Annotated in this window: 48 protein-coding genes (1 of these 48 running past the window's edge); 32 read left to right on the forward strand and 16 right to left on the reverse strand. The window is 38.2% G+C overall.

Features of this window, described 5'->3' with window-relative positions:
- The first annotated feature begins 125 nt into the window (after positions 1-125).
- Both JEP36_RS08625 and mdtD read left to right on the forward strand, forming a co-directional pair.
- Complete coding sequence (locus tag JEP36_RS08625; protein ID WP_198630084.1) at positions 126-812, forward strand: FadR/GntR family transcriptional regulator; 687 nt, start codon at positions 126-128, stop codon at positions 810-812.
- A gap of 82 nt (positions 813-894) precedes the next feature.
- A complete protein-coding gene (gene mdtD / locus JEP36_RS08630) occupies positions 895-2,289 on the forward strand; it encodes a multidrug transporter subunit MdtD (RefSeq protein ID WP_198630085.1) in 1,395 nt (464 codons plus the stop codon).
- Between the two features lie 67 nt (positions 2,290-2,356).
- Here mdtD and rbsK read toward each other — a convergent pair whose 3' ends face one another.
- Positions 2,357-3,286: a ribokinase gene (rbsK, locus tag JEP36_RS08635; RefSeq protein ID WP_196533598.1), complete on the reverse strand. Its 930-nt coding sequence runs from the start codon at positions 3,284-3,286 to the stop codon at positions 2,357-2,359.
- Positions 3,287-3,567: 281 nt separating this feature from the next.
- Between rbsK and ravA the strand changes: the two genes are divergently transcribed.
- Both ravA and viaA read left to right on the forward strand, forming a co-directional pair.
- A complete protein-coding gene (gene ravA / locus JEP36_RS08640; RefSeq protein WP_198626382.1) occupies positions 3,568-5,067 on the forward strand; it encodes an ATPase RavA in 1,500 nt (499 codons plus the stop codon).
- Between the two features lie 7 nt (positions 5,068-5,074).
- Positions 5,075-6,532 (forward strand): ATPase RavA stimulator ViaA, encoded by a 1,458-nt coding sequence (viaA, locus tag JEP36_RS08645; protein WP_198630086.1) that lies wholly within the window; start codon positions 5,075-5,077, stop codon positions 6,530-6,532.
- On the opposite strand, the gene asnA is transcribed toward viaA, so the two are convergent.
- A complete protein-coding gene (gene asnA / locus JEP36_RS08650; RefSeq protein ID WP_198620266.1) occupies positions 6,533-7,525 on the reverse strand; it encodes an aspartate--ammonia ligase in 993 nt (330 codons plus the stop codon).
- Positions 7,526-7,684: 159 nt separating this feature from the next.
- Between asnA and asnC the strand changes: the two genes are divergently transcribed.
- From asnC to glmS, 15 genes are all read left to right on the forward strand, one after another.
- Positions 7,685-8,146 carry a transcriptional regulator AsnC gene (asnC, locus tag JEP36_RS08655; protein WP_023583317.1) on the forward strand — a complete coding sequence of 154 codons (462 nt, stop codon included), beginning with the start codon at positions 7,685-7,687 and terminating at the stop codon, positions 8,144-8,146.
- Positions 8,147-8,246: 100 nt separating this feature from the next.
- On the forward strand, positions 8,247-8,687 hold the full coding sequence (gene mioC, locus JEP36_RS08660) for an FMN-binding protein MioC (protein ID WP_109398565.1): 441 nt from the start codon (positions 8,247-8,249) through the stop codon (positions 8,685-8,687).
- Positions 8,688-9,064: 377 nt separating this feature from the next.
- Positions 9,065-10,963 (forward strand): tRNA uridine-5-carboxymethylaminomethyl(34) synthesis enzyme MnmG, encoded by a 1,899-nt coding sequence (gene mnmG / locus JEP36_RS08665; protein WP_196533604.1) that lies wholly within the window; start codon positions 9,065-9,067, stop codon positions 10,961-10,963.
- The gene (gene rsmG / locus JEP36_RS08670) at positions 10,960-11,586 is read left to right on the forward strand and encodes a 16S rRNA (guanine(527)-N(7))-methyltransferase RsmG (protein WP_109850225.1); all 627 of its coding nucleotides are present in this window, start codon (positions 10,960-10,962) and stop codon (positions 11,584-11,586) included. The genes mnmG and rsmG overlap by 4 nt, the downstream gene beginning before the upstream one ends.
- 613 nt (positions 11,587-12,199) lie before the next feature.
- The gene (gene atpI / locus JEP36_RS08675) at positions 12,200-12,577 is read left to right on the forward strand and encodes a F0F1 ATP synthase subunit I (RefSeq protein WP_109373322.1); all 378 of its coding nucleotides are present in this window, start codon (positions 12,200-12,202) and stop codon (positions 12,575-12,577) included.
- A gap of 31 nt (positions 12,578-12,608) precedes the next feature.
- The gene (gene atpB, locus JEP36_RS08680; protein WP_072071088.1) at positions 12,609-13,433 is read left to right on the forward strand and encodes a F0F1 ATP synthase subunit A; all 825 of its coding nucleotides are present in this window, start codon (positions 12,609-12,611) and stop codon (positions 13,431-13,433) included.
- A 45-nt stretch (positions 13,434-13,478) separates the two neighbouring features.
- Positions 13,479-13,718 carry a F0F1 ATP synthase subunit C gene (gene atpE, locus JEP36_RS08685; RefSeq protein WP_004246596.1) on the forward strand — a complete coding sequence of 80 codons (240 nt, stop codon included), beginning with the start codon at positions 13,479-13,481 and terminating at the stop codon, positions 13,716-13,718.
- Positions 13,719-13,779: 61 nt separating this feature from the next.
- A complete protein-coding gene (gene atpF, locus JEP36_RS08690; RefSeq protein WP_109373323.1) occupies positions 13,780-14,250 on the forward strand; it encodes a F0F1 ATP synthase subunit B in 471 nt (156 codons plus the stop codon).
- 12 nt (positions 14,251-14,262) lie between these two features.
- On the forward strand, positions 14,263-14,796 hold the full coding sequence (gene atpH / locus JEP36_RS08695) for a F0F1 ATP synthase subunit delta (RefSeq protein WP_006534344.1): 534 nt from the start codon (positions 14,263-14,265) through the stop codon (positions 14,794-14,796).
- A 14-nt stretch (positions 14,797-14,810) separates the two neighbouring features.
- Positions 14,811-16,352, forward strand: a complete 1,542-nt coding sequence (gene atpA / locus JEP36_RS08700; RefSeq protein ID WP_006534343.1) for a F0F1 ATP synthase subunit alpha — start codon at positions 14,811-14,813, stop codon at positions 16,350-16,352.
- Between the two features lie 58 nt (positions 16,353-16,410).
- Positions 16,411-17,274 carry a F0F1 ATP synthase subunit gamma gene (gene atpG / locus JEP36_RS08705; RefSeq protein ID WP_006534342.1) on the forward strand — a complete coding sequence of 288 codons (864 nt, stop codon included), beginning with the start codon at positions 16,411-16,413 and terminating at the stop codon, positions 17,272-17,274.
- Between the two features lie 34 nt (positions 17,275-17,308).
- The gene (gene atpD / locus JEP36_RS08710; protein WP_023583323.1) at positions 17,309-18,691 is read left to right on the forward strand and encodes a F0F1 ATP synthase subunit beta; all 1,383 of its coding nucleotides are present in this window, start codon (positions 17,309-17,311) and stop codon (positions 18,689-18,691) included.
- Positions 18,692-18,712: 21 nt separating this feature from the next.
- Complete coding sequence (locus JEP36_RS08715; RefSeq protein WP_109373324.1) at positions 18,713-19,129, forward strand: F0F1 ATP synthase subunit epsilon; 417 nt, start codon at positions 18,713-18,715, stop codon at positions 19,127-19,129.
- A gap of 152 nt (positions 19,130-19,281) precedes the next feature.
- Positions 19,282-20,655, forward strand: a complete 1,374-nt coding sequence (gene glmU / locus JEP36_RS08720) for a bifunctional UDP-N-acetylglucosamine diphosphorylase/glucosamine-1-phosphate N-acetyltransferase GlmU (RefSeq protein WP_198620268.1) — start codon at positions 19,282-19,284, stop codon at positions 20,653-20,655.
- A gap of 159 nt (positions 20,656-20,814) precedes the next feature.
- Positions 20,815-22,641, forward strand: coding sequence for a glutamine--fructose-6-phosphate transaminase (isomerizing) (glmS, locus tag JEP36_RS08725; RefSeq protein WP_198620269.1), 1,827 nt, complete (start codon positions 20,815-20,817; stop codon positions 22,639-22,641).
- Between the two features lie 172 nt (positions 22,642-22,813).
- Here the strand turns inward: glmS and JEP36_RS08730 are convergent, their stop codons facing one another.
- Positions 22,814-23,263 (reverse strand): DUF411 domain-containing protein, encoded by a 450-nt coding sequence (locus tag JEP36_RS08730; RefSeq protein ID WP_198630087.1) that lies wholly within the window; start codon positions 23,261-23,263, stop codon positions 22,814-22,816.
- A gap of 497 nt (positions 23,264-23,760) precedes the next feature.
- Positions 23,761-24,165 carry a YgiW/YdeI family stress tolerance OB fold protein gene (locus JEP36_RS08735; RefSeq protein ID WP_109373328.1) on the reverse strand — a complete coding sequence of 135 codons (405 nt, stop codon included), beginning with the start codon at positions 24,163-24,165 and terminating at the stop codon, positions 23,761-23,763.
- Between the two features lie 359 nt (positions 24,166-24,524).
- Here JEP36_RS08735 and satP point away from each other — a divergent pair, with 359 nt between their 5' ends.
- A complete protein-coding gene (gene satP / locus JEP36_RS08740; protein WP_072065220.1) occupies positions 24,525-25,088 on the forward strand; it encodes an acetate uptake transporter in 564 nt (187 codons plus the stop codon).
- Between the two features lie 19 nt (positions 25,089-25,107).
- Here the strand turns inward: satP and JEP36_RS08745 are convergent, their stop codons facing one another.
- From JEP36_RS08745 to JEP36_RS08755, 3 genes are all read right to left on the reverse strand, one after another.
- A complete protein-coding gene (locus JEP36_RS08745) occupies positions 25,108-25,692 on the reverse strand; it encodes a rhomboid family intramembrane serine protease (protein WP_196533611.1) in 585 nt (194 codons plus the stop codon).
- A gap of 88 nt (positions 25,693-25,780) precedes the next feature.
- A complete protein-coding gene (nagK, locus tag JEP36_RS08750) occupies positions 25,781-26,692 on the reverse strand; it encodes an N-acetylglucosamine kinase (RefSeq protein WP_198620272.1) in 912 nt (303 codons plus the stop codon).
- A 158-nt stretch (positions 26,693-26,850) separates the two neighbouring features.
- Positions 26,851-27,402: an NADAR family protein gene (locus JEP36_RS08755; RefSeq protein WP_100157808.1), complete on the reverse strand. Its 552-nt coding sequence runs from the start codon at positions 27,400-27,402 to the stop codon at positions 26,851-26,853.
- Positions 27,403-28,770: 1,368 nt separating this feature from the next.
- Here JEP36_RS08755 and JEP36_RS08760 point away from each other — a divergent pair.
- The 9 genes from JEP36_RS08760 to JEP36_RS08800 all read left to right on the forward strand — a co-directional run bounded on the left by JEP36_RS08760 (position 28,771) and on the right by JEP36_RS08800 (position 41,949).
- Entirely contained in the window at positions 28,771-29,169 is a 399-nt protein-coding gene (locus JEP36_RS08760; protein ID WP_198630088.1) for a hypothetical protein, read from the forward strand.
- A 171-nt stretch (positions 29,170-29,340) separates the two neighbouring features.
- Positions 29,341-31,461 (forward strand): UDP-forming cellulose synthase catalytic subunit, encoded by a 2,121-nt coding sequence (gene bcsA / locus JEP36_RS08765; protein WP_198630089.1) that lies wholly within the window; start codon positions 29,341-29,343, stop codon positions 31,459-31,461.
- Positions 31,462-31,463: 2 nt separating this feature from the next.
- Positions 31,464-33,815 carry a cellulose biosynthesis cyclic di-GMP-binding regulatory protein BcsB gene (gene bcsB / locus JEP36_RS08770; protein WP_198630090.1) on the forward strand — a complete coding sequence of 784 codons (2,352 nt, stop codon included), beginning with the start codon at positions 31,464-31,466 and terminating at the stop codon, positions 33,813-33,815.
- A gap of 13 nt (positions 33,816-33,828) precedes the next feature.
- Entirely contained in the window at positions 33,829-37,530 is a 3,702-nt protein-coding gene (locus tag JEP36_RS08775) for a cellulose biosynthesis protein BcsC (protein WP_198630091.1), read from the forward strand.
- Between the two features lie 15 nt (positions 37,531-37,545).
- Positions 37,546-38,016, forward strand: coding sequence for a cellulose biosynthesis protein BcsD (bcsD, locus tag JEP36_RS08780; RefSeq protein ID WP_198630092.1), 471 nt, complete (start codon positions 37,546-37,548; stop codon positions 38,014-38,016).
- A 39-nt stretch (positions 38,017-38,055) separates the two neighbouring features.
- On the forward strand, positions 38,056-38,967 hold the full coding sequence (locus tag JEP36_RS08785; protein ID WP_196533622.1) for a sensor domain-containing diguanylate cyclase: 912 nt from the start codon (positions 38,056-38,058) through the stop codon (positions 38,965-38,967).
- Positions 38,968-39,152: 185 nt separating this feature from the next.
- Positions 39,153-40,112: a UTP--glucose-1-phosphate uridylyltransferase GalU gene (galU, locus tag JEP36_RS08790; protein WP_232805436.1), complete on the forward strand. Its 960-nt coding sequence runs from the start codon at positions 39,153-39,155 to the stop codon at positions 40,110-40,112.
- A 73-nt stretch (positions 40,113-40,185) separates the two neighbouring features.
- A complete protein-coding gene (locus JEP36_RS08795; protein ID WP_196533624.1) occupies positions 40,186-41,211 on the forward strand; it encodes a glycosyl hydrolase family 8 in 1,026 nt (341 codons plus the stop codon).
- Positions 41,212-41,520: 309 nt separating this feature from the next.
- The gene (locus tag JEP36_RS08800) at positions 41,521-41,949 is read left to right on the forward strand and encodes a TOBE domain-containing protein (RefSeq protein ID WP_196533626.1); all 429 of its coding nucleotides are present in this window, start codon (positions 41,521-41,523) and stop codon (positions 41,947-41,949) included.
- Positions 41,950-42,068: 119 nt separating this feature from the next.
- On the opposite strand, the gene JEP36_RS08805 is transcribed toward JEP36_RS08800, so the two are convergent.
- The 7 genes from JEP36_RS08805 to fdnG all read right to left on the reverse strand — a co-directional run bounded on the left by JEP36_RS08805 (position 42,069) and on the right by fdnG (position 52,872).
- A complete protein-coding gene (locus JEP36_RS08805; protein ID WP_198630093.1) occupies positions 42,069-43,718 on the reverse strand; it encodes an LTA synthase family protein in 1,650 nt (549 codons plus the stop codon).
- 110 nt (positions 43,719-43,828) lie between these two features.
- On the reverse strand, positions 43,829-45,691 hold the full coding sequence (selB, locus tag JEP36_RS08810) for a selenocysteine-specific translation elongation factor (protein ID WP_198630094.1): 1,863 nt from the start codon (positions 45,689-45,691) through the stop codon (positions 43,829-43,831).
- A gap of 2 nt (positions 45,692-45,693) precedes the next feature.
- Entirely contained in the window at positions 45,694-47,079 is a 1,386-nt protein-coding gene (gene selA / locus JEP36_RS08815) for an L-seryl-tRNA(Sec) selenium transferase (RefSeq protein ID WP_198620281.1), read from the reverse strand.
- A gap of 15 nt (positions 47,080-47,094) precedes the next feature.
- On the reverse strand, positions 47,095-48,015 hold the full coding sequence (gene fdhE / locus JEP36_RS08820) for a formate dehydrogenase accessory protein FdhE (RefSeq protein ID WP_109373342.1): 921 nt from the start codon (positions 48,013-48,015) through the stop codon (positions 47,095-47,097).
- A 206-nt stretch (positions 48,016-48,221) separates the two neighbouring features.
- Positions 48,222-48,878 (reverse strand): formate dehydrogenase cytochrome b556 subunit, encoded by a 657-nt coding sequence (gene fdoI, locus JEP36_RS08825; protein ID WP_109373343.1) that lies wholly within the window; start codon positions 48,876-48,878, stop codon positions 48,222-48,224.
- The gene (gene fdxH, locus JEP36_RS08830; RefSeq protein WP_023583348.1) at positions 48,875-49,813 is read right to left on the reverse strand and encodes a formate dehydrogenase subunit beta; all 939 of its coding nucleotides are present in this window, start codon (positions 49,811-49,813) and stop codon (positions 48,875-48,877) included. Before fdxH ends, fdoI begins: the two co-directional genes overlap by 4 nt.
- Before the next feature lie 11 nt (positions 49,814-49,824).
- Positions 49,825-52,872, reverse strand: coding sequence for a formate dehydrogenase-N subunit alpha (gene fdnG, locus JEP36_RS08835; protein WP_198620283.1), 3,048 nt, complete (start codon positions 52,870-52,872; stop codon positions 49,825-49,827).
- A gap of 178 nt (positions 52,873-53,050) precedes the next feature.
- Between fdnG and fdhD the strand changes: the two genes are divergently transcribed.
- Positions 53,051-53,881, forward strand: coding sequence for a formate dehydrogenase accessory sulfurtransferase FdhD (gene fdhD / locus JEP36_RS08840; protein ID WP_198630095.1), 831 nt, complete (start codon positions 53,051-53,053; stop codon positions 53,879-53,881).
- A 71-nt stretch (positions 53,882-53,952) separates the two neighbouring features.
- On the opposite strand, the gene JEP36_RS08845 is transcribed toward fdhD, so the two are convergent.
- The gene (locus JEP36_RS08845) at positions 53,953-54,816 is read right to left on the reverse strand and encodes an ATP-grasp fold amidoligase family protein (protein ID WP_198620285.1); all 864 of its coding nucleotides are present in this window, start codon (positions 54,814-54,816) and stop codon (positions 53,953-53,955) included.
- Between the two features lie 255 nt (positions 54,817-55,071).
- Positions 55,072-55,608, reverse strand: coding sequence for a UmoA family flagellar biogenesis regulator (umoA, locus tag JEP36_RS08850; RefSeq protein ID WP_109373348.1), 537 nt, complete (start codon positions 55,606-55,608; stop codon positions 55,072-55,074).
- Between the two features lie 225 nt (positions 55,609-55,833).
- Here umoA and JEP36_RS08855 point away from each other — a divergent pair, with 225 nt between their 5' ends.
- Together JEP36_RS08855 and JEP36_RS08860 are read left to right on the forward strand one after the other, a co-directional pair.
- Entirely contained in the window at positions 55,834-56,721 is an 888-nt protein-coding gene (locus JEP36_RS08855; protein WP_198630096.1) for a LysR family transcriptional regulator, read from the forward strand.
- Positions 56,722-57,143: 422 nt separating this feature from the next.
- Positions 57,144-57,671, forward strand: the 5' portion of a protein-coding gene (locus JEP36_RS08860; RefSeq protein ID WP_198630097.1) for a Slam-dependent surface lipoprotein. 249 nt of this gene lie beyond the right edge of the window; the window shows 528 of its 777 coding nt (coding positions 1-528); the start codon lies at positions 57,144-57,146; the stop codon falls past the right edge of the window.

A 57,671-nucleotide genomic window follows, 5' to 3' on the forward strand; every position in this document is an offset into this window, starting at 1 on the left:
CTTTTTTTTTCAACAAAACAAAGAAAAACGCTCTATTTTTATGCTGATAGAGTAAAATCCGAACAGCTTTATCCAGCTGACTCACGTAAGATAGAAGATAAATTATGGTATAGGTAATCTTTATTATGCAATTTAACGAGCAACGTTCAGCTTCTCAAAAAAATCTTTCTTATATAGTTGCTGAAAAACTAGGTAAACAAATCCTTTCGGGACATTATGAACCTGAGTCTTTACTACCTGGAGAAATAGAACTAGCAGAATTACTCTCCGTCAGCAGAACAGTTATCCGTGAAGCAATCAAAATGCTCGCTGCAAAAGGTATGCTTTTACCTCGGCCAAGAATAGGTACTCGTGTTACTCCAATGCAAAATTGGAATCTATTAGATAATGATCTTCTTAATTGGTGGATAGACAGCGGTGAATTTAATAAGGTCAGCCATTATTTCCATCACGTTCGTTTAGCAATAGAACCTCAGGCATGTTATTTAGCTGCATTTAATGCAACCGAAAGCCAAAAACAGTCTCTTGCTTTATTTGGTAGAGAAATGCAGTTGCTTGATGAGAATTTCGATAGACAACATTGGCTAGATATCGACACTCAATTTCACTATCTCATTTATCAAGCAAGTGGCAATCCATTCTTTGCCTCATTCGGCTCATTATTTCTTTCTGCTTATAAAAAGTATTTCGATCTTATTGTGGGTAATGAAACCGTTCAGCCGGAAACACATAATCAAATTGTTCAGGCAATTATTGATAAGGATGGAAATAAAGCGCGAGATCTCTGTTTAATCTTATTAACGAGTGATTGAATAGTTTTAATACAAATTTTGTAGGTTTTCTGTTTATAATGAAGCGATAATCAAAATATAGAACAAAGACGGTATATGCTTCATGTTGAAATCCGCCAAAAATATGTCTGGGTTGCCTTGGATTGCTGCAATGGCTTTTTTTATGCAGGCTCTCGATGCAACCATTCTTAATACGGCATTACCAGACATAGCAAAAAGCCTTAATCATTCTCCTCTCGCCATGCAATCGGCTGTTATCAGCTATACCTTAACTGTTGCATTATTAATCCCCGTCAGTGGATGGCTAGCTGATAGATTTGGAACGCGTAAAATTTTTATTATTGCGGTTTCTTTATTTTCAGGTGGCTCTTTATTATGTGCACTTTCTCCTAACCTTACTTTTCTTGTTATTTCACGGATTATACAAGGTATAGGTGGCGCAATGATGATGCCGGTTGCACGTCTTACTTTACTAAGAGCTTATCCGCGCAGCGAATTACTCCCCATTCTCAATTTTGTCACAATGCCGGGATTAGTCGGCCCCATAGCAGGGCCTCTTTTAGGTGGGGTATTGGTTACTTATGCCTCTTGGCATTGGATATTTATTATAAATATTCCTATTGGCCTATTAGGTATTTTCTATGCCATAAAACATATGCCTAACTTCACTATGCCAAAACGTAAATTTGATTTACTTGGCTTTATTTTCTTTGGTTTTGGCTTAGTTATGCTTTCTGTCAGCCTTGATCTTTTTGGTGATAAAAATATCTCTCGATATATTCCTATTGCCATTATTTTAGGTGGATTTTCTTTACTAGGGTTATACGTCAATCATGCAAGACGCCACCAGCAACCACTTATCCCTCTCAATATATTTAAAACACGAACTTTCTCTGTCGGTATTGCGGGAAATATTGCAACAAGATTGGGAACTGGCTGTATTCCTTTCTTAATGCCACTTATGTTACAGGTTGGGTTTGGTTATCCTGCTATTATTTCTGGGATGATGATGGCGCCTATGGCATTAGGTTCTATTTTAGCAAAATCATTTGTCACAAAGATCTTAGTGAAATTTAGCTATCGCCGAACACTCTTTACTATCACCATTATCATTGGTTTGATGATCGCTCAGTTTTCACTTCAATCCCCTGATATGTCTATTTACTATCTTGTCATTCCACTCTTTTTATTAGGTGTGGTCATGTCCATACAATTTACATCAATGAATACAATTTCATTGGCCGATTTAACAGACAACAATGCTAGCTCAGGAAATAGTGTTTTGGCTGTCACCCAACAATTGGCAATTAGTTTTGGTATTGCAGTAAGTGCATCTATTTTAGGATATTTTGATACAGAGAATGTGGGCACTACGGTTGATAACTTTCATTATACTTTTATTACTGTTGGTATCATTACATTACTTTCTTCCTTTGTATTTTTACTCCTTGATAAACATGATGGCGATAATCTAACTAATAAAAAGAAAAAAACCTGATAACGTTATTCAAACTAAAAAAGAGAGCCTAGGCTCTCTTTTTCTTTATATAAGATAGAAAAATACATTATAAAGATGAAGCTAAAAAAGTATCTACCTCATGACGCCATGGTACTGATGGTTGAGCGCCTGCTCGAGTAACAGCAATGGCAGCTGCCGCATGAGCAAATTTAATCGCAGGCATCATAGATTGCCCTTCTAATAAAGCAGTAATTAGCGCGCCATTAAATGTATCGCCTGCTGCGATAGTATCAACAGCTTTCACTTTAAATGCAGGGACAATACAACCTTTACTATTTTTCTCACTTACCCAAACTCCGCGGCTTCCTAATGTAATAAGAACCGTTTTAATACCTTTATGATGCAGAACATCCGCTGCTTGCTGAGCACTTTCATCATCTATCACTTTAATTCCAGTCAGATATTCAGTCTCTGTTTCGTTTGGAGTAATAATATCGACAAGTGATAACAGCTCATCAGGTAATGCTTGAGCAGGTGCGGGGTTTAGTATTACTTGCACATTTTCTTGTTTAGCGATTTCAGCCGCTTTCAATACAGAATCAAGTGGTGATTCTAATTGCATTAACAGAGCATCTGCTTCTTTTATAATATTTCCATGGCGCTGAACATAATTTGTATCTAATCGCCCATTAGCACCAGCATGAATACCAATAACATTTTCACCTTGTTGATTAACGAAAATCAGCGCAACACCCGTTGCGACATCATCAATTAACTCAATACTATTGGTATCAATATTATCTGTTATTAATTGAGCTTTAGCTTTTTTACCAATATCGTCATTCCCTAAACAAGCAAGAAACGAAATATCAGCACCACAACGCCCAGCAGCAACCGCCTGATTAGCACCTTTACCGCCAAATACCATTTGAAATTGGTTACCTGAAATGGTTTCACCAGGAAGCGGAAAATGGGCAACATTAAGAATATGATCTGCATTAACACTACCTAAAATCACAAGTTTCTTCGCTTCCATGATTTTTCCTTACTCTCAGTAATAAATTCTAGATGTATTGCATAAATGACATTCAATATTTTAAACCGATCATCTCAGCAACATTAATGAAAAAACGTGATCACCATCGAAACGTTTCGCTAGTAAAACAAAAAAGAACCAAAAATAAGCAGTAGGAAGCTGAATCGATTTTTGTTATAAACAATTTGTGTGCTAATAGAATGTTTGACTATATGTCAGCAATCCTTTTCTGATATTTTCAGGATGATGACGAAAATAAGTACCCATTATTAGGAGTGTTTATGCAACTTGCAGAGCGGATTTCACAACTTAGCCAATATCTTGAAACTGGGCTTTATGAGCGACAGTCAGCTATCCGTCTTTGTCTACTTGCTGCACTGAGTGGTGAGAGTGTTTTCTTACTTGGCCCTCCAGGTATTGCCAAGAGCTTAATAGCCAGAAGAATGAAAGAAGCTTTTAAAGAGGCTAAAGCATTTGAATACCTAATGACGCGTTTTTCAACACCCGAAGAAATTTTTGGTCCTTTATCCATTCAAGCCTTAAAAGATGAAGGTAAATATCAGCGTTTGGTTGAAGGATATTTACCTGATGCTGAAGTTGTCTTTCTTGATGAAATATGGAAAGCAGGACCCGCTATTCTTAATACGTTATTAACCGCGATTAATGAGCGTAAATTTAGAAATGGAGAAGCTGAAGTTGCTATTCCAATGCGTTTGTTAGTATCCGCCTCTAATGAGTTACCTGATTCAGACAGTAGTCTTGAAGCGCTATATGACCGAATGCTTATTCGTATTTGGTTAACAAAAGTTCAGGATAAGAAAAACTTTCGCGCATTACTTATTAATAAAGAAGTAGGCTCTTTTCATATTCCAGAACATATCCAAATTACCGCAGAAGAGTTTTCACGTTGGCAATCAGAATTAGAAAAGGTCACTTTAGATGACCATTTATTTGATTTAATTTATCAACTTCGTGAGTCTTTAGATAAAAGTGATGCTGCACCTTATGTTTCAGATAGACGTTGGAAAAAAGCGGTACGCCTTTTACAAGCCAGTGCCTTTTTTAATGGTCGTAGTGCTATTTCACCATTAGATCTTATTTTATTAAAAGATTGCCTATGGCATGACCAAGCATCATTTGCATTATTAGATAAGTTATTACAAAACCTTTTAACAGAACAAGCCTACCACCAGCTAGAGTTGATTAGAAAAATAGAAAGTTTATGGGCTGAGTGGATGCAATCGACAAGAAGTAAGCAAGATCAACAGGCTTTTCGTTTTGAAAAACAAAGTGGAATGTTTGGACGAAACGCACATTTTAGCCTATCAGATAAAATGCAGGCTGATAAATTCACCCTGTTTTTACACATCCCTCTTCATATCCATAGTATTCAGGTTAACTTTATTACTATTGAACAAAAAGCATTAGAAAACTTTTTGGCAAAAGGGGATGAGTTATTAGCACGTTTAAATGGTATTGGTTTCCCACAATCAATTAATGCACAAATACGCCAAGATGGCGTATTAGAAATTTTGGATGTGAGTCGTCGAACAACATCTCTTTATCAACAAAAAGAGACAGCACCCGCTGTTCCTATTGAAGATAACAAAGAGTGGAAAGATAAGTTAAAAGATCTGACTCAAGAAATTTATGGTGAGCAGGAAAAATTTAATCATCATCAACCAAATTTATTTATTGATAATGATTGGCTTATTTCCATAGAACAAAGTTTTGTTCAGATTAATGACAAATTGTCGCAATTAAAAAGCCAAATAAAGTAATGATATTATGCTGACACTTTCAACATTAGATATGCTTTTAGCCATAAATGAAGGACAGCTTATTGAGGAAGTTATTATTGCTGTACTTGCATCTCCTCAATTAGCGGTATTTTTTGAAAAGCATCCAAGACTCAAAAAAGCCTTATTGAAAGATATCCATCAATGGAAAAAAAGCTTACAGCAAAGAGTAAAAGAGACATTAGTCCCGACAATGATTGCTGATGAGTTTGCACTTTATCAACAAACGCAGTCATTTGGTAATGCGATGTTTAATCAGCAAGTAGAGAAAATACTGGCTGAATTAAACAAGCTAGACTCCTCTTTTACTGACGAAGCATCACAACTGATTAAAACCAATAAGCCTTTTTCACCCGCTCAACAAGCTTTGTTTATTCAACACTGGCGGATAAGTTTAATTTTCCAAGTCACTGCATTACACAAAGCCCTATTTGACCAAGAACAAGAGCAACTCCTTGCTGAGCTTCAGGAACGTTTGGCACTAAGTGGAAGCTTAAGTAATACATTCTCAGAAAATGAGCGTGCAGCAGGGCGTTTATGGGATATGAGTAAAGGTGTTTTAACAAAAACGCCTTTCGATGAGAAAATTATTCAACGTTATAGCGACTTTCTCGATCAACAACCTGAATTACATAAACTCGCAAGTTTGCTAGGTCGTAGCAAAACAGCGAAATCACTTCCTGAAGAGAGTGTGATTTTTGAGCCAGTCACTATTGTTGAGAAAGCACCAGATACAACACCAGAGCAAGTCAATGGTATAGGGCTCAGTGATGATATCTTACGCTTACTCCCTACAGAGCTCGCCTTGTTAGGTATTAATGAAATCGAATATGAGTTTTATCGAAAGCTGGTGGAAAAACAACTCAATACCTATCGATTACAAGGAGATAATTGGCAAGAGCGTACTGTATTGCGTCCAGTAACTCATCATCATGATGAAGAAAGACCAAGAGGACCTTTTATTGTATGTATTGATACATCCGGTTCGATGGGGGGATTTAACGAACAGTGTGCTAAAGCTTTTGGGCTTGCATTGATGAAAATAGCACTAGCTGATAATCGTTCATGTCATGTGATGTTATTTTCAACAGAAACAGTACATTACCAATTGTCATCGTCTAATGGTCTGCAAGATCTTATCAAGTTTTTGAATCAGTCATTTAGAGGGGGTACCGACTTAAGTGCTTGTTTAGATAATGTCGCAGAAAAACTAAATAACCCAGCATGGAAAGATGCTGATGCTGTTGTTATTTCTGACTTTGTCGCCCAAAGGTTACCCGAAAACCTAATCAACAAAATCAAAAAAATCCAACAGCAACAGCACAATCGCTTCCATGCGGTTACCCTATCCAATTACGGTAAACCCAGTATCATGAAAATCTTTGACCATATATGGCGTTTTGATACTGGATTAAAAAGTCGTTTACTTCGACGCTGGCGCCAATAATTACAGCATATCGGCGAAAGCTAAACGGGTATCTTTTTCCCATACACCGCATTGTACTTGTCCAATGTGCTCTTTTTGTAGCAGTAGCATCACTAAACGAGATTGGCCAATACCGCCACCGATAGTTTGTGGCATATCACCATGCATTAATGCTTTGTGCCAATCCAGCTCAAGACGCTTAGTATCGTCTGTTAATGTTAACTGACGCATTAATGTTTCAGGGTCGACACGGATACCCATTGATGACAATTCAAACGCATCTTGTAGAACAGGGTTCCAAACAAGAATGTCACCGTTTAAACCTTCAAATCCATCTTCGTTTGGTGTTGTCCAGTCATCGTAGTCTGGCGCTCTTACATCATGAGCTTCGCCACTTGATAATTTGCCACCAATACCAATTAAGAAAACAGCACCATATTCTTTTGTAATCGCTTTTTCACGACCTTTAGCATCAAGGTCAGGATAACGACGCAGTAACTCTTCAGTGTGGATAAATTGAATTTGATCTGGCAGGAACGGTACCAGACCAAACTCTTCGCTGACGGCTTTTTCAGTTTCTTTTATTGCCTGATAAATTTTACCCACTGTCTGCTTAAGATAAGGAACTGTACGCTCTTTATCTTCCATCACTTTTTCCCAATCCCACTGATCAACATAAACAGAGTGGATCTGAGTTAAGCGATCTTCGTCTGGTCGCAAAGCTTTCATATGAGTATAAAGACCTTGACCAGAACTAAATCCAAAACGAGCTAATGTTTTACGTTTCCATTTAGCTAATGAATGGACAACCTCAAAAGTAGAATCTGGTAAAGATTTGACTTTAACTTGTACTGCCTTCTCATGACCAGATAAGTTATCTTGAGTTCCATCACCAAGGCGACTTAAGATCGGTCCTTGAACTTCAATCAGTCCTAATTCTTTTTCCAGCAGTCGTGAAAAATAAGATTTAACAAAGCTAATTTGCTGTTGAGTCTGGATGAATGATTTTTCCATTTTTATATTCCTAGTGGTGATGTCGTGTTTCGTTGATATAGATTAAGCAACAAAACAGGTACTAAATTCAATATACTTCATTAAAAATAGCCTTGCTTGTTTTAAATCGTTAAAAATAACGCTATAAAAATGTATTATCGTTAAAAACAGAGGGGGTTTATGGACAATATTTATCAGATCGATAATCTCGATCGTGACATACTTCACGCATTAATGGCGAATGCGAGAACACCTTACGCTGAATTAGCCAAAAAATTCGAAGTAAGCCCTGGCACAATTCATGTTCGAGTAGAGAAAATGAAGCAGGCAGGAATTATTACGGGAACGCGAGTTGATATTAGTGAAAAGCAACTCGGTTTTGATGTCTGCTGCTTTATTGGCATTATTCTTAAGAGTGCAAAAGACTATCACACTGCATTAGATAAATTAGATAAGTTAGATGAAGTTGTAGAAGTGTACTATACAACAGGGCAATACAGTATTTTTACGAAGGTTATGTGTAAAAGTATAGAAGCCTTACAAGACGTACTTATCAACAAAATTCAGACAATCGATGAAATTCAATCAACAGAAACTCTGATCTCACTACAAAACCCGATAATAAGGACGATCAAGCCATAAGGGTAAATTCTTATTTTTTTTTATAACCACATTATCCACAGGTAGATCCCAAGTGATTCACAGCGTACAATAGCGCGTCTTAAACATAAGGAGATCATTAATGAAAAAAGTCACTCTTATTAGTGGCAGTACCATGGGTAGTGCTGAATATGTTGCAGAACACCTTGCAGAGATCTTATCTGATGAAGGGTTTGAGACGGATCTGCACCATGGGCCTTCTCTTAATGATCTTCCAAATGAAGGGATCTGGCTGGTGGTCACATCAACGCATGGTGCTGGTGATCTTCCTGACAACCTACAGCCTTTTGCTAATGAAATATCGGCTGACTCCGTTGATCTTAGTAATGTCACCTTTGGTGCGATCGGCATAGGAAGTAGTGAATATGACACTTTCTGCGGTGCGATCAGAACATTGGATCAAAAATTGGTGGAAAAAGGGGCGACTCGCCTTGGCGATCGTCTCGAAATTGATATTCAAAAGTACGACATTCCGGAAGATCCAGCTGAAGAATGGATAGCTTCTTGGAAAAATTTACTTTAAATTGCACAAAAAAACAGCAAACGAATGTGGATAACTCTGCTTAAAAGCAGGGGTTAACCCGTAGTTATCCATTGTATAAGGCTATATCAAGAAATGACCTGTGCATAAGTCGTCATTTTGATCCCAGCTTATCAGCAGATAGATCACGGATCATTCACAGTATATGATCCTTTACACTTTTATGATCTTTAAATAGAAAATCCACTTATCCACAGAGGATCACTTCCTTAATAAAAGATCTAATAAAGAGATCTTTAAATAAAAAGATCTTTAAATAATTACCTGCGGATCTGCTCGCTTGTATCTGTCAAAAAGTTGAGTAGAATTCGTTTTCCCAATGCAACACATTCAGCATTCGTAACATTTAAGGTTCACACATGTTTTATCCAGAACACTTTGACGTCATTGTCATCGGTGGTGGTCACGCCGGTACAGAAGCCGCTATGGCTGCAGCTCGTATGGGGCGTCAAACCCTATTACTGACCCACAATATTGATACTTTGGGCCAAATGTCTTGTAACCCAGCTATTGGTGGGATTGGTAAAGGGCATCTGGTAAAAGAGATCGATGCCATGGGTGGATTAATGGCAACCGCTATTGACCATGCAGGGATCCAATTCAGAACCCTTAACGCAAGTAAGGGACCAGCTGTAAGAGCAACAAGAGCACAAGCTGACCGTGTTCTTTATCGCCAAGCTGTTCGTACTACTCTTGAAAATCAACCTAATTTAATGATCTTCCAACAACCAGTTGAAGATCTCATTGTTGAAAATGACCAAGTAACAGGTGCTGTTACTCGCATGGGCTTAAAATTCCGTGCTAAGTCTGTTGTTCTAACCGTAGGTACTTTCCTTGATGGAAAAATCCATATTGGTTTAGAAAATTACAGTGGGGGTCGTGCAGGTGATCCACCATCAGTTTCGTTATCACACAGACTACGCGAACTACCTTTACGTGTAGGTCGTTTAAAAACAGGCACACCACCTCGTATTGATGCTAGAACTATTGATTTTAGCCAATTAGCCGTTCAGTTGGGTGATACTCCAATGCCTGTTTTCTCGTTTTTAGGTAATGTGGATCAGCATCCTGAACAAATGCCTTGCCATATCACATACACAAACGAAAAAACGCACGATGTTATTCGTAATAACCTCGATCGTAGCCCAATGTACGCTGGTGTCATCGAAGGAATAGGTCCTCGTTATTGCCCATCTATTGAAGATAAGGTGATGAGATTTGCTGATCGTAATTCACATCAGATCTTTTTAGAGCCTGAAGGTTTAACAAGTAACGAAATTTACCCAAATGGTATTTCAACAAGCTTACCTTTTGATGTTCAAATGCAAATCGTAAATTCCATGAAAGGTATGGAAAACGCGAAGATCATTAGACCTGGTTATGCAATTGAATATGACTTCTTCGATCCTAGAGATCTAAAACAAACTCTAGAAAGCAAATTTATCAATGGGTTATTCTTTGCTGGGCAAATTAACGGTACAACCGGTTATGAAGAAGCGGCGGCTCAAGGTATGCTTGCTGGGCTTAATGCGGCACGTTACGCCTTCGATCAAGAAGGTTGGTTCCCACGTCGTGATCAAGCATACATTGGTGTATTAGTTGACGATCTTTGCACACTAGGCACAAAAGAACCGTACCGTATGTTTACCTCTCGTGCAGAATATCGCTTGATGTTACGTGAAGATAATGCAGATTTACGTCTGACGGAAATTGGACGTGAATTAGGCATGGTTGATGATAACCGTTGGGCACAATTTAGCGAAAAAGTTGAGTTAGTTGAAAAAGAGCGCCAACGTTTAAGAGATATCTGGGTTCATCCTAAAGCAGATAATATTTCTGAAATTAACGAGTTACTTAATACACCACTATCTAAAGAAGCTAATGGTGAAGATTTATTACGTCGCCCTGAAATGACGTATGACATTTTGAAAAAAATCCCTCGTTTTGCACCAGGTATTGATGATTCAAAACCACAAGCTGCTGAACAAGTTGAGATCCAAGTTAAGTACGAAGGTTATATTAGTCGCCAGCAAGAAGAGATCGAAAAACAACTGCGCAATGAAAATGCAGCGCTACCGATAGATCTGGACTATAAGCAAGTTAGCGGATTATCTAACGAAGTTATTGCGAAACTTAACGATCACAAACCCACATCGATCGGACAAGCATCGCGGATCTCAGGTGTTACACCTGCGGCTATTTCCATTTTATTAGTTTGGTTGAAAAAACAAGGCCTATTACGCAGGAGCGCATCATGAGTGACTTACTTAATCGGCTAAAAAAGCTGGCTAAGCAAGCCAATATTGAGCTTACAGATATTCAAGCTGAAAAACTCACTGGCTATGTTGCTATGCTTGATAAATGGAATAAAGCATACAACCTCACATCAGTGAGAGATCCACAACAAATGCTTATCCGTCATATTTTGGATAGCATTGTTGTTAGTCAATATCTTGAAGGTGAAAGATTTATTGATGTGGGTACAGGGCCTGGTTTACCGGGTATCCCTTTAGCGATAATGCGTCCCGATCACCACTTTGTATTATTGGATAGCTTAGGCAAGCGGGTTCGCTTTATGAAACAAGTTCAGCACGAGCTAGGACTTAATAATATCGAGCCAGTTCAATACCGTGTTGAAGAGTACCAAACAGAGAAGCCTTTTGATGGTGTTATCAGCCGAGCATTTGCCTCTATGAACGATATGCTCTCTTGGTGCTCTCATTTAGTGACTGAAGAACACGGTCGTTTCTATGCACTGAAAGGACAAATTCATCAAGAAGAGTTGGATGAACTTGCTGATAATGGATTAAAAATGCCTGAAAAAGTGATTAGCTTATCCATACCTGAATTGAATGAACAAAGACATTTGGTGATTATTTAATCAAATATTTAGTGTTTCACTGATCCTTTTTTCATTTTTTGTGCTCTGGCGATAACATTTACAATGTTATCGCCATTTGCTTTAGGGGGAATTATACGAAGTATTAAAATTCACTTTAATAGAACAACAATTTAACAATATATTATCTTTTGCTTTAATTCCCTTTGTTGCCTGCGTTTTTCTCTTTTTATTTCCAAAATAAATTAATAATTCTGTGCATTATAAAAATATTGAATTTATTTAATTAAAAATCGATTAATTATTTTTCAATTGCCACTAAATTGTTCATAAAAGGGAAGTTATTTGTTAACTCTGTTATATATTTTATGAAATAAGCTTTATTTATACTTTTATATTTGTGATGTATATCACGCTATTTATTTTATTCAGCTCTATTATTTTTACTCTTTTTGTTCTTAATCATTTTTCATAAATGGAACCTTGGTAAGAAATTTAAATTAATCTTCACTTTTTCGCTACTTATTGATTGAATTCATTGCCACGCCCCGTATAATTTGCTCGTTTTTGTCACTTGACACTTTATAGCAAAGACAGTTTGATACATCATTCAGTAATACCTTTTACGATAGCTAGTCTGGAGAATACAAACGTCATGTCTGTCTCCCTCTACAGCGGGAAAGTTGCACTGAAACTGTTATTTTTGCAGTTTATGACTTTTGTTATTCTCAGTGCGGGTTTCTACTTAAAGAGTACAGACTGGAGTTTTTCGGCTTTTTTAGGCGGGTTGGCATGTTGGTTACCCAATATTGCTTTTCTTTTGTTAATGCGCTTACAAAAAGTCAACGAAGAAGAAGCTCCAGTTCGCATAAACTGGCTTTTTGCTTTCAGTGAAGGGTTGAAGGTTATATTATCAATAGCCTTGCTGATTGTTGCTTTAGGAGTGTTTAAAGCGGCATTTGCACCACTGGTCATGACCTACTTAGCGGTGCTTGTTATGCAGGTCGTTGCACCAGCCGTCATTAACGGTTAGCGTTTTTAACAACAAAAGGGTAATTGGCATCATGTCTGCATCAGGAGAAGCATTAACCACTAGAGACTACATAGGTCACCACCTGAATAACCTTCAGTTGGACCTGCGTACTTTCGAGTTGGTCAATCCCCATGCTGAAAATGCGCCATCATTCTGGGTGTTAAATATTGACTCACTTTTCTTTTCAGTACTGATGGGAGCACTATTCCTATGGCTGTTTAGAAAAGTAGCAGTAAGAGCAACCAGTGGCGTACCGGGAAAATTCCAGACTGCAGTAGAAATGATCATTGGTTTCGTTGATAGCAGCGTCCGTGATATGTATCACGGAAAGAGCAAGGTCATTGCACCTTTGGCATTGACTGTGTTCGTTTGGGTGCTGTTAATGAATGCCCTGGATTTATTACCAATCGACTTCATCCCTTATATCGGTGAACACATCTTAGGGTTACCTGCGTTACGCATCGTTCCGACTGCGGACGTGAGTATTACTCTATCGATGGCAATTGGTGTATTTATCCTGATCCTTTTCTATAGCATTAAGATGAAAGGCATAAAAGGGTTTACAAAAGAGCTGACTTTACAGCCTTTTAATCACCCAATTTTTATTCCTGTCAACTTAATCTTAGAAGGGGTAAGCCTGCTATCAAAACCTGTTTCCCTCGGTCTTCGACTGTTTGGTAACATGTATGCAGGTGAACTGATCTTTATTCTTATTGCTGGTCTGTTACCGTGGTGGTCACAGTGGTTATTAAGCCTTCCTTGGGCGATATTCCACATACTGATTATTACGTTACAAGCATTTATTTTCATGGTTCTAACGATTGTCTATCTGTCGATGGCATCTGAAGAACATTAATTATTAACTCTTTGAAGAAATAACTGAAACAAACTGGAGACTGTCATGGAAAACCTGAGTATGGATCTGCTGTACATGGCTGCCGCTATTATGATGGGTTTAGCTGCAATCGGTGCTGCAATCGGTATCGGAATCCTCGGAGGCAAATTTTTAGAAGGTGCTGCTCGTCAGCCTGATCTGATCCCTCTTCTGCGTACACAGTTCTTTATCGTTATGGGTCTGGTTGACGCCATCCCAATGATTGCTGTGGGTCTGGGCCTTTACGTGATGTTTGCTGTTGCCTAATGATGGCAATGAGCAGTAAAAGCATCAAGTTAGTTAATAACCAAGAAAGAGGTATTGTGCTGTGAATTTAAATGCAACAATCCTCGGCCAGGCCATCGCATTTGTCCTGTTTGTTTTGTTCTGTATGAAATTCGTATGGCCACCAATTATGGCGGCCATTGAAAAACGTCAAAAAGAAATTGCTGACGGTTTATCATCTGCAGAACGTGCTAAAAAGGACTTAGATTTAGCGAAAGCCGATGCAGGCGATCAGCTAGCAAAAGCAAAAGCAGAAGCTCAAGCAATCATTGAATCAGCGAATAAACAACGCACTCAAATGATTGAAGATGCTAAAGCAGAAGCAGAGCAAGAACGTAGTAAGATCGTTGCACAAGCTCAATCCGAACTGGATGCAGAGCGTAAACGTGCTCGTGAAGAACTTCGTAAACAAGTCGCAATGCTGGCTATTGCAGGTGCCGAGAAAATTATTGAACGTTCCGTGGATGAAGCTGCTAATAGCGACATCGTTGATAAACTGGTCGCTGAACTGTAAGGAGGGAGGGGCATGTCTGAAATAGCAACGGTAGCTCGCCCCTACGCCAAAGCAGCTTTTGACTTTGCTGTGGAAAACCAGGCTGTCGATAAATGGCAGGTTATGCTGGCGTTCACCGCTGAAGTAGCACGCAATGAGCAGGTAACCGAATTACTTTCTGGTTCTTTAGCATCAGAAAAACTGGCTGACATCTTTGTCGACCTTTGTGGCGAACAATTAGATGGTCATGCTCAGAATTTAATTCGTGTTATGGCTGATAATGGCCGTTTATCAACGTTGCCTGAAGTATTGAGCCAATTTATTCAATTGCGCGCAGTACTAGAGTCAACGGTTGACGTTGAAGTAACTTCTGCCATTGAGCTAACTAAACAGCAGCTAGCTAACATTTCTGCAGCGATGGAAAAACGTCTATCACGCAAAGTGAAGCTGAATTGCAAAATTGATAAGTCTGTTATCGCAGGCATGATTATACGCGCCGGTGACCTCGTCATCGATGGCAGTATTCGTGGCCGTTTAGAGCGATTAACAGACGTCTTGCAGTCTTAAGGGGACTGGAGCATATGCAACTGAATTCCACTGAAATCAGCGAACTGATCAAGCAGCGCATTGCTCAGTTCAATGTAGTGAGTGAAGCTCACAATGAAGGTACGATTGTATCCGTTAGTGACGGTATCATTCGTATCCACGGTTTAGCCGAAGTTATGCAGGGTGAGATGATCGCACTGCCGGGTAACCGTTTCGCTATCGCACTGAACTTAGAGCGCGACTCTGTTGGTGCGGTTGTGATGGGTCCTTATGCTGACTTAGCAGAAGGCATGAAAGTTAAATGTACAGGTCGTATTCTGGAAGTACCTGTTGGGCGTGGTCTGCTTGGCCGTGTGGTAAACACACTGGGTGAGCCGATTGATGGTAAAGGTGCAGTAGAGCATGATGGATTCTCACCTGTTGAGATGATTGCTCCTGGTGTTATCGACCGTCAATCAGTTGATCAGCCTGTACAAACAGGTTACAAATCCGTCGATGCCATGATCCCAATTGGTCGTGGTCAGCGTGAATTGATCATCGGTGACCGTCAAACAGGTAAAACTGCTCTGGCTGTCGATGCGATCATCAACCAACGCGACTCTGGCATTAAATGTATCTATGTCGCTATCGGTCAGAAAGCCTCTACTATTTCGAACGTTGTTCGTAAATTAGAAGAACATGGCGCGTTAGAAAACACCATTGTTGTTGTTGCTTCTGCATCAGAATCAGCAGCGCTGCAATACCTAGCTCCTTATTCAGGTTGCGCAATGGGTGAATACTTCCGTGACCGTGGTGAAGATGCCCTGATTATTTATGATGACCTGTCTAAACAGGCTGTCGCATACCGTCAAATTTCACTGTTACTTCGTCGTCCACCTGGACGTGAAGCATACCCTGGTGACGTTTTCTATCTGCACTCCCGTTTACTTGAGCGTGCTGCTCGCGTTAATGCTGAGTACGTAGAAGCATTCACTAATGGTGAAGTTAAAGGTAAAACCGGCTCTCTGACTGCGTTACCAATTATCGAAACGCAAGCAGGGGACGTTTCTGCATTCGTTCCTACGAACGTAATCTCTATTACCGATGGTCAGATCTTCTTAGAATCTAACCTGTTTAACGCAGGTATCCGTCCAGCTGTTAACCCAGGGATCTCCGTATCTCGTGTTGGTGGTGCAGCTCAGACTAAGATCATGAAGAAACTTTCTGGTGGTATCCGTACTGCTCTTGCGCAGTATCGTGAGCTGGCAGCATTCTCACAGTTCGCTTCCGATCTGGACGATGCTACCCGTAAACAATTAAACCACGGTCAGAAAGTGACTGAATTGCTGAAACAGAAACAGTACGAACCAATGTCTGTCGCACAACAGTCTTTATCACTGTTTGCAGCAGAACGTGGTTATCTGGAAGATGTTGAAATTTCAAAAGTTGTGCCATTTGAAGCGGCTTTATTAGCTTATGCCTCTCGTGAACATGCTGATTTATTGAAAGAAATCAACCAGACTGGTACTTATAACGAAGAAATCGAAGCGAAGCTGAAAGGCGTGCTAGAAAACTTCAAAGCGACTCAGTCCTGGTAATAACTATTCGGCCTAATAGTTAAACATTAGGCCGTCTGGTTCATGAGGAGAAGCAGAAATGGCCGGCGCAAAAGAGATACGTTCGAAGATCGCCAGTGTGCAAAACACACAGAAGATCACTAAAGCGATGGAGATGGTCGCCGCGTCGAAAATGCGTAAAACGCAGGAACGCATGGCAGCCAGCCGTCCTTATGCAGAAACCATGCGCAGTGTGATTGGTCACCTTGCGTTAGGGAATCTGGAATACAAACATCCATACCTCGAAGAGCGTGAAGTTAAACGTGTCGGGTACCTGGTTGTTTCGACCGACCGTGGTTTGTGTGGTGGTTTGAACATTAACTTGTTCAAAAAACTGCTGGCAGACATGAAAGAGTGGTCTGAAAAAGGTGTGCAGGTAGATTTAGCACTAATCGGTTCTAAAGCCGCTTCATTCTTTGGCTCAGTAGGTGGGAATGTTGTTGGTCAAGTAACTGGTATGGGTGATGATCCAAAACTGTCAGACCTTATCGGTCCAGTCAATATCATGTTGCAGGCTTATGACGAAGGTCGTTTAGATAAACTGTATGTGGTGGCAAATAAGTTCATCAATACCATGGCTCAAGAGCCTAAAATTCTTCAGGTTTTACCATTACCACCAGGTGATGATGAAGAGCTGAAAGAAAAATCTTGGGATTATCTGTACGAACCTGATCCTAAGGCGTTACTGGATACTTTACTGCGTCGTTATATCGAATCGCAAGTTTACCAGAGCGTCGTAGAGAACTTAGCGAGTGAGCAGGCCGCCCGAATGGTCGCGATGAAAGCCGCTACAGATAACGGTGGTAACCTGATTAAAGAACTGCAATTGGTGTACAACAAAGCACGCCAAGCAAGCATTACTCAGGAACTTACAGAAATTGTGTCTGGTGCAGCCGCGGTATAACAGCTAGGTTTACGAATTACGTAGAGGATTCAAGATGGCTACTGGAAAGATTGTCCAGGTAATCGGCGCCGTAGTGGACGCCGAGTTCCCTCAGGATAGCGTCCCTAAAGTATACGACGCTCTTGAGGTTATGAATGGTAAAGAAAAACTGGTGCTAGAAGTTCAGCAACAGTTAGGCGGTGGTATCGTTCGTTGTATCGCAATGGGTACATCAGACGGTTTAAGCCGTGGCTTAAAAGTTGAAAACTTAGGCCACCCAATTGAAGTACCAGTAGGTAAAGCAACACTGGGACGTATCATGAACGTTCTGGGTACACCTATCGATATGAAAGGTGATATTGCAACTGAAGAACGTTGGTCTATCCACCGTGAAGCGCCAACCTACGAAGAGTTATCAAACTCACAAGAACTGCTTGAAACCGGTATCAAAGTAATGGACTTAATCTGTCCGTTCGCTAAAGGTGGTAAAGTAGGTCTGTTCGGTGGTGCGGGTGTTGGTAAAACAGTTAACATGATGGAATTGATCCGTAATATCGCGATCGAGCACTCAGGTTACTCTGTATTTGCTGGTGTTGGTGAACGTACTCGTGAGGGTAACGACTTCTATCATGAAATGACAGATTCTAACGTTCTTGACAAAGTATCGTTAGTTTATGGTCAGATGAATGAGCCACCAGGAAACCGCCTGCGTGTTGCACTGACTGGTCTGACTATGGCTGAGAAATTCCGTGACGAAGGTCGTGACGTACTGTTATTCGTAGATAACATCTATCGTTACACCTTAGCCGGTACTGAAGTATCAGCACTGTTAGGTCGTATGCCATCAGCGGTAGGTTACCAACCAACATTGGCTGAAGAGATGGGTGTTCTGCAAGAACGTATCACTTCAACCAAAACAGGTTCAATCACCTCTGTACAAGCTGTATACGTACCTGCGGATGACTTAACTGACCCATCACCAGCAACAACGTTTGCTCACTTAGATGCGACAGTTGTATTGAGCCGTCAAATTGCTTCATTAGGTATCTACCCTGCGGTTGACCCACTGGATTCTACCAGTCGTCAATTAGACCCACTGGTAGTTGGCCAAGAGCACTATGATGTGGCTCGTGGTGTTCAGTCTATCCTGCAACGTTATCAGGAACTGAAAGACATCATCGCTATTTTAGGTATGGATGAACTGTCAGAAGAAGATAAACTGGTTGTTGCGCGTGCGCGTAAGATCCAGCGCTTCCTGTCTCAGCCATTCTTCGTTGCTGAAGTATTTACCGGATCACCAGGTAAGTTCGTTTCCCTGAAAGACACTATCCGTGGCTTTAAAGGTATTCTGAACGGTGATTATGACCACCTGCCAGAGCAGGCGTTCTACATGGTTGGTACTATCGAAGAAGCAGTAGAAAAAGCTAAGAAGCTTTAATACGGCTGACGGGAGGTTGATATGGCTGATACATCGTTCTACCTGAAAGTTGTCAGCGCTGAAAAGCAGTTATATGACGGCGAAGTCAAACGAATTCAGGTAACTGGTAGCGAAGGTGAGCTCGGTATTTATCCGCAGCATACCCCGTTATTAACTGCCATAAAACCGGGCATGGTACGTGTCGTAAAAACATCGGGTGAAGAAGAGGTTATCTACCTTTCTGGTGGTATTCTCGAAGTTCAACCGACAGGCGTCATTGTACTGGCAGATACAGCTATCCGTGGTCGTGATTTGGATGAAGCGAAAGCGTTGGAATCTAAGCGTAAAGCTGAAGAACACATTCAATCCTCTCATGGTGATGTTGATTATGCTCAAGCATCAGCAGAATTAGCCAAAGCGATTGCAAAACTACGTGTAATCGAATTGACTCGACGTTGATGTAAATAGGCAGTCTATGAATAAAAAAGCCAGTTGGTTCTTCGCTAACTGGCTTTTTTGCGTCATGAAATATTTTGTGTGACGAAATATGTAGTATTATTTGGCATAAACAGGTTTACTTGCCATTCTTTACGGGAGTTATCGGGTTAATTATGTCTAATTCAGCTAAAAGCGTTGTTATTCTTGCTGCGGGAAAAGGCACCCGCATGTATTCACAGTTACCTAAAGTTCTTCATAAACTTGCAGGTAAATCCATGGTTCAACATGTGATTGATACTGCCAAGTCATTAGGCGCTCAACAAACACACCTTGTCTATGGGCATGGTGGTGAACTAATGAAAGAAAAATTAGGTTCACAACCTGTTAATTGGGTACTACAAGCAGAGCAACTAGGAACAGGTCACGCAATGCAACAAGCTGCGCCTTTCTTTGCTGATGATGAAGATATCCTGATGCTTTACGGTGATGTTCCACTTATCACTAAAGAAACGTTAGAACGTTTAATTGAAGTCAAACCAGAAGGCGGTATTGGTTTATTAACAGTTATTTTAGATAACCCAACTGGCTATGGTCGTATTGTTCGTGAAAATGGCGAAGTGACGGGCATTATCGAACAAAAAGATGCGTCTGAAGAACAACTCAAAATTACTGAAATCAACACGGGTATTTTGGTCGCTAATGGTGGTGATTTAAAACGTTGGTTAGGTAAGCTCAATAATAATAATGCACAAAAAGAGTATTACATTACTGACATTATCGCGTTAGCGTATAAAGAAGGTCGTAAAATTGAAACGGCTCATCCTCGTCGTCATAGTGAAATGGAAGGCGTGAATAACCGTTTACAACTGGCTACATTAGAACGTATTTACCAAACAGAACAGGCTGAACGCTTATTATTAGAAGGCGTCATGTTGCTTGATCCTGCTCGTTTTGATTTACGTGGTACGTTAACTCACGGTAAAGACGTCGTCATTGACACTAACGTGATTATTGAAGGTAATGTCACTTTAGGTAACAACGTTGAAATCGGTACAGGGTGTGTCCTGAAAAACTGTGTGATTGGTGATAATTCTATTATCAGCCCCTATACGGTGATCGAGGATGCAAACTTAGCTCAAGAGTGTACTGTTGGGCCATTTGCACGCCTTCGTCCGGGTAGTGAATTAGCGGATAAAGCTCACGTTGGTAACTTTGTTGAGATGAAAAAAGCAAGCTTAGGTGTTGGCTCTAAAGCGGGTCATCTGACTTACTTAGGCGACACTGAAGTAGGCGCTAATGTTAATATCGGCGCGGGTACTATTACTTGTAACTACGATGGTGCGAATAAATTCAAAACAGTTATTGGTGATGACGTCTTTATTGGTTCAGATACCCAATTAGTAGCGCCAGTTACGGTTGCTAATGGTGCAACAATTGGTGCAGGAACAACACTCACTAAAAACGTGAATGAAAATGAATTAGTGATCAGTCGAGTTAAGCAAACTCATATTAGTGGATGGAAACGTCCAGTGAAGAAAAAACAATAATTTTAAGAAAAGGGCGTATATTTCATTAGCGCCCTTTTCTTGTACGCTATTATTCTAAAAACAAAAAATATCCCCGCTTTCTACAATGGCTTGGGGAACAAACCAATCAGGTATAAGACATCCAAGTGCGAATAAACGCACAGTTTTAGGAATAACACAATGTGTGGAATAGTAGGTGCAGTTGCACAACGCGATATCGCTGAAATCTTAATTGAAGGTTTACGTCGTTTAGAATACCGCGGTTATGACTCTGCGGGTTTAGCGGTTGTGGATAATGACTGTAAAATGACACGTCTGCGTGAAGCTGGCAAAGTACAAATGCTGGCGGAAGAAGCAGAAAAAACACAAGTGATTGGTGGTACAGGTATTGCTCATACTCGTTGGGCAACACATGGTGAACCTTGTGAAGATAATGCACATCCTCATGTATCAGGTACGATTGCAGTTGTACATAATGGCATTATCGAAAACTACCAAGAACTGAAAGCAGAATTAATTAAAAAAGGGTATCAGTTTGCTTCTCAAACTGACACTGAAGTGATTGCTCACCTTGTTAACTGGGAACAGCGCCAAGGTGGTACATTACGTGAAGTTGTACAACGTGTTATTCCTCAATTACGTGGTGCTTACGGTACCGTTATTATGGATAGCCGTACACCTGAGTTATTAGTCGCTGCTCGCTCTGGTAGCCCGCTGGTGGTAGGTCTTGGCGTGGGTGAAAACTTCCTTGCTTCTGACCAGTTGGCTCTATTACCCGTTACCCGCCGCTTTATCTATCTTGAAGAAGGGGATATTGTCGAGGTCACTCGTCGTCATGTTCATATTTTTGATGTGAATGGCGAAGAAGTTGTTCGTGATACGATTGAATCAAATGTTCAATACGATGCGGGTGATAAAGGTGTTTACCGTCACTACATGCAAAAAGAGATCTATGAACAGCCTCTGGCGATTAAAAACACGCTTGAAGGTCGTTTAAAATCAGAAACGATTGATCTAAGTGAACTAGGATCTAAAGCTGAAGATATCTTATCTAAAGTTGAACATATTCAAATTGTAGCTTGTGGTACTTCTTATAACGCAGGTATGGTTTCACGTTATTGGTTTGAGTCTTTAGCGGGTATTCCTTGTGATGTCGAAATTGCATCAGAATATCGCTACCGTAAACCAGCAACTCGCCGTAACAGTTTACTGATTACATTATCTCAATCAGGTGAAACAGCAGATACATTAGCTGCATTGCGGTTATCTAAAGAGTTAGGTTATTTATCTTCTTTAGCTATTTGTAACGTTGCAGGCTCTTCTTTGGTTCGTGAGTCTGAATTTGTTTTAATGACTAAAGCGGGTGCTGAAATTGGTGTTGCATCAACCAAAGCATTTACCACACAGTTAACCGTTCTATTAATGCTGGTGGCATATATGGGACGAATTAAAGGTGTCGCGACATTAGAGCAAGACGTTTCAACAGCATTACATGCATTACCAAGCCGTATTGAAAGCATGCTATCGAAAGATAAAGTGATTGAAGCGTTAGCTGAAGACTTCTCAGAAAAAAGCCATGCTTTATTCTTAGGTCGTGGCGACCAATACCCGATTGCGGTAGAAGGTGCATTAAAGCTAAAAGAGATCTCTTATATTCATGCTGAAGCTTATGCTGCTGGTGAATTAAAACATGGTCCATTAGCATTAATTGATGCGGATATGCCTGTTATCATCATTGCGCCAAACAATGAGTTATTAGAGAAATTAAAATCTAATATTGAAGAAGTACGTGCGCGTGGTGGCTTACTGTATGTATTTGCGGATCAAGATGCAGGCTTTGAAGAAAACGAAACGATGAAGTTAATTTCTTTACCTCATGTTGAAGAGCTTATCGCACCTATTTTCTATACTGTACCATTACAGTTGTTGTCTTATCATGTTGCCTTAATTAAAGGCACAGATGTAGACCAACCTCGTAACTTAGCAAAATCGGTTACAGTTGAATAAATAAAGTCAAAGTTAACTTTATTCTAAAAGAACCAGTCATGCTGTAAAAAGCAGGCTGGTTTTTTTATGCCTAGAAAATAAAACTCTGCCCGCAAATCGATAACAGGCAGAGGAAAATAACACAATCGGAGAGATATATTGCTATTAAAACAACACTACAGTAAGAACAAAACTAGTTGTAAGACTTAAACAGGGATTGGTTGCCTGATTTATCAAAGGCAATCACTTGGTAAGGCTCTTTGTAATCACCTGCATACATACCTAAACTTCCCGCTGGCATACCTGCAACGGCAATACCTGATTTAGATTTATCTACTAAGTCGATATTTTTTAAACTATCAACGGGGATATGTCCTACTAAATCTTTACCTTGGTAAGTCGCAAAGTGGCAACTTAATAAATTATTGGGTACATCGGCTTGTTGATATTTCTGCATTAACTCTGTCTCTGAAACAATATTCACTTTAACATTGAAGCCTGCTTCTTTTACGCCATCAGCCCATAACGTACAGCATCCACAACTGTCAGTTTTATAAACCTCAATAACATTATGATTAGATGCATAAGCCGTGCTTGTAAAAGCGGAGATTGCAATAATAGAAGGCAGTAATAATTTTTTCATTGTTTATTCCTTTCACTAAATTGATAGATGAAACAATAATCTTTACCCCTACTGGAAGGTCAATTTAATTAAGGTATAAACGCGTAGAGTTTTGTAAAAAAATATTTATAGAAAACAAAGATATAAATAATACTTTGCTTATCCTTTTTTGATGTTTTTCGAGAATATGACTTGATATAAGAAGAAAAAAAGCCTGCATAGCAGGCTTAAAATGGAGAAAACAGGGTAAACGTAGAGTAGTTAGGATGTAAACGACTATGAGGGTATCTCATAAGTTAAATCACCTCTTGCGAAGAGTGTTTGTGCTTTAACTTGGAATAACTATAAACCTAAACTTAACTTGAGGTTAAAGCGGAGAAATTTGTATAAGGGATCCAATTTTATTGATGAAAATAAAATATAGAGAATATAAAAATAAAAAAGCCAATATTTTCAATGTATTGGCTTTGAAATAAATAGGTGTATTTTTAATTTAAAAACAAATTATTTGATGGCGATTATTTGATAATAGTAATTTGTTTTACGTCGATCTCAGTGCTTGTCCATTCTTTATCAACTTTACCTTCAATTCTGACGGTATTATCTGGTGTAACTGTTTGTCCACGCCATCTTTTATTGTCGATATCTACATTGATACCGCCTGTGCTGTCTTCAAAAACGTACAGCTCATCACCAATTTTTTTGGTAATTTTACCCGTTAAAATAACCCAAGTGTCATCAGAAAGATCTTTTGCTTTTGCAACGGAGGTTTCGCTAATTGAAGGACCTTTAAATCCTCCTTGATCTGCACTTGATTGAATAGTGCCTTGAGGAGAAACAAAACCACCATTATGAGATGTTGTATTGGCTTGAGATGCAAAGGCCAACGTACTACCAATTAATAATACAAGAATTTTTTTCATATCAAGCTCGCTTTCTGTTTAAAATATAACTAAGTATAGTACTTATTTTATTGCAACTTCATGTATAAAACAGCATATAAAGGTAAATCTAGATATTAATACATCAAATGATTGATATTACTATTTTAAAACTAGAGTTATATTTTATAGTGTTGTTTTTTTCAATATAAGCATCTATCACTAAATACTTCTTTTCTTTAAGTTAAATCCTCTGGTTATTTCCCCTTTGGATCAGTGTAGACCGTTATTCAAAAATATACCTTGTAGGATCATTGTTTTTAGATGTATTACCTCTTATCATCCAGCGCCTTCAAATTTTTTTTAATTTTCCCCTGTTATTTTTAGAGGTTTTAGGTTTTATGACTAACGAACGCATTGCCAATCCGGGTCCATTAGGTTTAATGGGTTTTGGTATGACAACGATTTTGTTGAACATACATAATGCCGGTTTTTTCCCAGTAGTCTCAGTTATTATGAGTATGGGAATTTTTTATGGTGGGATCGCACAAGTTATTGCTGGAATTTTTGAGTTCAAAAAAGGCAATACTTTTGGAGCCACTGCATTTACCTCTTACGGCTTCTTTTGGGTAACATTAGTAGGTATTTGGTTATTACCCGTGATGGGCTTAAGTGAACCCACAACACCTCTCTTTTTGGGTGTGTTTTTAGCGTTATGGGGAATTTTTACCTTTTTCATGTTTATTGGCACGTTAAAAGCCAATAGAGCACTCCAGTTTGTCTTTTTAAGTCTGACTATTTTATTTGCATTACTGGCAATAGGAAATATCACAGGTAATGCACTGATTTTAAAAATTGCAGGTTTTGAAGGTATTATTTGTGGTGCCAGTGCTTTTTATCTTGCAATGGCTGAAGTATTAAATGAGATGTATGGCAGAACAATACTGCCAATTGGTCACAAGTAACCGCTTTATACAGAAGTGGCTATTTAGCCACTTCTACTACTTGGCTTTTACGGCGTATTAGTTTTCTTGCACACCATGCGTAAAGCAACCCTGCAACGACACCTGAAATATGTGATTCTGTTGATACACCTAATTGTCCCGGAATTAAGCCATAGGCCATTGATCCATAATAGAATAGAACAAAGAGTGCAATTACAATATCGATAATTTTATGTCGAGTAAAAGCGTGAGCAATAAGTAAAGACCATAACCCAAAAATCCATCCACTTGCACCAACGTGAATAGCATTTCGTCCAAAAATCCAAACTAATAAACCACTTACGATAATAATAAATATACTGGATAGTACATATTCTCGTAGAGATTGTGTCATGGATAAAAAGCTAAGAATAAGAAGCGGGAGTAGATTACTAAATAGATGGGACCAAGATCCATGAATGAAAGGTGCGATAAAAATACCAATTAAACCTTCACCCGTTCTTGGAACAATACCCCATTGAAAAAGAGATATGGGTAATAGTGAGTTAATAAGTTGAAGTAAGACTAATATGATAGTTAACCCACCAAGAAAGGTGAGCCTTTTTTTAAACCAAACCTTATCCATAACGTAGCCTTAATAATGTAATGACGTTGATAAAACGCTATAAATAGAAGAGCCTCTAATAAAAAGAAGAAAGGCTCTTTTTTATTTATTAGTCTAATAAATTAAGGCAAGCAGCTCCGCGAGCGCCACCTGCATCACCATGACGTGCTTTTTCTATTGCTGGAATTTGAGCATTTCCATAGACACAGTGTGAGAGATATTCAGGTAATTGGTCATACAGTGCATTAAATTGCGATAATCCACCACCAATAACAATTAAATGTGGATCAAGTACAGTAAGAATATTACTTAGATAAATCGCTAACACTTTCATATAACGATCAACGTGCTCTTCTGTTTTCTTATCTCCAGCATAGTATTGCTCAACAATATCAACGGCTCTTCTGGGAGTATGATTGAATGCCTTATACATACGTTCAAAACCACGACCAGATAAATAAGTTTCAAAACACGCTTTTTTACCACAACCGCAGATAATTTTTGGCATTGTTTCGCCAATCACGTTATCTGCATCCACATTCAGATTCATATGACCGATTTCACCAGCAATCCCATTCTTGCCAGATAATACTTTGCCATCAATAACAAAACCGCCACCAACACCTGTACCTAAAATAAGTCCAAGTACAGAAGGATGATGACGAAATTCGGGATCCCATGCTTCCGATAAGGCAAAGCAGTTAGCATCATTTTCAACTTTAACCGGTCTATTGAGTATATGTGCAAGATCATGAACCATTGGCTTGTATTTAGCGGCTGGAACATTAGTGGTAAATACCGTTCCTTCTTTTGCATTCACAATACCAGGAACACCAACGCCTACTTTTCCTTTACACCCTAATTCAATGTCAGCTTCTAAGGTCAGTTCCTTAAAAACATTCAATAACGCCTGATAATCATTTTTAGGTGTAGGAACACGTTTTTGCCATACTTGAGTCAGATCTTTATCAAAAACGGCAAGCTCAATTTTTGTGCCGCCCATATCAAAACCATAATACATATCAGTCTCTTAATTATTCTGTAAATATTATTTATAGCAACGACAAGGGTGTCGTTACGTGGCCATTTCTATTTCAGTCAATACTTAAGTTATCTCTACTGCTTATATACACTAGGTTAAAGAAGAACAGTGATTGGTGACAGTTGAGTTTTCTTTATCTATTGATTACTACTTTCAATCAAAACACTACGTACTTTCATTAGAGCAAAGCCTAATAAATTTAATCCATTCCAAAGAAGAGGATTGTTAATCTCATTGTCTTGCTCACTTAAACCGACTCCCCATATTTTATCAACGGGGCTTGCCTCAACAAGCACACGATTGCCTGTTGAAATCAGAAATTTACCGAGTTCTTCATTTTGGGAAAACTTAGCGATATTGGCACGAATAACAATATCCATACGGTGTTGTTCCCAAATACCTTGGTCAAATCCTTTGACTTCTCTGCCTAATGCTTTTGCAGAGCCTGGGTTAGATGCAGTAATAATGCGCTTTCTGACTTCTATATCATTAAATAGCTTTGCTTTTTCAGCCATCATATAGTGCTCAGCGCTGGCATAACGCACATCATCTAATATAAAAGGTGCTGGATACCATTGGCTAAAACAACTTTTTGCGATGTCATTACCTTTACTTTTGTGTCCCCAAAAGTAGATGTACTTTATTTTCTTTCCTGCACGAAATTCTTTTTTTAATTGTTCTAAATCCATCTTTTTTTCCGTTATGTTGAATACTCCTAATTCACTTAATAAAGATAGCATAGAAGTAAAGAAGGATAGAGAGCCTTTTTGCTATTCTGCTTATAGGTGAAGCGATTCCGCTATTTTCAAATTATTCTTATTAAATTAATCTTAATTAGATTTGTTTTTACTGAATGATAAAAAAAATAGAGCTTAGATTACTAGGATTACTCTTAAAAAAATCGAACTAAAGAGTTTCTTTATTTATATAATCACACAAAAAGATAATCTTAAAACGATACTACTTACTTAGTATAAAGGTGTAGTTAATTAAGTATTTTTAATATAAAAAAGCACATTTATTGGTATTTATACTAATTATTGGTATTTATAACTAATAAAATAGCTATTACGTAATTAATTTAATAACTTAGCTTAATTGAGATACTTGTTTTCATTGTTACATTTATTATTTGAACTAAATCACGCTTGTGTATTTGTTAAGCTAAATTAACAATATCATTTTATAGATAAAATATTACTTAAGTTAATTATTCTGGAACACAGGTTATTCTTAGCGGTATTTACTATAAGTAAATAATAAAACTAATCATAGATTGATTATCTACTTTTGTCTTTTATTTTAATGTTTTTTTCTAAAACTTAACCAATACTGATGTGTTTTATTTTTTTATTAATAAAATAGAACGATCGTAATATGATAAAAAGCAATAAACACACTTTTTAGGTGTAAAAAAGGAACCTATTTTGATGATGATCAATATGAATAAATAATCCTTTCCATTTTTAGTTATTATTTTTTTAGTCTTTTTTGGAATAGAAAAAAGAGGGTTTATTAAAATTGATCTTGATGGGCTCTTTGCTTTTTAGAAGAAATAATATCAATAAATAATTATTTTAGAATTTTATATTTATAAAATTTATACAAATTGTTATTAATTAACTCTAGTTATTATCTGGTTTTTAAACCTGTTTTTTTAGGTAAAAAAGACGCTATTTTTGATAGTAATAATAAATATGGAATTAAGTAAAAGTACCCATTTTTATAAAGTGAAAATGAGTGGCGTTTTACTTTTTACACTTTTTTTGATGTTGTCTTTTTCATTAAAATAATTATACAATTTAATTTAAATAATCATTACTCCTAATTGGATGATGTTTATTTGTAATTAAATAAATTAGTATTTATAAGATTATTTTACCCTACATAGTTGATGTTCATTAATTGATGATTTAATGAGAGTTTAAATATGAATTTATAAAGATATATTTTTAACTTATTGTGAAAATTATCTATAAGGTTCTCTCCTCCTTATTTTGGATGAGCATCAAATTATTGAACAAGGTTTAGAGTACTGTTATTAAAGGGGCCACACTATGTATGATGATATTAGTAACCTAAAAGATAAGTTTCAGGAAGATGCCTTTGCTTTTCAAGAGTTTTCTTCCTCTACAATACAAGATGTTGATAATAAAATAGAACCAGTAGTTATAAATAAAGAAGATAATAATAAAATTAGTAATTTAAGTAATAATACGTTTTCTGAAACTTCACTTATAGTGAAAAACGAACCAAAACAGCCTGTTACTTCATCGTCTATCCCTTCTTATCACCAGGATGCTTTAGTTGTTAAAGCAAAGAAAGACAATTTAATTAAGAGTAAGCAAAATTTGTTAGCAGATAATAAAATATTTGATAGCAAAGAAACTGATAGAGTTCATGCTCATGAAAATATATCACTAAAAGATATATTGTCATTTATTTCCTCTATCTAAGCTGAATAAGCAAAACTCTTTGTGTAAATAAATAATATTGACTGGTGTCAATCTTTAGCCATTGTTATTTTATTTTTTAAGATAGGTTTATTTCTTTTCGATATTTATTAATGTCGATAGGGTGCCTTTGTCTTAAGAAAAGATCTATGGCGATGACAAAGGTATGGGTTTATGAATAAAATATTTAAAACATTAATTACGGCTTTTTTATTGATAACAATGTTTTCACTCATTGTTATGCCAATGAGCGCCGAACAACAATATATATTCGGTCTTATCAATATATTGCTGTTATTTGTTATCGGTTTTAAAAAATCAAAAAAACGATTATTAACAATGGTTTTTATTTCATTGTTGATGTCAACGCGTTATCTCTACTGGCGTGCAACAAATACCTTAAATTTTAATACAACTATCGAGGCTGTTTTAGGTAGTGGTTTATTTATGGCTGAAATTTATTCTTGGATAATATTAGTCCTAGGTTATTTCCAAACGTCATGGCCATTAAATAGAAAAATAGCACCTTTACCTAAAGATATTTCTCAATGGCCTACTGTTGATATTTATATTCCAACATATAACGAAAGCTTGGATGTTGTACGCGATACGGTCCTTGCTGCACAAGCTATCGATTATCCACAAGATAAAATGAAAGTTTATATATTGGATGATGGTAGTCGTGAAGAATTTAAACAATTCGCTGGTGATGTTGGTGTAACTTACATTGAACGTGAAGTTCATGATCACGCTAAAGCAGGTAACTTAAATCATGCGATGGGATTAACAGACGGTGAGCTAATCTGCGTTTTTGACTGTGACCATATTTCCACGCGTATTTTCTTGCAAGCAACAGTAGGAAGCTTCCTTGAAGATCCAAAATTAGCGTTGATCCAAACACCACACTATTTCTACTCGCCTGACCCATTTGAACGAAATTTAAGTGCGGCTAAAGATGCACCGCATGAAGGCGCACTTTTCTATGGCCCTGTTCAACGTGGTAATGATAACTGGAATGCGACATTCTTCTGTGGTTCATGTGCTGTTATGCGTCGTAGTGCTCTTGAAGAAATTGGTGGTATTGCTGTTGAAACGGTAACCGAAGATGCACACACTGCGCTTAAATTACAACGCTTAGGTTGGAACTCTGCATTTATTGATATTCCTTTAGCCGCAGGTCTTGCAACAGAACGTTTAGCATTACACGTTAACCAGCGTATTCGTTGGGCTAGAGGAATGACACAGATATTCCGTGTTGATAATCCAATGTTGGGTCGTGGTTTAACATTCCCTCAGCGTTTATGTTATCTCAATGCCATGCTCCACTTTCAGTACGGTTTGCCTCGTATCATCTTCTTGACTGCGCCGTTACTGTTTATGTTATTTAACCTTAATATTATCGCTTCATCCGCCAGCATGATATTTGCCTATGCATTACCACACTTAATCATGTCGGTTTATGTAAACTCGAAAAATATCGGTAAATACCGTTACTCTTTTTGGGGTGAAATTTATGAAACCGTCATGGCATTTAGTTTGGTACTCCCTACTTTACTGAGCTTAGTTTCACCAAAATTAGGTAAATTTAACGTAACAGATAAAGGTGATTTGCTTGATAAAAGCTATATGGATTACCTCACTGTACGTCCATTAATTATCACTGCACTTCTTCTTATCACCGGGATTTCATGGGTTGTTGTCCGTTACCTATTAAATGACTTTCAAGGTATTGACCCGCTGGTTATTGTTTTAAACCTTGCTTGGGCGACATACAGTTTATTTATCATTCTTGCCTCTATCGCAGTAGGTAAAGAGACGCGACAAATTCGTAAAAATACTCGAGTCAATGCATCTTTACCGATTACGTTACATTTTGATGATGGCGCTGAATTAACAACTACCACAGAAGATATTTCAATGGGTGGCGTTCGCATTGCTGTAAATAAAATGTCTGAACTTCGCCAACGTAATGTCACTTCAATCACCCTGAATGTACAACGAGATGAAGTTACCGTTCCTGTTGATATGGTGAGTTTAGAAAGCAATCAACTACGTCTTGAATTCTTACCTATTGATTTAAATCTTCGCCGTAAATTGGTGCGCATTGTCTTTGGTCGTGCTGATGCATGGATCCATCAAGCAGATTATAAAGACAAGCCATTTAAAGAATTGGCCGGTATTACACGTTGTATTTTCGAACTGTTCTTTGGTCGTCGCCAAAAAGTGAAAGCGCCAGCAATAAGAACGAAAGCAAAAGCTTCACTCTCTGTGCAATCTATTAACGGGGATGACTAAGCATGAAAAAGAAACTGACATTAATGCTAAGCCTGACGGCGATAGCGATCGTAAGTATTAATCTTTCTCAAGCAGATACCGGAATGTTAGAGCTAGGAGGGGAGCTTTTACCTGATCCGACTGCTTATACACATTCGCCAGTGCAACAAAATGCGAATAACCCGATCCAACTTGAAGATGGCGTATTGTCTGAAGCGCGTAATATTGAAGAGCAATTAACTTTGGCACAAATGGGAAGTCCATCGCCTATCGTGCTATCAGGAAGAAAATTACTTTCTGGTGTGACTTTTAATATGGCGAACGATTTATTTATTGATAACGCCACATTAACGATGAAAGTGAAAGCGTCTCAAGGATTAATTCAATCTGATCAAACACTTCACTTAATGCTAAATGGTCAACCTATGGGATTTCTACCTTTAGAAGAAGGTGGGCAAGAGCATGAATATGTTTTAGAAATTCCTGAAATGATGTTGACGAATGTGAATAACCTCAGCTTTCGTTTAGCCAATCGTGATGCATTGGATGAAAGCCAATGTATTCCTCCACTGGCTGAAGGATTAAGTTTGGTTATTTCACCAGATTCATCATTAGATTATCGAGGTCGCTGGATTAATGGCGGGTATAGTCTGGAACGATTGCCCCTACCGTTCTTTGATCCTGACAGAATGACAGCGACCTCGTTACCTATCATATTGTCAGATAAACCTGACCATGCAGAGGTAACAACAGCAGCCATTGCTGCATCATGGTTTGGCAGTTTTAGCCATGATATTAAGCAAGTTGATTTACCGGTTTTAATGAATCAGTTACCTGAAAGTGATGGTATTTTAGTTGGTTATTCAGGGCAGACTATTGCGGGTATTACATTACCTTCAGGAAATAGTGGGCAATTAACCATTGTTGATAACCCAGTCGATCCTGTTTTCAAATTATTACTGATCAGCGGTGATAATGAGAAATCTCTTCGCCAAGCTGTATGGGCATTAAACAACGGTAAATTGCCACAAAACGATCACTTAGTGGTGCCTTCTCAAACGCTTGCAATGAGTGCGGATTACGATGCACCTCGTTGGTTAAATACCAATAAACCTGTTTCGTTAAGTCAAATTGCCAATGGTAGTGATGATTTCTCACGCCAAGGCATTAACCATGCACCAAATCAGTTTTCGTTTCGTGTCTCTCCCGATCTCTTTTGGTGGGATGGTGATGCACTGCCGTTAGATTTGAAATATGTTTTTCCTCATTCGGATAAACTAAATAGTCGTCGTTCTTCATTAATTGTCTCTTTGAATAACCAATTCTTAGGTGCATTGTATCCGGCGCGTTCAGAACCTTTAGGTATGTTAAGACAATGGCTGGGAATAGAGAGCGAACAGCAAAATAGCACGCTCTATTTAAATCCTCGTCAAATTTATAGTCAGAATCAATTACAGTTTTATTTTGATTTACGTGAGCCTGATGATTCACCGTGTATTTTAACGGATGGCAGTAGCTTAATTAGCCAAATTGATCCGCAATCAACACTGCAATTTAAAAATACTTGGCACTACTCAAGAATGCCGAACTTGGCTTATTTTTCAGGAGCGTCATTCCCATTTAGTCGCCGTGCGGATTTTTCACAAACCACACTGCTATTACCTGAAAATCCAACAATAGAAGAGCTTTATACCTTAGTGAACTTAATGGCGAGATCAGGTTATGCCACAGGAACACCTGTTTCTCATGCTTCGGTTTTCTTAGGTGCTAAAGAGCTCGAGAAAAATAATCTCTCTCAACACGATGTGCTAGCGATTGGCTCATTAAATAGTGAGGGATTTCTACCTGCTCGTTTTTCACAACAAACGTTCTCATTTTTAAATAAAAACGTCGAAATCAAACCACAATCATTGATTGACAAGGCAAAAGGTTGGATTGCTGGCGATTATTTATCTCAAAGTGGTGATGCTGCAAGTTACTTATCTTCACTGAAAGATTGGCGTGGCATGATGAGTTTTATCTCACCTTGGGCAAGCAACAGAGTTGTCGTATTGGTTACAGCTAAAGGTAATGATTCGATAAAAACCATTATCAATGACTTAAATTTAGCCCAAATAAATGCGGCTATTAAAGGCGACATCACTCTTATTAGTGGTAAAGACACCGTAAAAAGTTTCCATTTAGGTGAACACTTTTCGCAAGGTGACTTACCTTTCTTACAACAATTCCTTTGGTATAGCTCTAGACACGTATATTTGCTGGGTCTTTTAGCTGTTGGTTTTTGTGCGTTGACGGGCTTCGTGACTTATTACTGGTTACAACGTCGTTCAACTCGTCGTTTACATCAGATATCACAGCATCGTTCAGACAAATAAGGGGGGATATAAGATGAAAAATCACGCACTTAATATCATCGTTAAAGTCATCTATGCAGGTTGTATTCTAGGGGCATCAAGCCAAGTACAAGCAACCGCAGTTGAGGCAAATACAACAGCAACTGATCCAAATATTGTCAGTTCTCTTATTGAGCAAGCTAATTATTGGCACGGTAGAGCACACGATGAACGTGCAGTAGAAGCACTGCAAAAAGTACTGATTATGGAAAGCAATAATCAGGACGCGCTGTATTTAATGGCATTCTTTACTGCGCAACAAGGTAATGAAAAACAAGCAACATATTGGCGAGAAAAACTTGCGCAAATTGCACCGCAAGATCCACGAATTGAAGGATTAAAAAATATCCGATCATCACAATTTAGTGAACAACAATTAGGATATGCCAGAGAGTTAGCGAAAAAAGGGCAACATGAAGAAGCAATAAAAGCGTATCAACGTTTATTTGTTAGTAGTGAGCCACCTGAAACACTAGCGTTAGAATATTATCAAACCATGGCGGGTGTACCCGCAATGTTGCCTCAAGCTATTACGGGATTAAAGCAACGTGCTGCATTAATGCCTGATAATAAAGAAACGCAAAAAGCATTAGGATTAACGCTAACTTATAACGAAGAGACTCGCCGTGAAGGTATAACTATTTTAGGTAATATCTCGGGTGATGAATCAGCCAAAAAAGGTATGCGTCAAGCACTGTTATGGCTGAATGTTCGTCCTGATGATGAAGTGTTATATAAGACTTATTTGCAAGCAAACCCGAACGATAAAGCGGTTGCAGAGCATTTCCAAGGTGCTATTCAAGGTAATGCTCGCCAAGCAGGTTATACCGCATTAAATAAAGGTAAATTGAAAGAAGCCGAAGGTTATTTCAAACAAGCTTTAGCGGCAGATAACAATGATGCGCAAGCCTTAGCGGGGTTAGGTTATATCGCATTACGCTCAGGTGATTTAACCACAGGTCAGCGTTTATTAAACCAAGCTGCACAATCAGGTGGAGAACAAGGCAGCAAATGGAAGCAACAAGCGGAAGATGCGGGTTTTTATGCGCAATTACGCAGTGCACAACAACGCGCTAAACAAGGGAATATTCAACAAGCTCTCGATCAATTAGCCCCATTAACGGGTGCTTCAGGTGAAAAAGGGTTGTCTGCCAACTTATTACAAGCTGACTTATTACGTAAGCAAGGTAATTTACCCGCGGCTCACCAATTGCTGTCAGGGCTTTATCAGCAAAATAGCCATAATGAGAAAGTGATTTCTGCTTATTACTATTTATTAGTTCAGGAAGGGCAGAATACAAAAGCAGAACAATTATTGGCTCAACAATCAGCTTCTTTGCGTCAAAAACTTACTGCAAATACAGATCCTTCTGAGAAATTACGCCGTGACGCGCAAAAAGCGTTAGAAAATGGTAATCGTGTTCAAGCAAGACAATTGCTTTTACAAGCTCAGCGTAAAAACCCGCAAAATAACTGGGTTTACCTCGATTTAGCGCGCTTAATGGCCGCTGATGGTGACAGTGCTGGCGCAAAAAATATTATCTCACAGCTACAAAACCGTAGAACAAGAGATTCTGATTATGTGGCATCGCTGTTTTATGTTGAGCAAAAAGAGTGGGATAAAGTTTTTAACTTACTAAGTAGCCATAATCAACAAACTGAAGCTGAAAAAGAGTTATTACAGCGTGCTCGTTTTCATCGTCAACTTGCGCAAGCTGACCATTATCGTCAGGCAGGAAACCTTGTTGCAATGCGTAATATTTTACGTCCATTAATTAATCAAGTGGCTGATTATCCAAATGATGTGGGTGAATTGGCTGAAAAATTAGTTAATAGTGGATTAAATGATGAAGCGTTGAAATTGGTTGAAAGTGATATTGCAAAAGGCACTAAAGGTTCAGTAGGTAACTACGCTGGTCATATCAACGTTCTCAATGAGTTAGGTCATTATACACAGGCATCTAGCTTGATTAATGATCCTGCTTTACAACAAGAAACACCGATTGTTGAGAAGAAACGTTTAGAAGTTGCCACTAAAGTTGCGCAAGCAGATAGCCTACGTGAAAAAGGCGAAATTAAAGCAGCTTACGACACGTTAGTGGTTGCTTTAAAAACATCACCGAATGATCCCTATTTATTAATGGCATTAAGTCGTGTTTATTTAGCGCAATCAATGCCTGAACAATCAAACAAAATTCTTTCTTATTTAGAAAAAGAGCAAGGAAAAGATAGCAAATTAATTCAAGCTCAAATCGAAGTGGCATTAGCACAAAAAGATGGAAGAAAAGCACAACAATTATTGCAGCAAATTCCTTCATCTTCACAACCCGCTTATTTATTACAAGCTGCGCAAATTGCGCAATTAAATGGTGAGAATCGCAAAGCATTAACGTTACTGCGTAGTGCGCAATGGCAAAACAGTGATAGCACATTAAAAACCTCTGCGGGTCAATTAAACGCATTAGGAGGAAGTGATAATCCTGTTATTGCGGGTTCTATCTATGAACGTAAAGAGATGGCATCGGTTCAACGTTCTATTCGTGAACTTGAAGAAAAAGTTTCACCTTGGGTACAAGGTGGTGTTTCTGTTCGTCATCGTAATGGTGATAAAGGGTTATCTAACATCACTGAAATTTCAGCGCCAATCAGTATTTCGAGTGTGCCTGGAGAAGAGTTCCGTTGGGAATTTAGTGTTAACCCTGTTTCGATGACAAGTGGTTCGGTTTCAGGCGAAAGAGCTAACCGCTTTGGTTCTGGTCAGCTTCAACATGCTGAACGCTTTGCTAAAAATAGCGATAACCATGATGAGAAAAACAAAATTAATGCCGATGAAGCCGGTAGTCAACGTGCTTCTGGTGTTGAATTAGGACTGCGTTTATCGGACAAGGATGTCAGTTTTGATGTGGGCTCAACACCATTAGGTAAAGATACGGCAACGGTTGTCGGTGGTATCACATATTCACCTCAAATTAGCCAAAATGGGCAATTAACACTGACAGCAGAGCGCAGAGCCATAAAAGATAGTCTACTTTCTTATATGGGGCGTACTGATCCAATGACAGGCGAAAGTTGGGGCCGTGTAACACGTAACGGCGCTAAAGTTCAATATGCTTGGGATGATGGAAAAATTGGGGCTTATGCTGGTGGTGGTTTCTATAACTACGAAGGTAAAAGTGTTGCGAGTAATGATGAAGTGAAAGCGTGGATTGGCTCTTATGCTAAGTTCTATAAAGATGATCAACAAGAAGTAAAAGCAGGTGTGCATGTTGATTATATGAACTTCAGAAATAACCAAAACTACTTCTCATTAGGACACGGTGGTTACTTTAGTCCACAAGATTATGTGTCTGTTTCATTACCTGTTGCTTATACCCGTCGTTTTGAAAAAGGTGAAGTCTCATTAAATGGTGCTATAGGGATACAAAGTTACAAACAAAAAGGCAGTGATTATTTCCCAACGCATGGTTATATGCAAAATGCATTAAATAAACAGAATGCGAGCGATCCTCGTATTAAATCTCAGTACGAAGAACAAGACGAAACGAATATTACTTATAGATTAGGTTTAGACGCGAAATATTATTTAAACAAAGAAACCGAGTTAGGTGTCAGCTTATCGCATGATACATCGGGTGATTATGCTGAAGATAATATGTGGTTACACTTAAAATATACCCCAGACTTCCTGTCTAAATAATTAAGGAGACAAATAATGAATAAGCATGACAGTGATATCTTACAATTACCTTTTGAAAGTGGCTGGCAAGATCTAACTCAATTATTATTTTTTCAAATTTTAAATGACAATGATATTTCTACTGCTGGAAATAAATTAAGGAATATAGGTAAAGATATTGCCTTACGTTATCCTTTACCTGAAAGCGAAAATATTCAATTACTTGAATCACATATTAATCGCGTATTAACACTATTTAAATGGGGGTTTGTCACTATATCTCCTGCAATGAGCGAACTTTTACTGGTTCATTGTGCATGGCCTCATTTTACGCAAAGTCAAGATGATGCTCAGTGGCGTGTTGCAAGTGCGGGTGTTTTAGAAGGGGTATATGAAGGTTGGTTAACGAATCAAGGTGGTAATGCCAAAATGCAAGTGCATCGCCAACCTACTGATGCAAAAGATGTCTTTATTTTCCGCTATGCGCATAACTCATCAGCCGAATAATAATATATATGCTTTATTGATGAGCATAGGAGGTCAAAAATGAATGAAATGATATTTAATGATGATAATTCTAAATGCTTATTAATAAAGCAATTTACTAATAATGTTTTCATGATGTTAGTAACAGATATTAATGGCATTATTATTTATGCAAATGAAAAATATTGTGAATTCAATAATGTTCACTTTGAAAATATAAAAGGTAAAAAATATAGCTTATTTAACTTAATTGACGAGAATCAAATCAATTGTTGTGTAAATGGTAATAATGATAATAAAGGAGTATATCGATTAGAAGCCAAAAGAAATAACGATACTCAACAAGATATATGGGAAGATATTAGTATTATTCCTGTATTTGATGAAAGTAATTTAATTTCTCATTATGTATTTATTAGCTTGGATATTACTGATAAGGTAGAGCTAAGAAATGAATTATTTAATAAAAGCTATATTGATTCATTAACTGGAATATCTAATCGACTAAGTATTGTCGAAAAAATTGAAAATGAACGATTAAATGTTTTACAGCCTTCTTCATTTTGCCTTGGTATTATAGATTGCGATAAATTCAAATCTATTAATGATCAATTCGGGCATCATGCAGGCGATAAGGTATTGTGTGAAATATCTAAACGGTTGTCACAATTAGAAAATAATGAAGTCTATTGTGGGCGACTTGGTGGCGATGAGTTTGCTGTGCTTTTCCCTAAAGGATTACGTTCTTGTTCTGTGATTTTGCTAGAAATAATAGAATCACTTTGGAAATCAATGGAAAAGCCCATCAATATTAATTCGGATTTTATGTTAACTCCTTCAATTAGTTTAGGTATTGCTGAATATCCTAAAGATGGAAAAACATTATCTGAATTATTAAAATCTGCAGATGAAACACTTTATTCTATAAAAGAAATGGGTGGTAATAAATATGGGTTTTATTCCGGATTTTAAATAAAAGGTTTTAAATAGAAAGTTTTTTTTAGTAAAGATATATTAAAAATAACGTTATCTCTTTTTAACGAAGAGGGGGGTAACTGTTTTTTAAATATATCTAGCATTCCTGATGAAATATAAGAGTAAATTTAAAATAATACTAAATATTAGTTTTAGATAAATATCTATTAGAGGATTTTATTATGATGAAAGCGGTTATCCCTGTTGCTGGATTAGGTACTCGTATGTTACCTGCAACGAAATCAATTCCTAAAGAAATGCTGCCTATTGTTGATCGCCCTTTAATTCAATATATTGTTGAAGAGTGTGCTCAGGCAGGTGTTGAGGAAATTATTTTAGTTACTCACTCTTCTAAAAATTCAATTGCAGATCACTTTGATACCAGTTTTGAATTAGAAAATATGCTGGAACAGCGTATTAAAAATAAATTATTAGAAGAAGTGCGTTCAATTTGTCCTAACAGTGTCAAGATTGTCCAAATTCGCCAAGGCCATGCTTTAGGTTTAGGTCATGCAATTTGTTGTGCACGCCCAGTTATTGGCAATAATCCATTTATTGTTTTACTGCCTGATGTTTTATTAAATTCACATTATTGTGATCCTCAACATGATAATTTATCAGCAATGATAAAACGTTTTGAAAAAACAGAACGTAGCCAAATTATGGTTGAACCTGTGCCAATGAGCCAAGTGCAACAATATGGTGTTGTAGATTGTGAAGGTGTTTTCTGCCCTCAAGGTAATTGGGCGCCTATTCGTCGTATTGTGGAAAAACCAAATCCTGAAGATGCACCTTCTAACCTTTCTGTTGTTGGACGTTATGTTTTCTCTGAAGCTATCTGGGAATTATTAGATGGTCTACCTGCTGGTGTTGGTGGTGAAATTCAATTAACAGATGCGATTGATTTATTATTGAAAAAAGAAGTCGCTGAAGCATATACCTTAGTGGGTAAATCACATGACTGTGGTAATAAGCTAGGATATATGAAAGCCTTTGTTGAGTATGGCCTCCATAATTCTGTGTTAAAAGAAGAATTTTCTTCTTGGATGCGGGACTTTTGTGAAAAAACATTGTTACCCAGAACAGAAGTCATAGAAGAAGATGAAGTAAGTGAAGCACAAAAGATAGTTGCTATCTTTTGAGTTTATATTGAAATAATGTGCAATATGCCGACCGAGATAAGATGGCGGTCGGCAATAGCAGGAGAGAAAGGCAATGTCTTTTTGGCACTTATCTCGTTGTCATTATCTATTTTCTACCTTTTTTTTAGGTTTGTTGCTTATGGTTTCTCCCTCAATACAGGCAGCAGATACTCAAGTAGGATGGCAACAGTTTAAAGAGCGCTATATTCAGGATGATGGGCGAGTTATAGACAGCGCTAACAAAAATATTTCACACTCTGAAGGTCAAGGCTATGGCATGTTAATGGCTGTGATGAGTGATGATCATGAAACATTTAATAAGTTATGGCACTGGACAGCTGCTTCTCTTTATCGTGGCGATTTAGGCTTATTTAAATGGCGTTATGAACCCGAAAATAGTGAACATACTCCTGATCCTAATAATGCAACAGATGGTGATATCTTAATTGCGTGGGCATTATTAAAAGCTGGTGAGAAATGGAATGATGAAAGTTATCTTTCAGCTTCTGATTCTATTCAACACGCTATTTTGGAACATACTTTAGTTAAGACAAAAAATTATACTGTACTTTTACCCGGTATTAATGGCTTCAAAACGCCAGAAGAAATTATTATTAACCCATCCTATTTTATTTTCCCTGCATGGAAAGATTTTTACCGCACGAGCAAAGATGTTCGTTGGAAAGAGTTAATTAATGATAGCCAGTCTTTACTTAGAAATATGCGGTTTGGTGAATATCAATTACCAACAGATTGGGTAAGTTTGTTTCCAGATGGAAAGATAGAGCCTAGTGAAAAATGGCCTGCACGATTTAGCTTTGATGCAATACGTATTCCGCTCTATTTGGCTTGGGCACACGATGAATTAGCGTTACAACCTTTTGTGCAATATTGGCAGCAATTTGATCGTTATAAGACGCCTGCTTGGGTAAGTATTGATGCTCAAGAGCGCGCTGAATATAACCTTACTCCTGGTATGATGGCAGTGAGAGATTTAACAATGAAAACACCTATTGAAGATGTCGATTTAAGTAAAGATACAGATTATTACTCTTCGGCTTTACACTTATTAGCGGCATTTGCTCAGAATGGGCAATAAGTATATTTAGTTAATTTGAATGATAGATAGCTTAAATTCCTTTTAATACAGAGAGGCATTAAGTTATCTATTTTTTATATCGATAGTGCTAAAAAAATAAAATTCTAAATTATTTATACTTATTCGACTTTAATAAGTTAATTGTAATTCGCTATCTCTATTTGTTTATAACGTTATGTTATTTAAATAATAAATAAACTTTAATCTATGATCTAAGAATAATTTATTTAATGATATTTATGCTAAAGTTATCCCAATAACTTGATAATGTTATTAATATAATTTTTCATCAACAATAGAGGTGGATAAATGAAAGTTTCAGCACGCAATCAGTTAGTCGGTAAAGTTGTTGATATTATTGATGGTGCCGTCAATAGTGAAGTGATTTTATCTTTAGCACACGGTGAGAAACTGGCTACAATCATCACCAAAGAAAGTTGTGAAAGCTTAAATATTAAAAAAGATGGCGAAGCTATTGCGATTATTAAAGCGCCGTGGGTTGTATTAGCACTGCCTGATTGCGGTTTAAATTTCTCTGCACGTAACCAATTTGCAGGAAAAGTGACTCAAATCGTACAGGGTGCGGTGAACTCAACTGTTCATTTAGAAACGGCGAAAGGTTTAGAACTGACTGCGGTTATCACCAATGAAAGCTTACAAGAGATGAAATTGGCAAAAGGCAGTGATGTTTTAGCGTTAGTGAAAGCATCCAGTGTGATTGTAGCAACACGCAAATAATCGAGACGCTATTCTCTTAAAATATAAAAAGAGGCTAAATATTTAGCCTCTTTCTTTTTGATATTACTTATCTTTTTAGATTTATAATCCCGATCACCTTTTATGCAAGGTTACTAAAATTATTTATCAGTATCACCAGCGACTTTTAGTTTGTCGTAGATATAATTTTTATAACTGTTAACTAATTTCTCGTCTTCACAGTCATTTAATTTGCCTTCACATAAATGGCGCATTTGAATGTTTGCTTTGTAGAAAGGGGATAATGGCAAACGAGCACGCTCTAAGATCATGCCACCTAAGAAGCTAATATCAGTTAACTCACCCGTTGTTATTGGCGCACCTTGCGATAGATTATCTCTTAAGGTGAACTGAGTAATATACGCAGGGTTATTAAAAGGTGATTGATAATTTTTTAGCTCAATATTGGGTTGGTGATCACCAAAATAGAGGAACATCGTCGGTTTTTCTCTTTGTGCAACAAAATTAGAGAAATCTTTAATTGCTGGATCACTGGTGATGATCTTTTCCATATAGTGGCTAAATTTACCCGGTGCATTACTGCTTTCTGTATGACCTGTAATTTGGTACATATCTCTGTGTGATTCATCATAAGGACCATGTTCATACATGGTTAATGAGAATATAAACAGTGGCTTGTCAGTACGTTTTTTCAATACCTCTTCAACGTAACCTAGCATATCTACCGTCGATATTTTCCAGAGATTTTCTTCTAATATTCCAGGGTAGCCAAGCTCTTGAGGTTGAATGATTTCATCAATTCCCATTTTTTCATAAGCGTAACCTGCATGGTAAGCACTACGATTAAACGGAGTGAGTAAAACCGTGTAATAACCTTCTGCTTTGAGTTGGCGGAATAAACTCTCATTAAGATTATCGACAACAAAATAGAATACAGAGTTTTTACGCGCACCAAAGTCATCCGTATTTAACCCTGTTAATACTGAAAATTCAGAAAGCCAAGTACCACCACCAAAGGTTTGTACACGTAAAGGGCTTTGTGCACTGACATTTTCATCTTTTTGAAACATAAATAAATCAGGCAGTGCAACATCTTTATCAAATTGATAAATATGAGGATTAACCGTCGACTCTTGTAATAAAACGACAATATCAGGTTTTATGTCAGTTTGCGTTTCTGGCAATAAGGTTTTATTCGCTTGTTCAAGGAAATAATCTGCATTTTCCTTGAAATAAGGAGGGTGATAAGCCGTTTGGTAACCAGACATGATTAAATTAGTGACAGTACCTCGTCCTCCTGGAAGTGTGCCTTCCCATTCAGCTTGCCATTTTTCTACGGTGAAATGGATAGTAGTAAACCCAATAACCATTAAGAGTAAGCTACTTATACGCAAGACTGGGCGTGATTTTTTGGAAAAATGCCACGCAATAGACATATTGATAATCAGCCATATTAGCATTGCAACCAATGCAACGCCGGCTTCCCAATAATGGCCTAATGTCCCTAAATTAGAGCTATCAAAAGCCAAATCAAAATCAGAGAACATTAATGTTTCTTTGTAATAATGAACTTTGAGTTGATTAATAAACTTAGTTATCAGGAAAAGTGTGCCGGTGGTAATAACCGAAAATAAGACACGAGCTGATAAAAGAAAACAAAGAGAAAAAAGAATAAAATAAGCACCTACGGAAAGAAGTGCAGTATAAACAAACGTTGCTTTCTCAAAAACAATAAAGAGTGAGGCAATAAGAATAAGTGCAAGATAAGCACATCCTAATATTTTTTTCATATCTCTTCCGAGTATAGCGATAAATAATCAAGGGGATATTTTACAAATATTGTAGGCGATAACCTTAAATAGGCTAAATAATTTTACTTAGCCTAAGTTAACATTTGGATTTAGAATAATCCTTTGTCTCGTAAAATATGAAGATCTTTTTTGCGGCGAGTAAATCCAGTGCGGTCAAAATACTCTAAGATTTGTACTGCTAATTTACGCCCAACAGATAACTCATCACGGAAGTCCGCGGCGGTGACACTGCCATTACTTTCATTATATTTCACAATGATAGAGGCAAATTTTTCTATTGATTGGTGTGTATAGTAGCGGTCAGCAATAATTGGAATAATTAAACCTAATTGTGCTGCTTTACGTAATAATGAGCGGATCACTTTCTCATCACTTTTCATTTCATTTGCTAGATCACGTACCCACCAAGGTTCAGATTGCTCAAAATAGACTTTAGCATTTTGCCATAGTGCATCTTGTTCTGGAGAAAAAGCAAGACCATGAGTTGGAAGATGAAGCCAACCCCGACTTTGGCTAATAGCACCTTCTTTACGTAACTGATCAATTAAGTAATAGACCAATTCATCATGGTAAGTAGGTAGTGCCATCCGTTTTAAACGAGAACGACCCACACCCATTTGATCATTATGTTGTTGATGATATTCCTCAAGTGTATCGAGTAATTTCTGTTTTGCGTTATCAGCATTCTCTTTGGAAAGAATAACGCCAGCAACGCTCACTAGGTCAAAGGTTTCTAATAACTGAGTCAGCGCACTTTCAGTTAATTGTTGAGCCCAAGAAAACTGACTTAGAGAGAGTTCACCTTTTGGTAAACATAACGCTAAATTGGCACTGACGCTGTCTGCATTATCAAGTTGGTGTAACCAAGTTAAGAATTCAGCTTGTCGTTTGCCTCTACGTGGCGAGTGTAAAGATAAGACTTTCGCTGCGGCTAAGGTGCGTTGAGCACTGATATCACGCAAGATAAGTCTGTCGTTATCCACCAGCCAAAGGGGTTCATCTAGAATAAGCTCCGCTAACTGTGGTGTTTCATTAGCATCATTTAAAAGAGCAACACGACCCGTAATATGACGTGTACCGTGGTGAATATGTACAGGCTGCCAATGCTTTAAAGGTTCATCCGCAATTAAACTGACTAATATTTTATAAGATTGATAATTAGGCGCTTGAGAAAGCAACCAGTCACCACGAGAGACGTTTTCTTTACTGACATCACCTGTGATGTTTATTGCAATACGATGACCTGCACCCGCACGTTCTACGGGCTGATTTTGTGCATGTAAGGCTCTTATTCTTACTGGTTTATCTGCACCCGTTAGCCAAAAGGTATCGCCAACAGAAATTTGTCCCGCAAGCGCAGTTCCTGTGACAACTAATCCCGCGCCTTTAATGCTAAACACACGGTCTATTGCTAAACGAAAACGCTTATGCCATTGAGGGTGTTGTTGTTCTTGCTGATGCAGATCAACAAGATAGTGGCGAAGCTCTGAAATTCCCTCCCCTGATGGGGCTGAGGTGGTAAAAATTTGAGGATCGTACCAACCTAAATTAGCTAACATCTCGGTTGTTTGTGAGCGAACTTCTTCTATTCGTTCTGGGGTAACACGATCTGCTTTGGTGAGAATAACGGTAACTTGAGGACAGCCAGCAAGACGTAAAATAGAAATATGTTCGATGGTTTGTGCCATAACGCCATCGTCACAAGCCACAATTAATAGCGCATGAGAGATCCCTCCAACGCCAGCAAGCATATTTGAAAGGAATTTCTCATGACCGGGAACATCCACAAAACCAATTGAAGTTCCATCGTCTTGACGCCAATAGGCATAACCTAAATCAATGGTCATGCCTCGTTTTTTCTCTTCAGGTAAATGGGTAGTATCTACCCCAGTAATTGCCTGTATAAGTGTGGTTTTTCCGTGGTCTACGTGACCTGCCGTCGCAAAAATCATAGTTAAAGTGCCTGTATTAATGCATTTTCATCCTCAAGACAGCGCAGATCAAGCCACAGGCGACCATCAGTAATTCGACCAATAATCGGCTTTTCTAAATTACGCCAATGCGCGGCTAACGCATCTAACTGGCTACCTTTTCCATTTTTGGCTTCAAAGGTAAGTGCTGCACTCGGTAAGCTTTCAATAGGTAACGAACCACTGCCTATTTGAGAAGCACATGAGGATATCGTGATATGGTAATTATCCCCATAATATGCCTGAAAATGAGGCAATAACCGTTGCGCCATGTCATTAATTTCTGTTTGTGTCCGAGTTAACAAACGTAATGTTGGAATTTCAACAGCCATTTTTTCAGGTTGCTGATAAAGGCGTAATGTGGCGCCTAAAGCAGCTAATGTCATTTTATCAACGCGTAATGCACGCTTTAAAGGATGGCGTTGAATAGCCTCAATCCATACTTTTTTACCTAAGATTATCCCCGCTTGTGGGCCACCTAATAATTTATCACCCGAGAAGGTAACAAGGTCGATACCTTGTTGTAGATAATCTTGAGGCATTGGCTCTGAAGGTAAGCCTAATGCGGCTAAATTAGTCATTGAGCCACTGCCTAAATCGATAGCAGTCGGTAAGTTCATTTCTTTACCAAGTGCGGCAAGTTCATCGCCATGCACTTCGGCGGTAAAGCCTTGAATACAATAGTTGCTAGTATGAACTTTCATTAGCAAACCAGTATTCTCATTAATGGCGTTACGATAATCTTTAAGGTGAGTACGGTTTGTTGTTCCCACTTCTTTGAGTGTACAGCCTGCTTGTGTCATCACATCAGGGATACGAAAAGCACCGCCAATCTCAACTAATTCACCACGAGAAACAACAACCTCTTTATTGGGTGCAACAGTTGCGAGCATCAGTAAAACGGCAGCAGCGTTGTTATTAACGATACAGGCATCTTCTGCCCCCGTTAACTCACATAACAAATCAGCGATAGCACGATCACGGTGTCCTCTTGATGCGCCATCAAGAGAATACTCTAAGGTTGCTGGTGAGCGCATAACTTGGCTAACTGCTTCAATGGCGGATTCTGCCATTAATGCACGCCCTAGATTAGTGTGTAAAACGGTACCTGTTAAATTGAAAACAGGTTTAATCGAGGATTTTCGTTGTAATGTAATGCGATTTTTTAATTCATCCACCCAATGGTTATGCCATTGTGGTAACTCATTTTCTTGACGAATAATGATACGCGCTTCTTCTTGTAACTTTCGTAAATGCTCTGCAATAAATGTCTGACCATAAGAAGCCACTAGGGCTTGAATGTCGGCTTGGTGCAGTAACTTATCAATAGACGGTAGTTGGCTGTAAAGTGAGCGCATATCATTTGTCATGCTAATACCTAATTATTATTCATTTGGGAACAGGAATGGATTAATGCTACTACGAGCAAAGCCTTCTTCTTCCATTTTTGCATCAAGAACAATAGACGCTAAATCGTCAGCGATAGCATCCACATTGGCATCTTTTTCTTGATATAAAATTTTCAGATAGCTTCCACAATCACCACAGCTTTCTGCTTTTACAGGCGCATTTTCGCTGTCTAAAGACCAGTAATTTAATTTACCTGTTAATTCGCAGTTGGTGCATTTAATGCGTACAACATGCCACTGCGTTTCACATAAATTACAGTGTAAATAGCGTAAACCTTGTGTTGTGCCGATTTGTACCATGCTTGCCACAGGCATACTGTTACAAACTGGGCAGAATTGACGATTTTCACCGTATTCTGTTTTAGCCTTACCAGGAATATTCGCCGCTAATTGTGCCCAGTAAAGAGACAAGGCTGCCCAAATAAAGACAGACTTATCTGCTGAGACTTTTGAATATTCATCATTGAGTAACGCAGTTGCCATTTCTTCTAATTCAGTTTCAGAAGCTTTAGAGAGATTTTCTAAAGTGATAGTAGCACTTTCAGGCACAACTGGACGTAATTCAGCAATAATCGAGGCTAATAAAGCATGCCAATGTTTACTGCGTTTAAATGTTTTTCTATCTAAAGGCGCTACACCGACTTGCTGTGTAAGGAGTGGGGCAAGATCGACGACTAATGGATTGTCATGAAGTGCTTTTTCTTGAGCCTTGACAATTTCTGCCGCAAATTCAAGGTAATCTGCGAAAGGATTATCTTTTGCTAGTGTTTGAAAACGTTCAGCACGACGTTGATAAAGGTTTTTCAGATTAGGGAATAATACGGGTGGAATAAAACTAATTCCTTTTTCTGATTGCTCTTTACCTAATTGCTCTTTAGGAACGATGCGAATACTCATAACGTTCTATCTTCCTATTATCATAAATTTTATAGTGAATACCCACAGGGTTTGGCTTCAGAATAAATCAAATGCAAACACGAAGCCATGACAGTGGGTAATAATAGCGTGATTTTATTGTTTTTTACGTCTTAAAAACGGGCGTAAATTGAATAAAAAACGGAGGCTAACAAGCCTCCGTTTGTTCAGAAATACACTTTAGGGCATTATTTCTGTGACTGCTTTTCGGCTTCTTTTTTCTCTTCTTCGAGAATTTCACGATACCAACGAGGGTGATGCTTTTTAGCCCAACCACGAGTTACCCAGCCTTCAATCATGCTACGAATTGAACCTTTCACCCAGAACGCCGCATAAGCATGAACAAATACGGTGATTATCAGTAAGATTGCTGATAATGAGTGAACTAATAAGGCGATTCGAATCACTGGGATCGAGAAATATTCTGCAAAATAAGGGCGCCAAATGATAATGCCACTGACAGTCAGTAAGATAAGGCTGATACTTAACATCCAGTAAATACCTTTCTGACCAAGGTTGTAGTGACCAATATCGCCAGCTTCTTCATTTTGCAGTACTTTATGAATATTTTTAGCCCAGACTAAGTCATCTTTATCAATAAAGTTATACTTCAAGTATCTGAAGAACATAAAGAGAAAGAGAATGGCCATTGCACTACCCACAAATGGGTGTAACAGACGCGACAGTTCTGGTGTACCTAAAATATTCATGAACCAGTTCAGAGATGGGAAGAAGAAACCCAATCCGCTGATTGCTGTGAACAGAAAGACAATCACAACGACCCAGTGGTTTATACGCTCTGATGCGGTATGGCGAAGAATTTTATCACCTTTCTTCTTCATCATTTCTGCTCCTCCTTATTCACAGAGGTCTGTGTTTTAGAAGATGCTTCCATCTCTTTGAGCGCTTCTTCTTCATCTTCTTCAGTTGTGCGGTTTGGACCGACACCTAAATAATGGAAAATAGCACCCGCGAAGGTTGCGGCAAAACCAACAGCGGCTAATGGTTTCCAGATACCTTTCCAGAATTTAACGGTTGAGCTAATTTCTGGGTTTTCTGGTAAACCATGATACAGATTTGGTTTGTCAGCATGATGGAGAACATACATGACGTGCGTACCACCCACGCCTTGTGGATCGTAAAGACCCGCGTTGTCGTAACCACGAGTTTGCAGTTCTGCAACTCGCTCACCTGCAAGATTGATCATGGCTTCTTTCGAACCAAAATGAATCGCGCCTGTTGGGCAAGTTTTCACACATGCAGGCTCTTGACCGACTTCTACACGGTCAACACATAACGTACATTTGTAAGCACGGTTATCTTCTTCATTAATGCGAGGCACATTGAAAGGACAACCAGCGATACAATAACCACAACCAATGCAGTGTTCTGATTGGAAATCAACAATACCATTAGCGTATTGAATGATAGCACCTTCTGCTGGGCATGCTTTTAAACAGCCCGGATCAGCACAGTGCATACAACCGTCTTTACGAATCAACCATTCCAGTTTGCCGTTCTCTTCAACTTCAGAGAAGCGCATCACTGTCCATGATTTCGCCGTTAGGTCAGTTGGGTTATCGTAAACACCAACGTTAGTGCCAATTTTATCGCGAATATCGTTCCATTCAGAACAAGCAACCTGACAGGCTTTACAGCCAATACAGGTTGTTACGTCGATAAGTTTTGCCACTTCTTCCTTGTAATCCCGCACCTGTGGCGCGGGAGTAAGGGAATTGGTGGCAGAGCGACGAATAATGTCTTGGGATTGCAGTGACATAATTTATCTCCTTACACCTTTTCCACATTAACAAGGAACGCTTTAAACTCAGGCGTTTGTGTATTCGCATCACCCACGAATGGCGTTAACGTATTCGCAATAAAGCCTTTCACTGCAACACCTTCAAAGCCCCAGTGAATAGGAATACCAATGGTATCCACTTTGCGCCCATCAACATCAAGGGTTCTAATACGTTTAGTGACTACCGCTTTGGCTTTGATATAACCACGTTTTGAGCTGACTTTAACGGTATCGCCTTGAACAATGCCTTTTTCTGCGGCTAAACGCTCACCAATTTCAATAAATTGTTGTGGCTGAATAATCGCATTTAAGCGCGCGTGCTTAGTCCAGAAGTGGAAATGCTCTGTCAGACGATAAGTTGTACCGACATATGGGAAATCTTCTGCTTTACCCATATCTTCCCAGTCATCTTTAAAGATACGCGCAGCTGGGTTTGAAACCACATTCGGGTGCAGTGGGTTAGTACCCAATGGTGTTTCAATTGGCTCATAGTGTTCAGGGAATGGACCTTCTGCCATCTTATCGATAGCAAACAGACGTCCCATACCTTCCGGCTGCATAATAAATGGCCCTACATCAGAACCCGGTGCAGCGTTGCTATAGTCAGGTACATCAATACCTGTCCATTTGCTGCCATCCCATTCGATTAATTTACGTTTAGGATCCCAAGGTTGACCTTGTGGGTCTGCCGATGCGCGGTTATAAATAATGCGACGGTTAAGAGGCCATGCCCATGCCCAACCTAATGTGTTACCCAACCCTGATGGATCTGAGTTATCACGGTTAGCCATTTGGTTACCTTTCTCTGTCCAGCTACCTGCGAAGATCCAACAGCCACTTGCTGTTGTACCATCATCACGTAACTGAGCAAACGAGCTAAGCAGTTGACCTTTTTTCAGAATGATATTGCCATCAGCGTCTTTTAAATCGACTAATGCTCTACCATTACTTTCTTGTGCAACTTCTGCAGATGTTGGATTATCAGGATCAAAGTAATCCCAAGTCATATTCAACACCTGTTCTGGCATCGCACCGCCTTCCTCTTTATAGAGTTGGCGTAAACGATGGAAAATACCAGATAAAATCTCAGCATCAGGGATAGCAACACCTGGTGCATCACCGCCTTTCCAGTGCCACTGTAACCAGCGACCAGAGTTAACGATAGAACCGTCTTCTTCTGCGAAACAGGTTGTTGGTAGACGGAAGACTTCGGTCTGAATATCTTCTGTTTTAACGTCGTTCTCTTCACCGTGATTCTGCCAAAAACACGCTGTTTCAGTGTTTAGCGGATCCATAGTGATAAGGAATTTCAGTTTTGATAATGAACGAATAACTTTGTTCTTATTCGGGAATGAGGCAACAGGGTTAAAGCCTTGGCAGATATAGCCATTAACTTCACCTTTATCCATCATCTCGAAATATTGCAGAACATCGTAAGGTTTATCCCACTTAGGTAATAGTGAGAAGCCCCAATCATTATCACGTTGAGCATTATCGCCATAGAATGTCTTCATCATGCTGACGAAGAATTTAGGATAATTGCCCCAGTAGTTAACTTGTCCCGGTACTGTCGCTTTTGGCGTATTTGCAGCTAAGTAGGTTTCTAATGAAGTCTGCTTTTCAGAAGGCAGCGTCATATAGCCTGGTAAGCTTTGAGATAATAGGCCGAGGTCAGTTAAGCCTTGAATATTGGAGTGACCACGTAGTGCGTTAACACCGCCACCAGCCATACCCATATTACCTAACAGTAATTGGATCATTGCCATGGTACGAATGTTTTGAGCACCAACGGTATGTTGAGTCCAGCCTAATGCATACAGGAAAGATGCTGTTTTATCTTTCGCTGCTGTTTCAGCAATATATTCACAGACTTTTAAGAAATCATCTTTTGGTGTACCACAAATCTGAGTAACTACATCAGGCGTGTAGCGGCTAACGTGTTGTTTTAACAGATTCCAGACACAACGAGGATGTTGTAATGTGGTGTCGCGTTTTGCGAAACCATTTTCATCCATCTCGTAGTTCCAAGTGGTTTTGTCGTATTTACGTTTTTCAGCGTCATAGCCACTGAATAGACCATCGTCAAAATGATAGTCTTCACGGACAATCAAGCTGGCGTTGGTATAGGCCTCAACGTATTCTTTTTGATATTTCTTATTTTCGAGCAGGTATAAGATAACGCCCGATAAGAACGTAATATCAGTACCAGAACGAATAGGCGTATAGAAATCCGCAACAGCCGCAGTACGGGTGAAGCGAGGATCAATAACAATTAGCTTGGCGTTATTATGGATTTTAGCTTCCATAGCCCAGCGGAATCCCACAGGGTGTGCTTCTGCCGCATTACCGCCCATAACGACGATAAGGTTGGCATTTTTCATATCAACCCAGTGGTTGGTCATCGCACCGCGACCAAATGTTGGAGCAAGACTTGCTACCGTTGGTCCGTGTCAGACACGCGCTTGGTTATCGACAGCCAGCATCCCAAGAGCTCTTGAGAATTTCTGAGTTAAAAACCCAGTTTCATTGCTTGCTGCAGAGGCGCAAAGCATACCCGTTGTTAACCAACGGTTGACTTCAACACCTTCTTTATTGAATTTCTGGAAGTTGGCATCGCGGTCTTTTTTGATTAAGCGCGCAATACGATCAAACGTTTCTTCCCATGAGAGTTTTACCCATTTATCCGAGCCGGGTGCACGGTATTCAGGGTGTTTTAAACGACCTTCACTGTGGATGAAATCCACAAGACCAGCACCTTTAGGGCATAATGCACCGCGGTTTACTGGATGGTCTGAGTCACCTTCAATATGGAATATTGTTTCTTTTGCGTTTTTCGCGCCATCGCCCAGACTATACATTAATAGTCCACAACCGACAGAACAGTACGTACAGGTATTGCGGGTTTCGCGGGCTCTCAGTAATTTATACTGACGTGAGCCTGCTAGCGCAACTGCTGGTGCAAAACCGAGCGCCGCCGCTGTAGTACCTGCCATACCGCCAGCACAGATCTTAAAGAACTGTCTTCTGCTGACCTGCATGGGGTCTCTCCTCATCATACATTGCTTTTACTGACTCTGATTTTCTTCACGAAAATGGAGCTGATTGTTTTTTTATTCCTATTATCCTTAATAGGATCAGGTTCATTGCCTGATAGGTAGTGTAAAATCGTTTTACCCGTATTGTTATTATGTATTAATAAATTTAGGAATTCATCTTATGGATGAAACAAAATCGACAAAATTGTTAACTAAACGTGTAATCATTGGCGTAGATCAAACAATTGTGCAACACAAAGGATCGCTTAGCATACAAGAAGACGATTATATTGCACTCGAAGTTCCTGTTGCATTAGTGTACAACGGAATCTCTCACGTTGTTATGATGGCAAGCCCTAAAAATTTAGAGTTGTTCGCTGTCGGATTTTCTTTATCCGAGGGCATTATAGAGTCTTCTAATGAAATTCGCAGTATTGAAATTGTGGAAAGTTGTAACGGAGGCATTGAAGTTCAAGTTGAATTATCAAGCCGACGCTTTATGGGATTAAAAGAGCGGCGCCGCAATATGACAGGACGTACTGGCTGTGGTATTTGTGGAACTGAACAGCTAGAAGAGATTTTCCGACCTATTACACCGTTACCTTTTACACAAACGTTCTCACTTTCAAATCTTGATAAAGCCTTAGAGCAGATGACAACCGTTCAAGAAATCGGTGAGCTAACGGGTTGTACACATGCTGCTGTTTGGTTGTCGCCAGAAGGTGAAATGCAAGGAGGATGTGAAGATGTCGGGCGTCATGTCGCACTTGATAAGCTTTTAGGTATGAAAGCACAAGAAAAGTGGCATGAAGGCGCGGTATTGGTCTCAAGCCGAGCAAGCTATGAAATGGTACAAAAAGCGGCTATGTGTGGTGCAGAAATTTTATTTGCTGTTTCTGCTGCGACCTCTTTGGCGGTTGACGTTGCTAATAAATATAATGTTACGCTGGTGGGGTTTTGCCGTCGCGGAAGAGCTACGGTCTTTACTCATCCACAACGACTGACTGACTAAATAAAATGAAAAATTTAAAAACAGGTGTAATCTTTTTATGTAACGATTGGCACCTGTTTAATTTTTCTTTTTTATGGCCACAATGCCCCTAACTTGTAATCCCACTCTTTAGGTTTGATGGGGATACGTCCTGCATTTGGGGTAAAGGTCATTTCACTAAAGATAAGCCTATTCTCAGACATTAAAAAATCAACTCGACAATAATTAAAGTCATTTGCCATTTTAGCGGCTAATTGCAACATATTTTTAAATTGAATTGGTTTTTCAACAAGTTCTGGTGTGTTGGGATCTTCTAATGTGATGGGTTGTAACTGCCAATTTGTATCATATACATTTATATACTCATTCCCTTTGGTATCAGAAAGATCAATTTCAGCATAATGAGGCTGACCATTAAAACAGTGAAGACGACAAGTCGTTGGTATCATTGGATTTTGTGTGTCAAATAAATCAATATATTCTTCACAGATGATTTGAGCTTTGATATTTTTATAATGCCATTCACGCGTGACGGGATAGAGATTACGTTTTAAATGAAATTGAAGCTTTTTCTTTGCTTTTTCAAAATCAAACGTTGCTTTATCAAGGCAGATAATTGTACTACCACTATCATGATTACATTTGAGTACAAAACGTGAAGGAAGTTGAGTGATATCGATTTCATCAGGATGAGAATAGGTGTTAATGATAGGAACCAGATAGTGTGGGCCAATCTTTTCTATTACATAATCTCTGACTTTGATTTTATCTGCTAAGCGCGTATAAATTGGGTTTCTATCGAATAACATACGTGCATTGATTTTTTCATTAAGTGACGTTGGTTTTTTAAAGTTTGGTTGATAGCCTAAGTTACGAATAAACTTATTCTTTAAATACACTCGATCAGGTAATGCGATAGTTCGAAACTGTTTGAAGTAGTATTCTATGATTTTCATAAGCTAATGATTATTTTAAATAGATAAGTGAAATAAAAACTAATTTTTCTGTGAGTTAAACTTCTATCTAAAGAAATAATTAAATTAAATAGAAATTAAGAGAATAATGTCAGTTATTGATATGCTGATATTTTTTATTTATATAAAATTAGAAAGTATTAACGTGGGTTAATATTCAAAATACTTATTTTAATAAAAGGAAAAATGACGACATTAAGAGAGAGTTAATAAAAAGGAATATTGATTAAGAATATATTAATTTGATGACCATTTAGTTATATGAATTGGTTTATCCCAATTATTAAAGCGTAATCCTTTACCGGTTCTATTTCCGTGAGCATCTAATATCTCATAGTACTCTTCAACGATTTGGCTACGACCACGTTGCCATTCATTGGTTGTTGCAAAAGGATCAATTAAATAGATATCACCGACAACAGTATATAACTCACCTAAATAGCGAACTTTTTTTGTACTACTATTTGAATAGTGAGAAAACATAATTTGGTAGGTTTTATAGTGTTCAGGCTGACCATAAGGGCCATATTTCATTGCAATATAACGGATACCTTGAGGATCAGAATGGCTTGCACCACCTGGAACAGGCATATCTGGCGTGATATTAAAAAGAGTATATCGAGAGGTTGCGGTCGGTTGTCTTAATGCTTGTCGATAACTTTGCGTATCAAGCCTAGAAGATCCCCATGTTCTATCCACCAGTCCATCTCCTGAATAACAAGAGAACGATAATCCTAATAATGAAAGAATTATAAATAGGGACTTAGCAGACATAAATACTCCTTGATTGCCATTATGATGCCAAAAAATAAGGTATTTGTTCCGTGAAACAGAGATGTATAACCCTGTTATTTCTAGCTGTTATCTTATTTCATTCCAAAAGGTTATCAAAAGTAAAGAATAAGTGCTTATCAATGCATTTTTTGGTTATTAATTTTATTAATTTATTTTATGTTAGAATAATAATAAAGGAAAATAATGTAGGATTAATGATTAATCATGGATACACGTTTATTGAACGCATTTGTTGTTTTAGCGGAAACAGAACATTTTGGTGAAGCCTCATTAAAGCTTTGTATTAGCCAGCCGGCACTCACTAAACAAATAAAAACGCTGGAATCTCAATTAGGTATCACTCTTTTTCAACGTGGACGTCATGGTGCAAAATTAACGCCTGAAGGTCAGTATTTACTGAATCAATCTCAATCAGTTTTGAGAGAAGCTCGAGTTCTAGAAAAACAGGCTCGTCAATTAAGTGAACCCCAAAAAGCAGAACTTTATGCAGGATTGAGTTTATCCTCATTAAATTTTATTACACCAGTATTGGCAAAATTTAATCACGCTCACCCTGATATTACCGTCCATATTGATGATATGCCTTCTAACAAAATGGAAGATAAGTTGCTTTTAGGTGAGCTTGATCTTGCATTTTCACGCTTACCCGTTACAGCGCCATTAAAAGGTATTTCATTAGTACAAGAGCGATTGATGTTAGCAATCCCCACGCAAACTATTCGGGTGTTAGAGGTTGATGATGATCCATTACACTACTTTAATACGCTTGGGCTTATTCAGTTGGTGCCTGAAAAAGGAAAAAAACTGCATCAACAAATCGATGATTTTTTGCAGCATCATCAAATCAAACCCCGTGTATTACAGCAATCGCAAGATATTCAAACGCAGTTAGCGTTAGTTGCTGCTGGATTAGGAATGGCATTGGTGCCTAAAAATGCAGAACTTATTTGTGACAAGCAAAAAGTCACTTTATTGCCGCTATCGGGTTTGTATACACAATGGAAAATAGGTGTTATTTGGAATAATAATATTCAGAATAAAGATCGTGATATTTTTATAAAAATAATTTCTGAGGAAATAAATAAAATATAATGAATAAAAAAAGGTTTTAATTTTAATTATGATTATATTTTCAATATATAACTTATAATAAAGCTAAGATACCTAATAAATATTAATTAGTTTTAAAAGAAATAAAGATAAATAATTGCGAGTTTGTTCACAAAAATAAACATGGAATATTTGTTGTTTTTTTATGTGTTTAAATAAAAAATTAAGTTAAATCATTTAATTAATTTAATTCTCCTCATATAAGTAGGGTTAATTAAAATCTTTTTAATTAAAATGTGTTATTTACAATAAAAGCGATTTATTTAATATTACCTACGCCAGAAACAGCAAGCTTTATATTCGAAAGTGAAGCTGTAAAGATAAAATATGAATATCTCTGTAAGTGGCTACTTGTTATTTATAATAAGTAGCCACACCCTCAAACAAATAATATGGAAATTATTATGAAGAAACTGAATAAATTAATGGGTGCACTGTTTATATTAATGGGCACTCATGCTGTACAAGCAGAAATCCATTCTAATCAAAGCGGATCATTAAACACCATGAGTGTAGGTGCGACGGATGCAATACAGTATGGTCCTCATAAAACAGTGGCTGGAGAACCCGGTGTTGGTATTAGTGGTATAGGGGGAGGTAAAAAAATTGGTTTTGCTTCTTTAGCGAGAGGTGTTGCTGATGGTAATAGTGTTCATACTATTCAAACTAATAATACTCATAGAGATATGGGCGTTTTTCATTTTGCTAAAATCACGGATGCTAATGTCTATTTTGGTGACTGGGCAAAAACAACATCAGCAACGGATGCGACACATCAAACCTATTATGTCGGTAAAGATGTGACAACCACATTACCGACAGATAGTGCGACTTATACGGTAACAGGTATGAGTCAATACACTGGTAGTAACCTACTTTCAGGTACGTTTGATGTTGATTTTTCACAAAAGAAAATCGAAGGTTCATTAGCG

It is taken from the genome of Proteus sp. PR00208 (genome assembly GCF_016238545.1).
Classification (GTDB): domain Bacteria; phylum Pseudomonadota; class Gammaproteobacteria; order Enterobacterales; family Enterobacteriaceae; genus Proteus.

What these genes read in the sequence shown, in the direction of transcription:
- glmS (WP_198620269.1), top strand. Translation starts at nt 20,815, where the DNA reads ATGTGTGGAATAGTAGGTGCAGTTGCACAACGCGATATCGCTGAAATC.
- JEP36_RS08755 (WP_100157808.1), bottom strand. Translation starts at nt 27,402, where the DNA reads ATGGATTTAGAACAATTAAAAAAAGAATTTCGTGCAGGAAAGAAAATA.
- JEP36_RS08715 (WP_109373324.1), top strand. Translation starts at nt 18,713, where the DNA reads ATGGCTGATACATCGTTCTACCTGAAAGTTGTCAGCGCTGAAAAGCAG.
- JEP36_RS08800 (WP_196533626.1), top strand. Translation starts at nt 41,521, where the DNA reads ATGAAAGTTTCAGCACGCAATCAGTTAGTCGGTAAAGTTGTTGATATT.
- umoA (WP_109373348.1), bottom strand. Translation starts at nt 55,608, where the DNA reads ATGTCTGCTAAGTCCCTATTTATAATTCTTTCATTATTAGGATTATCG.
- mdtD (WP_198630085.1), top strand. Translation starts at nt 895, where the DNA reads ATGTTGAAATCCGCCAAAAATATGTCTGGGTTGCCTTGGATTGCTGCA.
- JEP36_RS08775 (WP_198630091.1), top strand. Translation starts at nt 33,829, where the DNA reads ATGAAAAATCACGCACTTAATATCATCGTTAAAGTCATCTATGCAGGT.
- fdhD (WP_198630095.1), top strand. Translation starts at nt 53,051, where the DNA reads ATGGATGAAACAAAATCGACAAAATTGTTAACTAAACGTGTAATCATT.
- JEP36_RS08745 (WP_196533611.1), bottom strand. Translation starts at nt 25,692, where the DNA reads ATGGATAAGGTTTGGTTTAAAAAAAGGCTCACCTTTCTTGGTGGGTTA.
- rbsK (WP_196533598.1), bottom strand. Translation starts at nt 3,286, where the DNA reads ATGGAAGCGAAGAAACTTGTGATTTTAGGTAGTGTTAATGCAGATCAT.
- JEP36_RS08795 (WP_196533624.1), top strand. Translation starts at nt 40,186, where the DNA reads ATGTCTTTTTGGCACTTATCTCGTTGTCATTATCTATTTTCTACCTTT.
- JEP36_RS08805 (WP_198630093.1), bottom strand. Translation starts at nt 43,718, where the DNA reads ATGAAAAAAATATTAGGATGTGCTTATCTTGCACTTATTCTTATTGCC.
- galU (WP_232805436.1), top strand. Translation starts at nt 39,153, where the DNA reads ATGATGAAAGCGGTTATCCCTGTTGCTGGATTAGGTACTCGTATGTTA.
- JEP36_RS08730 (WP_198630087.1), bottom strand. Translation starts at nt 23,263, where the DNA reads ATGAAAAAATTATTACTGCCTTCTATTATTGCAATCTCCGCTTTTACA.
- JEP36_RS08785 (WP_196533622.1), top strand. Translation starts at nt 38,056, where the DNA reads ATGAATGAAATGATATTTAATGATGATAATTCTAAATGCTTATTAATA.
- atpI (WP_109373322.1), top strand. Translation starts at nt 12,200, where the DNA reads ATGTCTGTCTCCCTCTACAGCGGGAAAGTTGCACTGAAACTGTTATTT.
- bcsA (WP_198630089.1), top strand. Translation starts at nt 29,341, where the DNA reads ATGAATAAAATATTTAAAACATTAATTACGGCTTTTTTATTGATAACA.
- atpE (WP_004246596.1), top strand. Translation starts at nt 13,479, where the DNA reads ATGGAAAACCTGAGTATGGATCTGCTGTACATGGCTGCCGCTATTATG.
- atpA (WP_006534343.1), top strand. Translation starts at nt 14,811, where the DNA reads ATGCAACTGAATTCCACTGAAATCAGCGAACTGATCAAGCAGCGCATT.
- viaA (WP_198630086.1), top strand. Translation starts at nt 5,075, where the DNA reads ATGCTGACACTTTCAACATTAGATATGCTTTTAGCCATAAATGAAGGA.
- fdhE (WP_109373342.1), bottom strand. Translation starts at nt 48,015, where the DNA reads ATGAGTATTCGCATCGTTCCTAAAGAGCAATTAGGTAAAGAGCAATCA.
- bcsD (WP_198630092.1), top strand. Translation starts at nt 37,546, where the DNA reads ATGAATAAGCATGACAGTGATATCTTACAATTACCTTTTGAAAGTGGC.
- rsmG (WP_109850225.1), top strand. Translation starts at nt 10,960, where the DNA reads ATGAGTGACTTACTTAATCGGCTAAAAAAGCTGGCTAAGCAAGCCAAT.
- asnC (WP_023583317.1), top strand. Translation starts at nt 7,685, where the DNA reads ATGGACAATATTTATCAGATCGATAATCTCGATCGTGACATACTTCAC.
- JEP36_RS08760 (WP_198630088.1), top strand. Translation starts at nt 28,771, where the DNA reads ATGTATGATGATATTAGTAACCTAAAAGATAAGTTTCAGGAAGATGCC.
- glmU (WP_198620268.1), top strand. Translation starts at nt 19,282, where the DNA reads ATGTCTAATTCAGCTAAAAGCGTTGTTATTCTTGCTGCGGGAAAAGGC.
- JEP36_RS08855 (WP_198630096.1), top strand. Translation starts at nt 55,834, where the DNA reads ATGGATACACGTTTATTGAACGCATTTGTTGTTTTAGCGGAAACAGAA.
- selB (WP_198630094.1), bottom strand. Translation starts at nt 45,691, where the DNA reads ATGATTTTTGCGACGGCAGGTCACGTAGACCACGGAAAAACCACACTT.
- fdoI (WP_109373343.1), bottom strand. Translation starts at nt 48,878, where the DNA reads ATGATGAAGAAGAAAGGTGATAAAATTCTTCGCCATACCGCATCAGAG.
- mioC (WP_109398565.1), top strand. Translation starts at nt 8,247, where the DNA reads ATGAAAAAAGTCACTCTTATTAGTGGCAGTACCATGGGTAGTGCTGAA.
- atpB (WP_072071088.1), top strand. Translation starts at nt 12,609, where the DNA reads ATGTCTGCATCAGGAGAAGCATTAACCACTAGAGACTACATAGGTCAC.
- bcsB (WP_198630090.1), top strand. Translation starts at nt 31,464, where the DNA reads ATGAAAAAGAAACTGACATTAATGCTAAGCCTGACGGCGATAGCGATC.
- satP (WP_072065220.1), top strand. Translation starts at nt 24,525, where the DNA reads ATGACTAACGAACGCATTGCCAATCCGGGTCCATTAGGTTTAATGGGT.
- nagK (WP_198620272.1), bottom strand. Translation starts at nt 26,692, where the DNA reads ATGTATTATGGTTTTGATATGGGCGGCACAAAAATTGAGCTTGCCGTT.
- mnmG (WP_196533604.1), top strand. Translation starts at nt 9,065, where the DNA reads ATGTTTTATCCAGAACACTTTGACGTCATTGTCATCGGTGGTGGTCAC.
- JEP36_RS08735 (WP_109373328.1), bottom strand. Translation starts at nt 24,165, where the DNA reads ATGAAAAAAATTCTTGTATTATTAATTGGTAGTACGTTGGCCTTTGCA.
- atpG (WP_006534342.1), top strand. Translation starts at nt 16,411, where the DNA reads ATGGCCGGCGCAAAAGAGATACGTTCGAAGATCGCCAGTGTGCAAAAC.
- JEP36_RS08625 (WP_198630084.1), top strand. Translation starts at nt 126, where the DNA reads ATGCAATTTAACGAGCAACGTTCAGCTTCTCAAAAAAATCTTTCTTAT.
- atpH (WP_006534344.1), top strand. Translation starts at nt 14,263, where the DNA reads ATGTCTGAAATAGCAACGGTAGCTCGCCCCTACGCCAAAGCAGCTTTT.
- JEP36_RS08845 (WP_198620285.1), bottom strand. Translation starts at nt 54,816, where the DNA reads ATGAAAATCATAGAATACTACTTCAAACAGTTTCGAACTATCGCATTA.
- ravA (WP_198626382.1), top strand. Translation starts at nt 3,568, where the DNA reads ATGCAACTTGCAGAGCGGATTTCACAACTTAGCCAATATCTTGAAACT.
- atpD (WP_023583323.1), top strand. Translation starts at nt 17,309, where the DNA reads ATGGCTACTGGAAAGATTGTCCAGGTAATCGGCGCCGTAGTGGACGCC.
- selA (WP_198620281.1), bottom strand. Translation starts at nt 47,079, where the DNA reads ATGACAAATGATATGCGCTCACTTTACAGCCAACTACCGTCTATTGAT.
- asnA (WP_198620266.1), bottom strand. Translation starts at nt 7,525, where the DNA reads ATGGAAAAATCATTCATCCAGACTCAACAGCAAATTAGCTTTGTTAAA.
- fdxH (WP_023583348.1), bottom strand. Translation starts at nt 49,813, where the DNA reads ATGTCACTGCAATCCCAAGACATTATTCGTCGCTCTGCCACCAATTCC.